Genomic DNA, 57,528 nt, shown 5'->3' on the forward strand with positions numbered 1-57,528 from the left:
GAGTAAGTATGACCTTGTCCATATCCATGCGGTAGGCCCATCGCTCCTCGTACCGTTAGCAAGACTTCTGAGGCTTAATGTTGTTGCCACTAACCATGGGCCGGATTATGACAGGCAGAAATGGGGGCATGTTGCTAAAAGTATGTTGAGGCTTGGAGAAGGCGCAGGGGCAAGGTACAGTCCTGAACTTATTGTAGTCTCAAGGCATATACAGGGACTGATTAGAAAAAAGTATGACAGGGACTCCACGTATATCCCTAATGGCGTTGACTTCCCTGAGAAACTCCCACCTGACAACATTGTCACTAAATACGGGTTAACTCCATGCCAATATATATTTGCAGTCGGGCGCCTTGTACCTGAAAAGTGATTTCATGATCTGATAGAGGCATTTCAAAGATTGTCGCCGGATCTATCCGGAGACTGGAAGCTGGTTATCGCCGGGGACGCAGACCATGAAGATAATTATAGCAGGAACCTGAAGGTTAAGGCTTCTAAAGACCCACGAGTCATAATGACCGGCTTTATAAAGGGTGATGTGTTGAGAGAGCTCTACTCAAATGCCGGGCTCTTTGTTCTACCCTCCTACCATGAGGGGCTGCCAATTGTGTTGCTCGAGGCAATGAGCTATGGGCTTCCAGTAATTGCCAGTTCTATTCCGGCCAATATGGAACTCGTATCAGAAGAGGAGACGTTTAAACCCGGGGATGTAGCTGGGCTGGCCGGTAAGATGGAGTTATTTATAAAAGCCCCCTGCCCTCTCCCGCGCGGGGAGAAGGTAACAAGTGAGAGGCTGAAGATGCTGAAAACTGAGTTCAACTGGGACAGCATCGCAGAGAGGACGCTAAGGGTATACCGGAAGGCATTAGGGCTCACGAACGTCTTCATTTAATCATAATCAATGCTTAAAGAAGAGAAACAACTTGTCCACAAGATAGCAATTGTGGCTGACTCCCTTGTGATAGGAGCCGCATTTTTATTGGCCTATTTCCTGAGGGCCAATATTCAGGGCTATCCTTCTGCAATATTAGACTCATTACATAAGCTCCCGCTCTTACGGGATTACCTGTGGATAATGATGATAGTCATCCCGATTTGGATTGTCTCCCTATCACAAGCCGGGATATACAAGGAAATCAGGGAGAAGAGTTATGGAAATGTATTATGGAGCATCTTTGATGCCTCTCTACTTGCCATACTTATCTTTACCGCATTTGCCTTCTTACTGAAGTTGGATGTCCAGTCCAGGACATTTATTATAATCCTGTTTATCTGTACTTTCATTATGTTGTCTGCGGAGAAGATCACTGCACTCGCCACTCTGCGCTACATAAGGCGAAAGGGATATAACTACAGGGTCATCCTCATTGTGGGTACGGGTGAGAGGGCAAAGAATTTTATCAGTATCATCAAGGCACATCCGCACTGGGGTTTAAAGATACTCGGCCTTATTGATGAAGAGGACAGGGTCGGGATGACGGTTGAAGACCACAGGGTAATAGGTTCATTTAATGATATTTCCCGTATACTCGATGAAAATGTTGTGGATGAAGTTATGTTCATACTGCCGAGAAGGTGGCTGAGCAGTCTCGAGGATTATCTTAAGATATGTGAAGAGGTGGGGGTAAAGGCGACCGTGGCCATAGACTTCTTTAACACGGATATTGCGAGACCGGTTGTTACGGAGATGCACGGGTTGCCATTATTAACTTTTAACGCGGTTCCATTTAATATCTGGCATCTTGCCTTAAAACGTTTAACAGATGTCGTGGTCTCTGCATGCGGACTTATCCTGCTTTCACCGCTATTCCTTATACTCTCCCTGATCATAAAGATGACCTCTAAAGGGCCTGTATTCTTCAGGCAGACGAGGTGCGGTCTTAACGGACGGGGTTTTAGAATCTACAAGTTCAGGACAATGGCAACAGATGCTGAAGAAAGATTGAATGAGTTGATGAAATTTAATGAACGCAATGGTCCTGTGTTCAAGATGCAGAAAGACCCGCGAATAACCAGGATTGGGAGTGTGCTTAGAAAGACCAGTCTGGATGAGCTCCCCCAGCTTTTGAATGTTCTCATGGGAGATATGTCACTCATCGGGCCAAGACCCCCGCTCCCTGCCGAGGTAAAAAGATATGACCGGTGGCAGCGGAGGCGATTGAGTCTGCGCCCGGGGATAGCATGTATCCACGAGGTGGTTGCACGAAGTGATACAGACTTTGATGGATGGATGAGGCAGGACCTTGCATATATTGACAACTGGTCTCTCTACCTCGATGCGAGGATATTCACTAAGACAATCCTTGCCGTATTCAAGGGGAATGGTTGTTAAAAAGAATAACCATTTTCCTGTTGACTGCTGTCCTGGCCTCGTTTACTTATTTAGATGGCAGCGCCCTGGCAGGGCTCCTCGGTGATCGGATCAGACCTTACCTTTCTGTAAGAGAGGTCTATGACAACAATATATTCAGGGTCAGGGATGAAGGGCAGTTGAAGAGCAGTATTGGGGATGACCAACTCGCTGATCACCTGACGATATATAGCCTCGGGATGGGGCTGGATTACAGATGGAGCAGGCAGGGATTAGGTGTCCTGTTGAGGAAGGATTTCCTGCGATATGGTCATTACACTAATCAGGATTCCGGGCAGGACGATGTCAGGGGGGACCTTTCCCTGAAGGTTTTTGACCGTATCAGTGCAAAGATAACCGGAGGCTATAGCAGGTTGGCAGAGCCTAAGGAGAACTACCGGACTCAGGAGAAAAATGAACGGACGACTAAGGCTGCCGGAATATCGCTCGCCTACAACCTCCCGTCAGGCGTCGGGATCCATACTGCCCTGAACCGGGAGACGGTGGACTTCTCCCTTTCCGGGCTAGATAGCAGGGAGTACACGAGGAGTGTTTATTCAGGAGGCGTATCATATTCCTCATCTCCTGATACCGGATTTGATATCCATTATGAGAGGAACATCATTGACTATGATATAACTCAGTCCATTGGGGGGAGTCAGGTTAATAACGATAGTATTGGAGAGAGTGTTAGGGCTGGATTCAAAATGGGGATCAGCCCCGTGACATTATTATCTTTCAACACCGGGTATTTATGGAAAGGGCTCAGGGAGAACAGTGGGAGGGACTTTGAAGGCGTCGTTGGTAAAGCCGGGGTCAATTACGGTATGACAGGGAAATTGACCTTATCTCTTGCTGCGGAGAGGAGTCTGTACGAGGAGATTTTTCTCGATCAGATTTACAGCGTTAATGATTCCATAGGTCTGGGGTTAATGTACAAACCGGCAGCAAAGATAGATGTGTCCATTTACGGCGGCGCCTCCACAAAAACCTTCAAGGGTGATAGCAATATAGTGACTGATAATAGTGCGCCTGCAAGAAAAGACAGGTTTAAGGAGTTCAGGACAGGGATAACCTGGTCTCCAGTGAGAAGTCTTGCTGCAGACCTGCGCTACAGTTATACTACAAGAGATTCCAGCTTCGATATTTATAACTACAGAGATAATATTTTAGAGGCGGGCATGTCTTATAAGTTTTAGGCAGGTTTTTAGAACACTACCCTGAGTTATCGCTTCTTTGCCTCCCATACAAAAATCATAACGCCTTCAAGCCATTCCAATATCCGCTCCGGTGTAAATCTGAGTAATTCCTTCAATTCTTCACTCGAATATCCCCACCCTCTCCCCTACCCTCTCCCTGAGGGAGAGGGTAAGGAATGAGAGGTTAAGGCGGCTGGAGACGGAGTTCAACTGGGGCAGGATTGCAAAGAAGACTCTGGAGGTGTATAAGAGGGTTGTAGCGATATAAATGAAAGATTTGCAAAATTTTGCTAAAATAGATAACAGGTGCAAAACAAACAAGGCAAGGGGGATATAATTATGATCAAAATAACAGCTACAGATACTATTGCATTGTCAATACCAGAGAGAATCCAACTGGTAGAGGATATTTGGGATACTATAGCCACAGAAGCAGAGGCTATTGAATTAACAGAAGATGAAAAAAGAATAATTGATGAACGATTGGAGGCATATCATAGAAACCCTGATGTAGGCTCTCCATGGAAGGATGTTTATAAAAGGATAGTGGGCAGGTAATGAAGTATAAGGTCATTGTCAGGCCTGAAGCCGAAGATGATCTAAAGGAAGCCTTTTCCTGGTATGAAGATAAGAGGATAGGGTTAGGCTATGACTTCCTTTTGCAGGTTGATGCGGGAATCAACTTCATCAGTAGAAATCCCATAATTAATCCAATAGAATATAAAGAAACAAGAAAACATCTTGTCAAAAGGTTCCCATACAAAATCATTTATCTTGCAGAGGAGGAAGAGATAATAATCCTTGCTGTAATTCATGGTAAGAGAAGACCTGATTTAATAAAAAAGAGAATAGACAGCATCTAACAAATCATTCCTGCAGATGGCTAAAGCTACCGCAGAATTTGCAGAAAAAGACGCTCCTTTTCCTGTTAATACGTAATTCATAATCAATGCTTAAAGAATAGAAACAACTTGTCCACAAGATAGCAATTGTGGCTGACTCCCTTGTGATAGGAGCCGCATTTTTATTGGCCTATTTCCTGAGGGCCAATATTCAGGGCTATCCTTCTGCAATATTAGACTCTTTACATAAGCTCCCGCCCTTACGGGATTACCTGTGGGTAATGATGATAGTCATCCCGATTTGGATTGTCTCCCTATCACAAGCCGGGATATACAAGGAAATCGTGGGTGGGAAGATTATAAAGAATATAAAATACTTGACATTACAAGATAAAGGTAGTATTTTGGTAGTATGAAAGTGAAGACATCCATAACCATTTCAGAAGAACTGATTAAAAGCATTGATGAACTATTTAGCGAACAGAAAAATAGGTCGGAATTCATTGAGGAGGCGGTAAGGGATTTTATTAAAAGACAAACAGAAAGAAAAAGGGATTTAGAAGACCTCAATATACTTAATAAGAAAGCTGATAAGCTTAACAGGGAGGCAGAGGATGTCCTGTCTTATCAGGTAAATTTATGAGGAGAGGGGAACTTTATCGTGTATATAAGGGGACTTCTCATGACCAAAAAAAATATCGTGTATTTGTTATAGTGAGTCGTCAAGTGCTTATTGATTCGAAGTATTCTACAGTAATTTGTGCACCTATTTATTCGAGTTATGACGGATTATCTACACAGGTAAGGGTGGGGATTGAAGAAGGGTTAAAGCACGAAAGCAGTATTCACTGTGATGAACTTGTCAGTATTCCAAAGACATTTCTATCTCATTATGTAGGCTTGCTTTCTGCTGAAAATACTCAGCAATTGGATGATGCAATCAGAGTGGCTCTAAGCCTTTAATATTTTTTTAGTTATCTGATAATATAATCGGGGTCGGACCATAATAACCTTTTGCAGACCTGCGCTATGGTTATACTACAAGAAATTCCAACTTTGATGTTTATAACCACAGAGATAATATTTTAGAGGCGGGCATGTCTTATAAGTTTTAGGAAGGTTTTTAGAACACTACCCTGAGTTATCACTTCTTTGCCTCCCATACAAAAATCATAACGCCTTCAAGCCATTCTAAAATCTGCTCCAGTGTAAATCTGAGTAATTCTTTCAACTCCTCATCAGAATGTATTCTCTGACAATCATAAGTATTTTCATACCAATCCATAATAAATTCCTGCGGCTATATCCTGCCTTTTCAATATAATTATTTTCTTGACAATCAAGTAAGACTACATTAGAATGATTATTAGATTGTAATAATTATATTTTAGATTGCATATGGAAAAGATAATTGCTAAATATAAAGATACCGGAATAAGGCTGACTCCTCAGAGGATTGCGATACTGAAATACCTTGATGGAAATACCAGCCATCCGACGGCAGATGACATTTACAGGGATGTCAGGAGGCATTACCCTACTTTGTCCTTTGCTACCGTATATAATACCCTGCAGACCCTGAAGGACCATGGGGATGTGATGGAGATCACGATTGATCCCCTGAGGAGGCATTATGACCCTAATACAGAACAGCATCATCATGTTGTATGCATTAAGTGTAATAAGATTTGGGATGTCTTTGAGGACTATTCAGAAATATTGAAGCTCCCTGCAAATGTGTCCCGGGAGATCAGGGCAGTTGGCGCCCATGTGGACTTCCGTGGTGTTTGCAGGAGTTGCCAGAAAGGTGAAAGGGGGTGATTTCATTTTATTATAATTACTTTAAGTTGATCACCTTGTGATTAAGTTTCAATTAATATTAACAGACAATCAGCACTATTTAAAAGGAGGAAGTAAAAATGTCAGAATGTTTATCCATAGGACAGGTTGTACCAGGTTTTGAGATGGAGGTTTTCGACCCTAATAAGAGTGACTTTGGAAAGATTACACTTGATGAGATCAAGGCAAGGAGGTCATGGACCATACTGTTCTTCTATCCGGCAGATTTTACATTTGTCTGCCCTACTGAGCTGGATGATCTTGCTGATAAACAAAAGCAGCTCAAAGACCTTGGCTGCGATGTCATCTCTGTAAGCACAGACACCAAGTTCTCCCATATGGCATGGCAGCAGTCAGAAAAGCTTCTTGCCAATGTCAAATATCTTATGGGCGCTGACCCGACAGGTAAGGTTTCCAGGTTGTTCGGTGTATATGATGAAGGCACCGGTCTCGCACTGAGAGGTACATTTATCATCAATCCCGACGGGAAACTGGTTGCATCAGAGGTTAATTTCTATAACGTCGGAAGGAATGCTGATGAGCTTTTAAGGAAGATGCAGGCTAATTTGTACCTTTCAGGCCATCCGGATGAAGTATGTCCTGCAAACTGGCACGAAGGGGAAAAGACAATTAAACCTTCTGCAAAGATTGTAGGTAAGGTTTACGAGGCAATGCAATAATAACCTTTCAAATCCCCCCTTCCCCCCTTTTCTAAAGGGGGGAACTTTATTTTGCCCTTTGACACGGGGGTACCTTATTCTCCCCATTAAATCGGGGCACCTTATTTCCCCCTTTGAAAAAGGGGGATTAAGGGGGATTTTCATGCCCCTCGTTTGTGAATCATGAATCATGAGAATTAGCCTGGAATACCGTAAGATGACCATTTCCTGTCAACCAGTTCCCTGATCTCTGCTGGCATCTCGATCTTCTTACCCCATGCACGGTTAACCTCTGGATATGACTTCATCGTGGCATCAATCCCCATCTTTGAGCCCAATTCCGGAAGGGGAGTTGAAAAGTCAAGATAATCAAACGGTGTATTTTCTATCATTACAGTGTCTCGGGCCGGATCTACCCGGGTTGAAATTGCCCAGATAACATCATCCCAATTGCGGACATCAATGTCATTATCCACAATGATCACATATTTAGTGTATAAGAACTGTTTCAGAAAGCCCCACAACCCCATCATTACCCTCTTGGCATGTCCCGGGAATTCCTTCTTGATTGAAACTATTGCAATGCGGTATGATACTGCCTCCATAGGAAGATGAAAGTCCACAATCTCCGGAAATTGATTTCTCAATACAGGGAGGAATATCCTTGTCAGTGCGAGTCCGATTATCGCATCCTCTTTAGGTGGACGTCCTGTTATAGTTGATAAGTAGAGCGGAGAATTCCTGTGAGTTATACATTTAATCCTCATAACCGGGAATTTCTCTTCTGCATTATAATAACCGGTGTGATCTGCAAATGGTCCCTCGGGCGCCTCTTCTCCGGGAATAATCTCTCCTTCAAGCACTATCTCACTTGAGGCCGGCACCATCAGTTCATTTGTAACGCATTTCACAATCTCAACCGCTTCTTTCCGGAGCAGCCCTGCAAAATGAAACTCCCCCATCCTCTCCGGCACAGGGGTCACTGCCGCTATGGTAGTTGCCGGTTCACACCCTATCGCAACAGACACAGGCATTGGGACATTTTTCTCCAGCCATTCTCTATGATGATGTGCCCCGCCACGCGTATTGAGCCAGCGCATAATCACCCTGTCCTTACCAATCACCTGCAGCCTGTATACACCAACATTGAATGGTCCTCCTGATGGCGACTGTGTAATGACCAGTGGCCAGGTAATAAGCGGGCCGGCGTCTCCAGGCCAGCATGTCATTACAGGGAATTTAGACAGGTCAACATCATTCCCCTGTAAAACGACCTCCTGACACACACCTTTGCTAACCGTCTTTGGAGTAAGACCCATTACTTTGGCAAAAAATGGAAATTTCTTAATAGCCTCTATCATCCCCTTTGGAGGCTCAGGCTGCTGCAGGTATGCAAGGAATGTCCCTATCTCATCAAGTCCCGCCTCATCACAGCCGAGTCCGAGGGCCACCCTTCCAACTGTTCCATATAAATTGGCAACAACCGGAATGCTGCAGCCCTCCACATTCTCAAATATGACTGCAGGCCCGCCTCTGGAGAGCAGTCTCTCCAGAATCTCTGTAATCTCATAATTTGTGTTTACCTCCGTCTTAATCCGGACAAGGTCTCCCTTTTGTTTCAAAACATCCAGAAAATTTCTTAGATCTTTATATGGCATAATAACTCCTTATCAGAAGATCAGATACGATACCAATAAGAACAATAGTTCCAATCCAGACATGGGATTTGAACAGCTGCAACAGTCCTTCCCGCTCAACTCCTCTTTTTATCTGGAACACCTGATACATAAAACCTACAGTTATGAGGAACAGGGAAAACAGGTAAATATTTCCAAGTCTTGATATCCTCCCAACAACAAACAGGGTGAATATTGTAAGCAGGAAGATTATGGCAAGGGCAAACCACGTATTTCCACCAAAAAGGATCGCAGTAGACTTGACTCCAATCCTTATGTCATCATCAATATCTATAAGGGCATAGATCGTATCATAGCCTGTTGCCCAGAAAATAGTTGCAAGAAAAATCAGAATTGAAGGCAGTGCCACTTCATTACGAACAGCGCCCCATGCAACAATGGCTCCCCAGCCGAAGGCCATGCCCAGAAAAAGCTGAGGGGTATTAACAAGCCTTTTCGTGAAGGGGTAAACGCCTGTCAGTAAAAGGGCAACCAGGGACAGCGCAATGCTGAGCCTGTTAAGGCTCAGGACAAGGGTAAGTGCAATCAGCAGTAGAATGAATAAAACTGCCGCGGCCTCAGACATCCTTAATCTTCCTGAAGCAAGAGGGCGGTCTTTAGTCCTCTCTACAAATCTGTCAAACTTCCTGTCAGCCATGTCATTTATCACACACCCGGCACTGCGCATTATAAAAGAGCCGAAAACAAATATAAAGATATGTTTAAGCGACGGCCTCCCCTCGGAGGCAAGGACGAGCGACCATAGGACCGGCATCATGAGGAGTAATGTACCATACTGTTTGTCAAGGCGTATCAGGTCAGCGACTGCCTTCAGTTTTTCCATGTATCCGGTGAGAATACTTCCATAATCGCTGCATTGAATCCATCAGAAACCCTTAGGCGGTAACACCTTGCCCAGAGGGTATCTTCAATAGTTGAAAAATGCCCCGCTAAATAATCACTTTTTATCCGGCTGATAAATAACTGGTCCCGCAGGATCGGCATATTGTAATCACTGAGCAATACGCCTAGCGGTTTATTTTTCCTGTTTATATCGCGTTTTAAAGAATCAGAAATAGATGAAATATCAATCACTGAATGTGCATATACCAGGTTCTGCTCGTCTTTCTTCAGCCACGCATCTCTCACGATAGACGTGGTCCCTTCCTTTACGTCAAGGAATTTAGCCATTTCAAGACCCATGCCTGCACCATTCTGTCCTGTAACATCTACCGAAATATCAGACAAGAATAACGCACGGAAAAATTTGACAAGCGAGCCGTCATACAATAAAGTCAAACGCAAAAGCCTGGAAACGTCAAACTTAGAAGAACTGGAGATAAATTCCTCAGGGTCCATCCATGAACAAACAGGTATATAGGAAAACGGAAGATGGGTCAGATAATATTTTTCTATCAGCATAGCCCATAGAATAAAACAAAGGGTTTTAAGAAGTCAACTTTTATATTGACATGTTTGTCTTGACAAGCGAATCTTGACCATGTATGGTTAAAATACGGTCATACTCACAAGATAAACTGAGCAATATTTGGCTAATCCGACATATATGAAGGGAGATTGTGACTGAAATATTACATATCCTGGTAATAGATGATGATCCCGTAATGAGGTCCTTACTAAAGAGTTTCCTCTCTCTGCATAAATTCAGAGTTGACTGTGTTATGACAGAATCGGATGCTATAAAGGTGTTACACAATAACAATGTCAATGTTGTAATAACTGACCTTAAAATACCTGGAATGAATTGCGTTCAACTCATGAGATCAATTACCCGGACAAAGGCCGGCGTTAAGATAATTGCTATGGGTGGAGATACAAGCTTTGAAAGACTCCCCCAGGATATAAAGACAACCACACCCTTCATCCAGAAACCATTTAAGCTGCAGGAAATAGAGAAGCTAATCAATAAATTAACCGGATTTAAACCCAAACCTCTCGATATCTATTAATTTCTTCCCTGTTACATGCCCTATGTGCAGGGCAAGTATGCCCCTGATCTCATTTTTTATATTATCCGCCAGCCTGAATCTGTTAATGTGACTACTGACCATAGTCTGCCATCTCCGCATAACTGCAATGGTTCCACCGCTTGCCAGTATCCCTCCGCCACCCGTCATATTGACACATACAGGACAAAGTAGTCCTCCTTCAGCCACAGAAATAATCCCTTTCAAATTGCTGACCATCCTGTTACACTTCGCACATCCGTCGAAGCGAAGCCCAAGTCCGGATAAGTGGAGTATCTGAATCTGATAAAAAAAGAGGACATTATCAACATGCTCTCCGGCAGATATCCTGTCAAGAGACCTTAGCAGGAGGTTAAATATGGCCTTACTGGGATCTTCAAGCGGAGTTAACTTCCTCAGCACATCCACCATACTTGATGAATGAAGAATCAGATCAAGATCTTCCCTTACCTGACTGAATGAATTGACGATGTCAGCAGTTTCAATACGATATAAGGATCCCTGCCGTTTCCTGAACAAGCCCAGTCTGCAATGAGTAAATGGCTCAAGTGAGCCGCCAAACCTGTTTTTAAAGCTCCTCGCCCCTTTTGCTATGCCGTCAATCCTTCCCAGGTCTTCAGTAAATATACCGACAATCCTGTCATACTCACCCATAGGCCGGCTGTTGAGTATAATACCTGATGATTTTATCAATGGCATAACTTTACCTATAAATACTCGATCATCACCGTTGCTACAGATAGATATATGGTAAATCCTACTATATCTGTCAGCGTTGTCACAACAGGTCCCGATGCTATGGCAGGGTCTACCTTCAACATCTTGAATATAACAGGCATCATGGTACCAAGCGCTGATGCAACAAGTATAGATGTAATCATTGCATTACCGACTACAAGACCAAGCATGGCCTGCCCATGCCATAAATATACTACTATCCCCAGGAGTATGCCGCAAACAGCACTGATCAGGAGGGCCACCCTTAATTCCTTTAACCATACCCGCATGGCATTGGTAACCTCGATCCGGCCGGTAGCAAGGCCACGTGTAACAACAGTAGAAGACTGCACGCCTACATTACCGGATACGGCGCTGATTATAGGTGCGAACGAGACAAGGGCTATAATCTGTTCAAGGGTTGCCTTAAAATGCCACAGGACAGCGCCAACAACAACCTCACCGAATATTGTTACGATCAGCCACGGAAGACGGTATCGTGCCACTCTTAAAGGGGAGCTGGTAAATATATACTCATCATCCTCTGTACCGGCCATCTTCAACATATCTTCAGTTGCTTCTTCACGGATAACATCAATTACGTCATCTACCGTGATGATGCCGGCAAGTTTATCTTCTTTATCAACAACCGGAATAGCAAGGATGTTATACCTTGCTACAAGACGTGCCACCTCTTCCTGATCAACATCTGTATTTACACGAATGACCTCAGTTTCCATAATTTCACTAAGCCTTGTAACCGGAGGGACAAGGAGGAGTTTACGCAGAGAGACCACACCAACCAACCTACCTGACTCATTAACAACATAGACATAGAAGACCATTTCAACTTCTCCTGCCTCCTGAAGTTTCTTTATCGCATCCTGAACACTCAAATCCTCTGTGAGTGAAAACACCTTTGTGTTCATGATACCGCCGGCAGTCTCGGCAGGATACTGAAGCAGCTCTTTTACGGCCTCATACTCCTTGACCCCCATCAGGGTCAGGACTTCATGACCTTTTTCATCAGGCAGATCTGCAAATATATCTGCCACATCATCGGATGGGATGTGTCTTAAAAGCTGGACAATCTCATATGGCGGGATCATCTCCAGGACGGCGCGCCTGCTCCCTTCGTCCATCTCACTTATGAGCTGCCCCCTTGTCGTGCTCTCTTTAAGGAGGCCGAATATGGTTTTTATCTCTTTCGCATCAAGGCTTCTGAATAACCGTGCGAGGTCGGCATGATGCATACGGTTGGCCATGTTGGCTAAATTGGCAATAGCCCCGCGATGAAGGAATTTCCTTACTGTCCAGATAAGCTGATCAAATTTTACGACTGCCATAAGTTAATTTCTCATTGGTAATTCTATATTTTATATCCAAGCATCCTAAGAATCATATCATCACCGCGCCAGCCTGATTTAACCTTGACCCATAACTCAAGAAAGACCTTTATACCCATAATAGCCTCAAGCTCTTCCCTCGCAAGCTGCCCGACTTTCTTTAACTTTGTTCCGCCCTTTCCTATAACGATCCCCTTCTGTGAATCTTTATCTACAAAAATGACCGCCCTGATAAACACCATGTTTTTTTCCTTATCCTCCCCGAATTCCTCAATACCAACGGCGATGGAATATGGTATCTCCTCATAAGTAAGCTGAAATATTTTCTCCCTCACAAGCTCTGCGGCAATGAACCTCATTGGCTGGTCTGTCACAGCATCATCTGGAAAGTACTGCGGACCTTCCGGCAGACGACTCACAATTGATTCATATAGAACGGACACATTATCTCCCCGCAGGGCGGAAACAGGAAAGATCTCAACGAAATTATACAAACGGCTGAATTCATCTATAAGCGGAAGGAGTAAGCCCTTTTGAACCAGGTCAATCTTGTTTATAAGAAGGAGTACAGGTTTCTTAACATCCTGCAGTCTTTCGATGATGTATCTGTCGCCGCCGCCGATTGACTCTCCGGCCTCAGTCATATAAAGAACGATATCTACTTCATCAAGGGTGTGCAGTGCTGTCTTTACCATGTATTCATTTAATTTATGCTTTGGTTTATGAATGCCCGGGGTGTCAATAAAGATAACCTGAGTTCCTGGATGCGTACTGATCCCAAGTATCCTGTTTCTTGTAGTCTGTGGTTTGTCAGAGACTATAGAGACCTTCTCTCCCAGGATAGCGTTTAAAAGAGTGGATTTTCCAACATTCGGTCTGCCTATAATCGAGACGAACCCTGATTTAAAGGTATTTTCAGGCATCTAAACAATTTAACATACTTTGGAAATAAGAGGCAAGGGAAACTGATGACTTCAAAAAAACGAAACCTATTCAGGAGGTTGCAAAGGCAGGTGGTTATGCGGCGGCTCCGGCAACGACACATTTATTTCTACCACTATTTTTGGCAATATAGAGACTGGCATCAGCATCTTCAATTATATGTTCTGCGGTCCTCTTACCTGCAGAATCTGCGATGCCAATACTGATGGTCAACGAATGGTCTAAGCCTGAGAATTTATATCCTTCAACAACCCCTCTTAATCTTTCTACCAGCGTTAACACACCGGATTTCGGAGTGTACGGAGATAACACTGCAAACTCCTCTCCTCCATAACGGGTGACAATGTCTGTTTCCCTCACATTGTTCCTGATTACTGCAACCATCTCCCTAAGGACTAAATCACCAGCCTGATGGCCTAATGTATCATTAATTTTCTTAAAGAAATCAATGTCAATAATAGAAAGTGAAAATATTGTTCCATGTCGTGAATACCTGCTCATCTCTTCACTAATCCTCATATCAAAATATCTCCTGTTGTAGGCGCCTGTCAGGGGGTCAAGGATTGACAATGCCGAAGAAGACTTCTCAGAATCATTGATCCTTGAAATGACTGCTTTAAGAGTTGATTCTATTTCATTCTCACACCGTGTATTGTCTAACTCAGGTTTAAAGTCATATTCACCATTTCTAATAGCGCTCAAATACGGTAATAACCTGAAAAGAGGCTTGCATGAATAAAAATATACTATGGATAATATAACTATAGCGCCCCATAAAAAAATGCCCGAAACATTCCTTATAAACCTCATTTTATCAGTTATTGTTGGTAGAAACGCACTGATTTCTGTATGTTGTACGTCCATATAATTGTCAAGTTCCCGGATAAAATACCCCATTCTCTCGCCGATCTCAGCCACTTCCTCTATTTGCTTCTGTCTCAGTTTAACATCGTCTTCTGCCAATACTGCATTTACATGGGTTATATATTTTGGATAGAGGTTTTTTATAGCCTCTGTATTTTGAGCATATTGTCTGAACTCCTCATCATCCATCCCGTTAAGGTATATAAAGCTTATCCCCTCTGACAGTCCTTCAATGCCCCGCTCTAATTCCTTAAGATGTGATTTAATTTGGTCAGCATCTTTAAATGAACCATATTCGAGACTGTAGACACCTCCCTGGATAGCTGTAATGTGGTAAATTATCTTGTGAGCATTAAAAAATATGGAAACATGATGATTAAATATTTCAACTTCTTCATCTACCGTTTTAGCAAGATGCTCGGAGGTAATATGAATTGCTATAAAGAGAATGGACACAATAACCAGATAAATCTTTAATCTGTCTTTCACGTTTGTTATTATCGGCGCAAAATAATTATTCTGTAGGAATGAAACCTATTGATTTTATTGGAATTCATATACTATAATATTAACATGAATGCAGGCACTCCTTACTTAATCGAAGATTACCTGAACTTATCCATTACTGAGCTGGACGAACGGATAATAAAGGCGCGAAAACACCTTAACGGACGCCTTCTCATATTGGGTCATCACTATCAGCAGGATGATATAATAAGATATGCGGATTTCCGGGGTGATTCTCTGAAGCTGTCTCAGCAGGCAGCTAAAAGCATCAGCGAATTTATAGTATTTTGCGGGGTGCACTTCATGGCAGAAACGGCAGACATTGTCACCGCGGAGTGGCAAAAGGTGATTCTGCCGGACCTTACAGCAGGCTGCTCCATGGCTGATATGGCAGACCTTTACAGGGTAGAAAAGGCATGGAAAGAGATCACCAATATTGCAGGAGAGGAAAATGTCCTGCCCGTTACATATATTAATTCCTCGGCTGATTTAAAGGCATTCTGCGGAAAAAAAGGGGGGGCCATATGCACATCATCCTCTGCAGAAAAGATAGTCAGGTGGGCGCTGGGAGCAAGAAGGAAGGTCTTATTCTTTCCTGACGAGCATCTTGGAAGGAATAGTGCAGCAAGGGCCGGCATACCCGAAGATGAGATTATTGTATGGCACAGGGATGAGCATCTCGGAGGGAATCATGAGGCCGGAATCAACAAGGCAAGGGTTGTTCTTTGGGATGGATTCTGCAATGTCCATATGCTGTTTCTGCCAAAACACATTGAATACTTCAGGGAAAAGCATCCCGGCATAAACATCATTGTCCACCCTGAATGCCGCAGTGAGGTGGTGGACCGGTCTGATCTGTGCGGTTCTACAGAATACATTATCAATACAGTAAAATCTGCGCTGCCGGGTACAGCATGGGCCATAGGGACAGAGATTAATCTCGTAAACCGCCTTAGAAAGGAAGAACCTGATAAGACGATATTCTTCCTCTCTCCTACAGTATGTCTATGTTCAACCATGTACAGGATTGACCCTCAGCACTTGTGCTGGGCACTGGAGAACCTGGTTAATGGCAATGTTGTTAATCAGATTATTGTGCCCGAGGAAGAAAAGAAGTGGGCAAGAATAGCTCTGGATAGGATGATGGCGTTATAAGAAGCAATGAGTATGAAGCAGATAGTGCTAAAGGAGGTTCTATCTTCGCATGAAACAATTTGAGCAATTCAAGGCATCTATGCTCTTCTGTGCGGAATGTAAGCAGGCAGTACCTGTAAGGGAACGGCTCCTGCTTGTCCTTGCAGACGGCGACTTATATGACTATATGTGTGTATACTGCGCCAGTTCAGTGGGATCCAGGAAGGAATCACAGACTAAGGAAGTAAAGATACTCCCCTGATACAGTTTACATGCCTGCTATGTTATAGCCCCCGTCTACATGAATCAGCTCGCCGGTCACTCCACTGCCAAGATCGCTGCATAGGTACAGGGCTGTCTTGCCGACTTCTTCAGCGGTTATGTTCCTTTTTACAGGGGACTTGGCTGCGACATGTTGAAGCATTTCCCTGAACCCTCCAATACCTGATGCTGCAAGGGTCTTTATAGGACCAGGGGAAATGGTATTGATCCTGATCCCTTTAGGCCCAAGGTCCATAGCAAGATAACGCACACTCGCCTCAAGTGCAGCCTTGGCAACACCCATTACATTGTAATTTGGGACTACCTTTTCCGATCCGTAATACGAAAGCGTTATTATACTGCCGGGACGTCCTTCCATTAGTGGTGCGGCATATCTCACTATAGCAGCGAGAGAGTAGACGCTTACATCCATTGCCAACCTGAAACCCTCCCTGGATGTATTGAGATAGAGTCCCTTTAACTCATCCTTGTTTGCGAAGGCTATGGCATGAACAACTATATCAATCCCGCCGAAATTTTCCCTGACCTTATTAAAGACATTCTCAATATCACTATCACGGGTAACATCACAGGGTTCTATTATCTTAGCGCCCATACCCTCTGCAAGAGGTCTAACACGCTTCTCCAGCACCTCACCGGCATAGGTAAAGGCAAGCTCAGCCCCTTCCCTGTGGAGCGCCTCTGCAATGCCCCACGCTATGCTGCGCTCATTTGCAACACCAAATATGATACCTTTCTTTCCGGAAAGAAGCCCCATACTAAAACCCTCCAATGTTCATTCAAAATTTCAGTATTTTACCACAGAGGATTGCGGGATTACAATAATTACGATGCGGAACATCCCGACTGTCATCCCTTTGGATTCCCCTGCTCATGTCACAGGTCACACAGATAACCTTACAACACGTTTACGACCAGCGAAAGCGCCAGGACCCTGTCAGTATACTTCGCCCCGCCTACAGGTTCATTGTCATACTTTACCTTGTAGCTGGTCTTCAGTGAGAGCATACTGTTAAGCGCTGCTGAGAGGGACGTATCTGAATTTACATTAAAGTTTTCGCTGTTATCAAAATCATGCAGGTACTCAACGGCCTGTTCAAACTTGTTCGTTGGTGTAATGTTATAGGTATACTTCCCGAAAATTCTGCCTCCCATATAATCGCTGTCCGTATGGTTTGTATATGTATCCATTGTGTAGTTAATACCTGCTTCTGTGTTAAGCATGTGTTTCGGGCCTGCAAGTATTTTGTAGCCAATACCTGCGCCGAAATAGTATCTGTGATCAATCTTCGCAAATTCGTCCTGAAGCCAGGATACATCAGCAAATGAGTACATCCTGCTTCTGATCAGGTAATCAAGACGGAGCAATGTTGTGTAACGTTCCGCGGTTGACTCGCCTTCAGATGATGCCTTCAGCGCCTCGATGTTCCATGTTGCTATAAGGTAGTCTACAGGGGTATATTTCAGCGTATTCACAATCAGCAGCGACGACAGCCTTGTATTTCCCTGCGAGTCGACATATGACAGTTGAGCCTCATCTGTAATCCTCTTTGGTTCCGTAGTCTCCGCAGCTGCAAAGAACGGATACAAGACTGCCAGCATTAAAACGAACGTATGAACAATGATAAATTTTAGTTTCAAGGCAGACCCTCCTTACTATTTTATTTTGATTTCAAAATGTCCCTGATCTCTGAGAGCAGGACCTCTTCTCTAGTTGGACCTGCCAGAACGGCAGGTGAAGCCTCCTCTTTCCTTTTGAGGGCGCTCAAAACCTTGACAAGTATAAATATTGAAAATGCAATTATAGTAAAATTAAGCACCGTCTGGACAAACTTGCCGTATTTAAACATCACAGCAGGAACGCTGCCTGATGCAGCCTGCATCGTAATAGCAAGGTCTGAAAAGTCTACCCCTCCTATAAGCAAACCTACAGGCGGCATTATTATGTCTTCAACCAGAGATGACACTATCTTGCCAAATGCAGCGCCGATAATAATACCAACTGCCATGTCGACAACATTCCCTTTTACTGCAAATGATTTAAATTCCTGTATCAGGCTCATATACCCTCCTGCAAATATCGTTACTGTCTGTGGACCACTGTATCAATGACTGCCTCAACCCTGCGGTTCTGCTGGCGGCCTGTGGCAGTTGAATTATCCGCTACAGGTTTAGAAGAACCGTATCCCTTCGCACTAATCCTTGAAGCGCTAATCCCAAACTCCTCAACAAGGTAATTCTTCACCGCATCCGCCCTTCTCTGTGACAATTCAATATTCGTCGCTTCTCTTCCAACATTATCAGTATGTCCGCCGATCTCAACAGTTGTAGTCTTATATTTGCTCATAACGTCAGCAAGATTTTTAATCTCATCGTGGTATTTCGAGTGAATGTCTGCTTTTGCTGTCTCAAACTCGATATTAAGTGTTATTGACACCTTTTCCGGAAGCGCACACCCTTTATCATCTACCACGGTGTCAGGCTTTGTGTCAGGACATTTGTCAATATAGTCTGCAACTCCATCACTGTCAGTATCAAGCGGACAACCTCTTGCATCAACCTTCGCAACTGGAGGGGTATTCGGACACAAATCCTGAGAGTCTGCAACTCCATCATTATCTGAATCTTCAGAACAGCCATCTGCATCAACTTTTTCCCCGGCAGGGGTTCCGGGACACTTGTCCATATAATCAGCAACACCATCCTTGTCGCTGTCAATCGGACACCCTTTTGTGTCTACCTTGATACCCACAGGGGTCTTTGGACATTGATCCATCGAGTCTGCTACACCGTCATTGTCCGAATCTTCAGAACATCCATTCGAATCAACTTTTAAGCCGGCAGGAGTATCGGGACACTTGTCCATATAATCAGCAACACCATCCTTATCAGAATCTATCGGGCAGCCTGTGGGGTCAACACCTACGCCAGCTGGAGTACCAGGACAGCGGTCAATTTCATTTCTGACACCATCTCCGTCATCGTCCTTAGGGACATGAGCGGCTGTCTTTTGAGGCTTTTCCCGCTCTGCCATCTTCCCAAGTGGTAAAGTCAGAGTCAAACCTGTAAGCCAGTCATTGAATTGATCCTCAGTAGAAAGGCTGGAACTATCATCATCATAACGGTGGCGTGCCTCAAGCCTCAATGCCCAGCTCTCTCTTATTGAAAGTCTCAGGCCAATTCCAGGTTCAGCCATTAAATTAGTACTTTTCTCTCCCGAATGGCTGGTGCGGAGCGCACCTATTCCCAGGACACCATAAGGAGATATTTGCGATTCCGGAGTCAGGAAATACAGCGCATTAAGACTTAACCCCCTTTGTTCATAATCATCATTAGCGCCTTTACCCGACAGATTGTCTATCATAATATTAAGCTCAAGGTTCCATGACCTGCTGACTGCCTTACCTATACCTATCCTGAATTCCGGGTCATCATCGGACAGCCGATCACTGTCGGCAAAGATGTAATTGACTCCGGGTGAAATGTACCATCTCTTGTCAATGGGTTCCTCACCCCTGACAACTGTTGACGCAACAAGTACCGTACATACAACAACTATAAGTATCATGTTAATTTTCATTACACGCCTCCCTTTGAACATTTGCAGTTATAGGATCTTAATCAAAAATGCTGTAATTTACTGCTTCATATATGATTTACAGATGATGTGAGACGATAAATATTTAGCCTGTAAAATTTATATTATCAGGATAAATTGCTGATGTCAATCTGTAAGTAGGCAACTGTCTAACCCATTTATATCTATCCGATTATGTCAATATTGTCATAGACAGAAGTCAGAAAGGCATAACAAAAAAAACCTTGACATTAACAGGGCGTATCTGTATATTTTTTATTGTATTTTACAAATATAGCATTCAAGTTAAACATAAAATTATAGTCATCTGCTATTCTTACATGGAGGGGAGGTGGGAAACGGCAGCAGCCACTTAATAGCCATCAAAGTAATGCGCCATAAATTAGCGGCGCTGAGTGATTCAGTAGTATAACTTAACCACACTTAATCAGGAGGTTTCAAGAAATGTCAAGATTAGCCAAAATTGCAGTTGCATCAATCGCTGTTGCAGCATTCGGCCTTACCATGTATACTGCCCAGGGTTTCGCAGCAGATCCGGCAAATGGGAAAAAAGTATTTACAGCAAACTGTGTAGTATGCCACGGAGATAAGGGTGATGGTATGGGACCGGCAGCAGCTACCATGAATCCAAAGCCAAGGAATTTCACAAGCGCAACAGAGATGAAGGGTATTGATGATGCAAGACTTCATAAGAGTATTACTGAAGGAAGACCCGGCACCGCAATGGTAGGTTTTGCCAAGACACTGAAGGCAGGCGACATTGATGATGTTATCGCATATATAAAAAGCTTGAAGAAATAACCAAGTAGTAACATGATTAATCAAATAGAGGCCCTGGGCGTTATCTCAGGGCCTTTATATTTTAGGAGGTATGCCCTTGGGAAAAGCGACACAAATATTTCTTGTAGCCAGTCTTATTTATCTGGTCATTGGAGTCACGATTGGCGTAAGTCTCACCATTCACCCGGGTGCCATCGGGGGATTCATGGCTGTGCATGCCCATATTAACCTTTTGGGCTGGCTTTCGATGATGGTATTTGCTGTCGCTTATCACGTACTTCCACGCTTCACCGGGAAGGTGCTGTTCAGCGAACGGCTTGCTAATACACACGTTGTACTTGCCAACGCCGGTCTCATCGGCCTCATGATTGCATGGCCGCTGTCACGTTTCCACCTGACACCTGCTGTACGCACACTTTTTATCGCAGCAGCCTTATGTTATGCGGCAGGGGCTTATTTATTTGTTTATAATATCCTCAGAACTATCTTTGGGAAAGACTGACAGAGGTGGAAATCAGGAGAAGGCGCATTTAAATCCGACCCACTGAGCCAACCCCCTTTAGATTCAGAAGCACACTGTATTGCTCTTCATCAGGCCTGTATTTGTATGAAAATGATACTCCCCAGCACTGACCGATATACTTAAGTGTATAATTCGTTTCTCTCATAACATGGTCGTTATTATCATACCATAGAGCTATTGAATTGCTGATACTGTCCATCACTATGCCGGCCTCTGCCGTTATAAAATCTATTGAATAATCTCTGGAATATCTATACCCTGCATTTAAATAACTACTGCCTCCGGTTATTTTCAAGTCTGTGTTAAAAGAGCTGAAATCTCCCTTATCATGGTTATACATAGTATCGGCATCCACAGAGACGGATTCATACGGCCTTAAGACAGCCTCAATCCTTGTATCAGAGAACCTCTTTCCCGAATTTTCAGGACCATCCGGGTTAATATAATATAGTTGAGTCAATCGTAAGTTAAATGGCTCATACTTCCTGACACTGTGTAAGGATACCACCCTGTTAATAATAGTAAATGATACTGCATTTTTTTTACCACTTTCTTCCACCAGATCAAGCTTCTTACCACCTGCCTCCGGTTTGTCCCCATCTGCATATTCATAAGATAAAACCGGCTCTATAAAGTGCAGCAACTCACCATTACCTGTGCTGAATGACCTGAAGAACTTGGTAGAAAGAGATGCGCCAAGTTCATATAGATTTGAATGTACAGGGTCAGTATCACCGTCATAGTAGTAAGACACCTGCTCTATCCCTGCCTTGGGTATGAAGACAACTCCTTTGTGGGCAAATCGTGCTGACAAGGCAGGCGCTATAAACAATCTTGTAAGCCCCGTATCTTCTTCCTCCCACCTCGAGGCAGATGATGTCAGATTATAAAAAACCGGCAGTCCTCCAACCCTCGTATCAATAACATTTACACTGACCTCTGGCAGCCTTTGATATATACCTGTACTATTACCCGCCGGATCAAGATTCTGTGTATACTGTGCCCACAGGTGCGAGGAAAGATGATCCCACCTCCTGCTTACATAAAGGTCTGAATCCTGAGTCCTCTGAAGGCGCTCACCAATATCTTCACTTATGTCCTTGTAAAGTGTCTTATCATTGAGGTGATTTACACGTAGCTTTGCAGTAAAATTATCAGCAATTACCTGCCGGTGCTGATATTTAATATCCCATCGGTCTCTATTCAACTGGTTATCATTCAGATAATAACCGTTAAACTGGCCGCCTGTATCTTTACTATAAAGATAACGGTATTCCAGTCCTCCCCCCCAACCTTTCTTACTGTAATAATCTGAGTATATCGTGGCATCCTTACTCTCGGATATGGCCCAGTAGAATGCATTGTTTAACTTCAGTCCCTCGCCTGTATTATAGCCAATCCTGGGTATTAACAATCCCGTCTGCCTCTCCTGAACAATAGGAAGTACAATATACGGGATATACAGGACAGGGAAATTCTTCACAGACATTAAGACATTCCGGGCAGTAAAAAAGTGATTCAAACGTATATTTATATTATTTCCTTCAAACCTCCAGCAGGGGTTATCACCATCACATGTGGTAAATTTTGCCTTCCTGATCCTGAACCTGTCTTGAGACAACCTTTCTATCTTGTCTCCTTCTATATGGTAATTGTCCTCTTTAATGAACAGCTTGCCATTTTCAATGCTTGTGTATGATGTTCTCATATTAATGTAAAGATTCTCAGATGATAACCGGTTATCCCCATCCTCAAGCTCTACATTACCCGATGCACTTAACTCACCACTGTTATTATCCAGAATAACCTTAGAAGATCTGAGAACCCTGTTTGCATAGTGTATAACCACATTACCTTCAGCCGTATAAATACCATCGGCATATGTCAGTGTGTCAGCTGTTATCCTTGTTTCCGGAACCTCCGCATGCGAATGTGACACTGCCAGACAAATAAAACAAATGAATATGAAAAGGGCGGGAGTCCACTTTTTCATCTTGTCATCTACTAACCAATCTGCCCGAAAGAAGAGTGCGAGCCTCACCTACAAGATATAAGGATCCTGTAATGAGTACAATATCAGAGTCAGATGTAATGCCCCTGGCAGCAGATATGGCATCAGATAGTGTACTGAAGGCACGGAAGTTCCTTCCTGACTCAGCTGCAATCTCCATGAGTTCGTCCACCGGTAGACCCCTGTCTGTATCAGGCATTGTTAATATTATGTCTGTTACACAGGGTATCAACTCCTGCAACATAGAACTAACATCCTTATCCCTCAGGGCGCCGAATATCATGACTACCTTGTTTATATGTCTGTCACCCTTTAAGACATCCTCAATAAACGCCCGCAGGACAATGGAAGCAGAATGATTGTGGGCGCCATCAAGCAGAAATCCAGGGCGGCCTGCCAATGTCTCAAGCCTTCCGGGCCACACAACATCACGAACACCAGCCGTTAAATTCTCTACCGTCAAATTAAATCCCATCTCAGATAATAGTTCTGCAGCATACAGGGCTGTCCCCATATTTAACATCTGGTGTCGTCCGAGGAGTGCCGTTTCAAGAAATAAACGCTTATATTTACGGCCGCTATAGAAGAATTTGCTCTGATTCCGGCCGATTTCAACCGGTTCAGCAACAAAATCCCTGCAATATAGATATGCCTGACTTCCTGCTCCCAAAGCAATTTCTTCTATGACAGAAGCAATGCCCGGCCGTCTTTCTGACGAAATCAGTGAAACACCCTGCTTTATTATTCCGCATTTCTCTGCAGCGATCTCTTCCAGAGTCTTGCCAAGATATTCAGTATGATCATATTCAATATTCGTGATAACCGATAGCAGCGGGACGATTATATTTGTTGCGTCCAGCCTCCCGCCCATACCAACCTCCATTATTGCAATGTCCACACCCTCCTCTGCAAAATACTGAAGTGCCATGGCTGTCGTAAACTCAAAAAATGTAGGGGCAATTTCCATTTCACTTATACATTCCTTTATATGCCGGATGAGGGCGGATGTCCGTTCCCCTGGTATAGGAACATTATTGATCCTTATCCGTTCAGAAAATGCAGTCAAATGAGGTGAGGTGTAAAGACCCGTTTTGTATCCGGCCTTCTGCAGGATAGTTGAAATGATTGCAGCCGTGGATCCTTTTCCGTTAGTCCCGCCTATATGTATAGTCTTAATTTTATCCTGCGGATTATCCAGGATGTCACATAACGCTTTGATATTTGAGAGGCCTAATTTTATTCCAAACTGCTGGAGAGAATATAAATAAGATAACTCGTTCATCTCTCACTTTTAAGACGGGCTGAAGAAGGTTATAACCTTTGATAAAGTATCTTTAAGTTTTTTCCTCTCTACTATCATATCTATCATTCCATGCTCAAGCAGGAATTCTGCACGCTGGAAACCATCAGGCAGCTGCTGTTTTATAGTTTGTTCAACAACCCTGGGTCCGGCAAAGCCGATAAGGGCCTTAGGCTCAGCAATTATTATATCTCCCAGCATGGCAAAGCTTGCGGTAACCCCTCCGAAAGTCGGATCAGTCAATATCGAGATATACGGTATCCCCATTTCAGAGAGGCGCGATAAGGCCGCGCTGGTCTTCGCCATCTGCATTAGCGAGAGTATTCCCTCCTGCATCCTCGCCCCGCCGGAGGCAGAGACTATTATGAGGGGAAACTTTGTATTCATAGAAGTCTCTGCTGCACGCAATATCTTTTCTCCAACAACAGAACCCATGCTCCCGCCCATAAACTTGAAATTAAATATCCCAACTATTACAGGCAGTTCATTTATCTTACCCTCTCCATAGATAAATGCATCAGCATAACCTGTAGACTTCTGATAGTTCTTAATCCTGTCTTTATATTTCACTGAATCTTTAAATTCCAATGGGTCCAGGGAGTAGATAGATCCGTCCATCTCTTTGAAGCTGCCATCATCAATTATCAGGGCTATACGATCTTCAACTGATATGTAAAAGTGATACTTACACTTGGGACAGACCATGGAGCTTTTTTCTACTTCTTTCCTGTAGATGATCTCCCGGCAATAGTTACACTTTATCCAGAGCCCTTCCGGTATCTTGATCTTCTTATCTTCTTTCTTAAACCAGGCCATTTATCCCCTTTTTTAAGGACTTTACGAAACTACCTGTCCTGGACAATAATTGCTTCTTCCCAATATTTTCCTCAATAAGCCTGACAACAGCACTCCCCACTATTACGCCGTCTGCCCAGCGGGAAATCTTCCTCGCCTCCTCAGGACGGGAGATGCCAAAACCTACTGCCACAGGCAGGCCGGTGTGCCTTTGTATCTCTGAAACCTTATCCTTAATCTCGTTAAAATTAGCGAGTTTCCCTCCTGTAATACCTGTCATGGACACATAATATACAAAACCGGAAGAGACCGATGTAACCTTCTTTATCCTCTCTTCAGTACTTGTTGGCGCAAGAAGGAACACAGTGTCAAGACCTGCTTCTCTCGCATACCTGATAAACTCTTCTGCCTCCTCAGGAGGAAGATCCGGTATTATAACTCCATCTATGCCGGCAGAGACAGCTTCTGCCGGAAATCTTTCTATCCCGTATTGCAATATGATATTGTAATACGTCATAACAATAATTGGAACAGTAACCTTTTTCCTTGTCTTTTTGACAAGAGAGATGACCTTTTTAAGCGTAGTCCCGGACTTGAGGGCACGATCAGACGCCCGCTGGATCGTTGGACCGTCTGCAACCGGATCTGAAAATGGGACTCCAAGCTCCAGTATATCGGCACCTGCCCTCTCAATGGTCTCGATCAGGGCCCCTGTTGTGTCAAGGTCCGGATCACCAGCCATGATATAGGTAATGAGGGCCTTCTCATTTCCTGATTTCAGTCTTGTAAATGTATCTTCTATTCTGCCCATCTTGCCTTACCTGCTGCCCAGAATTTCCGCCACCTGTTGAACGTCCTTATCACCACGGCCGGACAGATTCACTATAATAATGTTATCTTCAGACAGCGTTGGTGCAAGCTTTGTCACATATGAAATTGCGTGTGAACTCTCCAACGCCGGCATTATCCCCTCTATCTCACTCAGCAGAGAAAATGCACTGAGGGCCTCCTTATCCGTGGCATATGTATATTTGATCCTTTCTGCATCTCTGTAATAACTGTGTTCAGGTCCGACCGCTGAATAATCAAGTCCTGCAGAGACTGAATGGGTAACCTTGATCTGGCCATCCTTATCCTGCAGGAGATAAGTCATCGTACCCTGAAACGCGCCGACTGATCCAGTTGCAAATCTCGCCGCATGCTTTCCGGTCTTAATGCCAAGCCCCCCTGCCTCAACGCCAATCATTTTCACGGATGGGTCGTCAATGAACCGGTAGAAGAGACCTATCGCATTGCTTCCCCCGCCAACACAGGCCACAAGATAGTCAGGCAGTCTTCCTTCAGCAGCGATGATCTGATCCCTTGCCTCCGTCCCTATAACAGACTGGAAATCCCTTATCATCATTGGGAATGGATGTGCCCCAAGTACAGAACCAAGTATATAATGCGTTGTCCTCACGTTAGTAGTCCAGTCCCTCATCGCCTCACTTATCGCATCTTTAAGAGTCTTGCTCCCGTTATCAACAGGTATCACCTTTGCCCCCAGGAGCCTCATCCTGAAGACATTGAGCGACTGCCGTTCCATATCTTCAGTCCCCATGTATATCTCGCACTCGAGCCCGAACATTGCAGCAACAGTAGCAGTTGCAACGCCATGCTGACCTGCGCCTGTCTCAGCAATTATACGGCCCTTTCCCATACGTCTGGTTAATAAAGCCTGTCCGATCGTATTGTTAATCTTATGAGCTCCTGTATGGCAGAGGTCTTCACGCTTAAGGTATATCTTAGCCCCCTTTAGCTGTTTGGTCAGCCTCTCTGCAAAAAACAGAGGTGTCGGGCGGCCTACAAACTTCTTAAAATAATAGTCGAGCTCGTCCTTAAATGCAGGATCATCCTTGGCCGTTAGATATACCTCTTCCAGCTCCTGCAATGCCGGCATGAGTGTCTCAGGAACAAACTTCCCGCCATATATTCCAAAGTGACCGTTATTATCCGGAAGCATATAGTTTTTTTGCCTCTCTCACAAACTCAATTATCTTGTGATGGTCTTTCTCCCCCGGGCGAATCTCTACACCGCTTGAGACATCAACACCATAAGGTTGTATCAACCTGACAGCATCTCCAACATTAGAGGCATTAAGTCCACCTGACAGGATAATCCTGCCATATTCTTTAGCCATCTCAGCATATTTCCAGTTGAAGGTCTTTCCTGTCCCCCCCATGGTCCCATCTACCTTGGTATCAAGAAGAAAGGTATTAACATCATACATCTGCATTTCTTTGATGCTCTCTTCATCCTTGATCCTGATTGCCTTTATAACCTTCTCCCTGAACCTTGTACATAGTATTGGTGATTCTGATCCGTGGAACTGCAATACCTGGATACCACCTTCTCGAATGACACGTCTTATAAGTTCCTCGCTCTCATCTACAAAGATTCCTACCGTTGTAATAAATACCGGCAGTCTGGCTATTATAGCACGGGCCTTTCCGGGGTCAATAAATCTCGGGCTTTCAGGATAGAAGACAAAACCGATTGCATCAGCCCCTGCATCAGCCGCTGCCAGAGCATCTTCTAAATTAGTTATCCCGCATATTTTTACTTTGACCATATTTTCCATTTAACTCCCTAAAAGTTCCTTAATCTTTTCACCAACATCCTTTGCGGTTACTATTGATTCTCCCACAAGGACTGCATGAACCCCCGCATCTCCCAATACCCTGATATCATCGTTAGAGTAAATCCCGCTCTCGCTTACGATCACCTTATCACGAGGTATCTCTTTAATTATCCTCAGTGTAGTATTAATATCAACATTAAATGTTTTAAGGTCTCTGTTATTTATTCCCACTATCTGAGCCTCTGCCCTGAGTGCCTTCTCAAGCTCCCGCTCGTCGTGGACCTCTACAAGTGCAGGCATACCCAGTTCTGATGACATGGAGATAAATTCAGTAAGGGAAGACGGTTCCAATATCGCTGCAATAAGAAGCAAGGCATCCGCTCCAAGATACCTTGCCTCATATATATGATACTCATCAAATAAAAAATCCTTCCTCAACACAGGGATCTGTGCAGCCTTTTTAGCAGCTGCAATATACTCAGGGTTCCCTGAAAAAAAGTCTTCCTCTGTAATGACTGAAATTGCGGACGCCCCGGCCTCTTCATATTGTTTAGCAATGTCATCCACCTTCAGGTCTTCTATGAGCACACCCTTTACAGGAGATTTCTTTTTAATCTCTGCTATCAGATTTACGCAGCTATTGCTTCTATTTAAAACCGCATTAAAAAAATCACGCGGCGCCTCTAAATCACGAAGCCTCGGAATTAACTCCCTTAGAGGCAGCCTGGCCTTAACCTGTGACAAGCCTTCCTTCTTACGCTCAACTATCTTTGCTAACAAGCCTTCCATAATTACATACTGCCATATAACCGGGCTAAATACCCTGGTTCGTCATCTTCTTCAATGTTTCAAGTTTAGCCAATGCAGCACCTGCTACAATAGACTTCTCAGCCTCAATAATGGCATGATTGAAATCAGCCGCCTTTCCGGACACAAGTATACCTGCCGCGGCATTCAAAAGCACCACATCCCTCTTTGGCCCTTTCTCACCCTCTAATATCTGGAGAACAATGCGGGCATTTTCCTCTGCACTGCCGCCTCTTAGGTCTTCTACTGATGCTGTACTCATTCCAAAATCAGAAGGCCGGATGGTATATGTCCGCACCTCCCCTGCCTTGCCTTCACTTACGATCGTTTCGCCTGTTATTGTAATCTCATCAAGGCCGTCACTGCCATGAACTACAAGACAGTGTCTGGCGCCAAGATTAATTAATACGTGTGCCAGGATCTCGGTGAGATGCGGTGAATACACACCAATCAACTGACGTGCAGCGCCTGCAGGATTGGTGAGTGGACCAAGTATATTGAACATAGTCCTGATGCCAATCTCCTGTCTCGGGGCCACTGCATGCTTCATTGCCGGGTGATAAAGGGGTGCAAATAAAAAACCGACCCCTATTTCATTTATGCAGGCATCAACCCTCGCCGGCGATATGTCTATATTAACGCCAAGCGCCCTCAACACATCTGCACTCCCGCACATGCTTGAGACAGAACGGTTCCCATGCTTTGCCACTGTTATCCCTGCCCCTGCTACAATAAACGCCGCTGTAGTTGAAATATTAAATGTATGCAGCCGGTCTCCGCCGGTGCCGCATGTATCTACAGCATCAGGATCGCTAACCCTGATCCTTGCAGCCTTGTTGCGCATCACTATTGCAGCGCCAGTGATCTCTTCTACAGTCTCACCCTTCATCCTGAGGGCGGTCAGATATGAGGCAATCTGAGAAGGAGATGCCTGCCCTGTCATGATCTCTTCCATGACAGCCTCAGACTCCGACTCACTCAAATTTGCTCCATCTACGAGTCTTGTAATAGCTTCCTTAATCATAATAATAAAGATTCACTCGAAATAGCCTTTCAAATCCTCCCTGCCCCCCTTTTCTAAAGTGGGGTAACTGCTTTCCCCCTTTGAAAAAGGGGGATTAAGGGGGATTATTTGCATGTACCTTTGTGAGCCCGCGGCTCATGACGGTTCGTGACTGAACTTTGCTCCTATAATTTAATAAAATTCCTCAACAAATCCTTTCCTACAGTCGTCAGTATAGACTCCGGATGGAACTGCACCCCTTCTACCTTAAACTCCTTATGCCTGATCCCCATAATCTCGCCTTCGTCAGTCTCAGCGCTTATTTCAAGACAGGCCGGAAGCGTATCCCTTTTAACTATGAGGGAATGATACCTTGTAGCCTCAAATGGATTAGGTAATCCTGAAAATATAGTCTTCCCATCGTGGCGTATCAAGGATGTCTTGCCATGCATCAGCCTGTAATTCCTTACCACATCACCGCCAAATGCCTCTGCAATTGATTGATGACCGAGGCAGACACCGAGTATGGGTATCTTGCCTGCAAGTGTCTGAATCAATTCTACAGATATCCCGGCCTCTTTAGGAGTACAGGGACCCGGTGAAATCACGATCCTCTCAGGAGACATGTATTCTATCTCTTCAATACCTATCTTGTCATTCCGGAAGACCTCCATCTCCTGCCCCATCTCGCCAAGATACTGTACCAGATTATATGTGAATGAGTCGTAATTATCTATTATGAGAAGCATTACTCCAGCCCCTTCTCCGCCATCTCAATCGCCTTTACCATAGCCTTCATCTTATTCGTTGTCTCAAGATATTCCTTATCAGGCTCCGAATCAGCCACAATACCCGCCGCGGCCTGGAGGTATGCCTTATTCCCTTTTATGACGATAGTCCTTATTGTAATACATGTGTCCATGTTCCCCTGAAAACTGAAATAGCCTACCGAACCTGCATAAAGCCCCCTGTTGGATGATTCAAGCTCTTCTATAATCTCCATTGAGCGGATCTTTGGGGCCCCGCTGACAGTACCGGCCGGAAAGCATGCCTCCAGCACATCAAAGCCATCATACTCGGGATCAATCTCTCCAATCACATTCGAAACCAGATGAATCACATGAGAATATCTCTCAATGACCATCAGTTCATTTACCGAAACACTCCCCTTCTTACAAACCCTCCCGATGTCGTTACGTCCAAGATCAACAAGCATTATATGTTCTGCACGCTCCTTCGGATCAGACAACAGCTCATTCTCCATTCGTATATCATCCTCAGGACTCCTGCCCCGCCTTCTCGTACCGGCTATAGGTCTTGTCTCAACACGAGTCCCCTCTAACCTGACCAGTACTTCAGGCGAGCTGCCTACCACATGCAGATCACCATACTTGAGGTAAAACATATATGGAGACGGATTGACCCTGCGCAGCGCCCTGTAAATATCAAAAGGGTTAGAGCTTGTATCAAGGCTGAACCTCTGAGATATCTGTACCTGGAAGATGTCTCCTGCAGCGATATATTCCTTAGCTTTTTCCACCTTCCCGATGAATTCCTCTTTGGTTACATTTGAAGACCACTTAAGATTTACTTGGTCACCACCCTTCTTATAGTGACTATGCTTTAGCGGTCCCCATAGATCTTCTACGACACCATCAATCTTTTGTATCGCCTTTTCATATGTCCCTTTCAGGTCATCATCCTTTATGTGGGCATTGTGAACTACCTTTATCGTATGAAGGTGATTATCAAATATCAGCATGGTATCTGTAAGCACAAAAAAGAGGTCAGGGATATGAGTAAACTCACCCCTCTTTTCTATATCAACCTCTTCAAAATACCGGATCATGTCATAGGTCATGTAACCCACAGCACCCCCAAAAAACCTGGGGAGGTTCTCATCCAAAACAGGTTTGTAATGTGACATCTCCTCCTTCACGGCATCGAGCGGGTTTTCGTAGGCCTTAGTCGTTACAACCCCGTCCCTGACCCTTGTTACCCCCCTGTGGTCTGCCCTGATTATAACCCTGGGGTTACTGCCAAGGAAACTGAACCGGGCCCATTTCTCCCTACCCTCGACACTCTCAAGGAGGAATGAGTAATCACCCTTATCTATTTTCATGAATGCAGAGACAGGTGTTTCAAGGTCGGCAAGTATCTCTTTATAAACAGGGATAAGATTCCCCTGCTCCGCCTTTTTACAGAATTCTTCGAAGGTTGGATGGTACATGATAGACCTGTAAAATTATCATAGATAGGCCTTGATAGTCAAGGAATTCAACGCGATATAAACACATCCTTGCTTTTTATCGGGTTTGCTATAATAATTAGCTGCTAATCTGATTATTCGAACTCAATCAGGATCTGATCCTGTCTGGTTTCCGGTTTATAAACATATGCTGCCGAACCAGGCAACGTCATTACATTTTTTTAGGGAAAATAACCATCGTGAATTCATCCCCGGAACCCACGGCCCGGCTGAACTACTTCAAATTTGTTTTGCGGGCCTTGCGCTATCGGAACTACCGGCTTTTCTTTCTCGGGCAAATCGTCTCGCTTACCGGGACCTGGATGACACACATCGCAACGAGCTGGCTGGTGTACCGGCTGACAGGTTCTGCGCTGCTTTTGGGTGTCGTAGGGTTCTCGGGTCAGATGCCGGCGTTTTTGCTATCGCCGCTTGCCGGTCTAATCGTTGACCGGCACAGCCGCCATCGAATGCTTATCATGACACAGGGCCTGGCCATGGTTCAATCGTTTGCACTGGCGTTCCTGACTCTGTCTGACAGGATCACGATTCCATGGCTTTTGGTATTGTGTGTTTTTCAGGGATTGATCAATGCGTTTGACATGCCCTGCCGCCAGGCTTTTGTAGTAGAACTGGTCGAAGATAAAAAAGATCTGGGCAACGCTATCGCGCTCAATTCCTCAATGTTCAATCTCGCCCGATTGATTGGTCCTGCCGTCGGCGGGATATTGATAGCGGCGGTGGGTGAGGGGTGGTGTTTTCTCCTCGACGCCGTGAGCTACAGCGCGGTGATTACTGCGCTTTTAGCGATGACAATCAAGGCCCATTCCCCGGCGCGCCGCATTGACTCCGCGATCAGCCAGTTGAAAGAGGGAGTCGCATACGTGGTACAGTCTAAGCCGATACGATCTATTATCGGACTCCTCGCTCTAGTGAGCCTTATGGGTCTGCCCTACACGGTGCTCATGCCAATTTTCGCGGGAAAGATTTTAGGCGGAGGTCCACACACACTCGGTTTTCTCATGGCGGCTATCGGTACCGGAGCCTTGATCGGCGCATTCTGGCTGATGGGCCGAAAAACCGTATTGGGACTCGACCGGGTGATTACTGCAGGGTCCGCGCTTTTCGCCGCCGGCCTCATCGCCTTTTCTTTTTCACATACGCTGTTGTTGTCCCTCGCGCTTTTGGTCGTCTCCTCCTGCGGTTTCATGGTTCTTATGGCCTCAAGCAACACCATCCTTCAAACGATCGTGGATGATGACAAGCGCGGCCGCGTCATGAGTTTGTTTATCATGGCCTTCATGGGCCCGGCACCTTTCGGGAGTCTCCTGGCGGGATTTCTATCTCATGCGATCGGCGTACCGGCAACCCTGCTGTTCGGAGGTATCTGCTGTGCTGGCGGGGCGGTTTGGTTCTACCGGCAGCTTCCCGGGATCCGAAAAGCTACCCGTCCTATTTATCTCCGTCTCGGGATTATCCAGGAAATCGCTTCCGGTCTCGAGACTGCCGCGGAACTCTCTCTGCCCGAGGATTAACCGGTTCCGGATCGCGCTTAAGAAAGCGTCGAGTTCCTCACATATGTATATTATAATAATTTCATGTGTTATTATGTACTGTATTGAAATGCGAATGCCTTATCTGTTAAACAGGTTGGAGCAAATTAATTAATTAATTATTCTTCAAGGGGGTAACAACATGAAGCATATCGTTAAACGATTAACATCATGCATGGCCATCTTAACATTGCTGATCGCTATTACCGGAAGTCAGTCTATAGGAGAGGTAAATGTCAATGTCAACATTGGTGTCCCTGTGCCGCCGGCTGTAGTCGTTCAGGCCCCGCCGGAAATGATTTTCCTGTCTCAGCCTGGGGTCTATGTGGCTATAGGCGTTCCATATTCTATCTTCTTTATCAGCGGCCGCTATTATTATTACCATAATGACCGCTGGTTCTGGTCGCCTGGGTATGGTGGACCATGGGTTCATGTCAAATATAAATCTCTGCCACGAGGGTTACAAAAGTACAGGATACACGAGCTTCACACTTTCCGGGACCGCGAATTTAAAGCCTACAGGGAAAATGGCCCTAAATACAGAGGGAAACATTTTATTGCTGAAAAAGACCATAAACAAAAATCCAGAGGATATTCTGAAAAAGGGCAAAAGAGGCATCACAAAGGGAAATGATGAGGGAGTAAACTCACAATGATGACTTGAAGATACAGCAACTATGATTGTGCATTGCTCAGATTCTGACGAAGTATGGAAGAACTATAAGAACTACCCCGATTGCCACAAGAATAATAGTGTTGGAAATGAAATACGGAAATATCATGAGGAACACCCCGCAGAATAGAGGGACAATAGCCTTCTGCTTCTTGCCATAGATAAAGAAGGCAAGTCCTACTGATCCAAATAGCAGACCCCAAATAAGCGTCGACATGCTCAATGCCGTCTCATGTATCGCGTGACTATAAATAGATTAATCATCATAAAATGAGGAACACCCTTTACTGACTATATAATATTCCGATTATAAGGGGAATACAAGTCTCGACAATAAATAGTCGCTGTCCCTATTTATTTAGTCTACCTCACCAAGGGAAGTCCTTTGAAGTGACTTGAAACTGGTCAACTTTGTCAATTTTAATATTGATGGTCTCGTAATATCAGGGTTACAAAGAAGCCTTTTTTCAAGGTCATCAATATCGGCACGATACTCTACTTTTTCCGTTTAGATAAAACATCATCAGCCCAGCTCAGGGCAGCAGATACCGTTGGAAACCCAATTGTGCTCGTTAGTAATATCAGCGAATGATATATCTCTTCACGACTTGCCCCTGCATCCAGTGCCCTCTTAACATGAGAATGTACAGCTCCCTCTGATCTTATAGCAGCGGATGCTGCAAGCTGCAGAAGCTGTGATGTCCTTTCATCAAGCGGTCCCATCTCCTTTGTAGACTTACCGAGATTGTCAATTGCATCGGAATATTCCCTGAACCTCTTTTTTATACTTACATACTGCGAAGGTAGTTTAGCCATTGTATCCTCCTTTTAGTTTAGTAGTTACAGTTAAATAACTATCACTTCTCATGGAGAATTGCAAGGGAAGAGTCCCTACATATTACCCCCCCTTTTGTAAAGGGGGGTAAGGGGGGATTTGAAACGTTAACCTTTAGGGTAACCACTATATGATGGACGTCTTGATTGGCCTGGTCGTCTGACCCTTGCCTTAAAAGAAGACGGCTCAGCCTTGGAAGCTATCTTCTGCCCTAAATCACTGCTGGCGAAACCATCCACTACAACCTGGCGAATTTTTGATCCGATATACCTTTCGATGTTGCGAAGGCTTTCACGTTCGCACGAGGCCACCAGAGAAATGGCATCTCCTGTCTTCTCTGCACGGGCCGTCCTGCCGATCCTGTGGACATAATCCTCAGGGATATCAGGCATTTCATAATTTACCACATGAGAGATTTCCTTTACATCAAGTCCGCGGGCAGCAACATTAGTTGCAACCAGAACCTGTACACGGCCATTCTTAAAATCCTGCAATGCCTGAGTACGTTCCCTCTGGCTCTTGTCGCCATGGATCGCCTCTGCCATACTGCCTTTGCGGTTAAGGTGTGTCGCAAGCTTTTCTGCGCGATTTTTAGTCCTTGTGAAAACAAGAACCCTCGACATCTGCTCCTTTTCAATGAGATGAACCAACAAGTCATTCTTGCGTGTTACATCCACTGGATAAACAACCTGTCTGACGCCTGATGCAGGAGTACCCTGACGTGCAACTTCAACAACCTCAGGCTGCTTAAGGATCTCGTTAGCAAGCCTCTGTATCTCTGCGGGCATAGTGGCAGAAAACAGGAGTGTCTGGCGCTGCTGCGGTATGCTCTTAATGATTGTCCGTATATCGGCAATGAATCCCATGTCAAGCATACGGTCTGCCTCATCTATAATGAGTACCTCAAGATTCTTGAATGAAACTGTTCTCTGGCGCATGTGGTCCATCAATCTTCCAGGTGTTGCTATAAGAATGTCCACCCCGCGTCTCAGTGCTTCTTTCTGAGGATATATACCGACACCTCCATAAACAAGGGCTGTACGTAGACGAAGGTTACTGCCGTAGGTCTTGACACTTTCATGAACCTGCATAGCCAGTTCACGTGTTGGGACAAGGACCAATGCCCTGAGAGACGGCGACTTTCCCTTCTGAAGCCTGTTGAGTACAGGGAGTGTGAAGCCGGCTGTCTTTCCGGTACCGGTCTGTGCGCAGCCGATCAGGTCTTTTCCCTGCATAATGATAGGGATGGCCTTGGCTTGTATGGGTGTTGGGTCCACATATTTCTTGGTCTGTAATGCTTTGAGGATTTCGGGGCTGAGCCCCATTTTTTCAAACGACATATTCTTTTTCTCCTGATTAAATTCCGGGACTAATGTCCCACATTGTTAAAAACGGAAAGATACCACGGCCTTAAACTCACGTATCCCCAATGGACACGGTGTCCGTAAACCATATTAGCATTAGTCTTTCCACATAGTTTGAAGAACCTGTCAGAAGGGTAATCCTGAATCAGTCACACTGATAAACTGCTGAAGAAGTTTCCCTGCCCAAAACTCTTTCTTTAGTTTGTGATGGCCCTGCTTTTGAGGAGTGATGTTATGGTAACGATAGGTAAGCTACATCGCGCCTCGCGATTCATCAATTGAACGACATCCTAACACAGTAGAATGGCGAATGCAAGGGAAATATATTAACCCTAAATATTCTAACCCTTTATTACAGTCGCAACACGTTGTGCGTCACCAAATCCCAAATTTAATGACATCTGTATACACAATCTGGTAATATCTCAGATTATGGAGGGATTACAGTGACAGACTTAAAGCTTACTAAAGAAGATGTTCGTGTCATAGGGTGCCTTATTGAAAAGGAGATGACCACTCCTGATTATTATCCCCTCTCGTTAAATGCCCTTGTTAATGCATGCAACCAGAAATCCAACAGGGACCCTGTAGTTTCCTATAGTGAAGAAACTGTATTAAGAACCTTAGACAGCCTTAAGAGCAAAGAACTGGCATGGCAGAGCGATTTAAGCCGGGTTGCTAAATACTCTCACAATTTTCTTAAGGCACGCAATCTTGTAAATAAGGAGGCAGCTATACTTTGCATCCTGTTTCTGCGGGGACACCAGACCGCAGGTGAGATACGGGAACGGACGGAACGTCTTTACAAGTTTAATACAATAGAAGAGTCTAAGGAGGTTCTGAATAACCTTGAAGAGATGGGATATGTTAAACTTCTCCCCCGTCAGCATGGCATGAAGGAACAACGCTACACTCACCTTTTCTCTGACATAGAAGAACTTCCCGGCACTGATACAGCTTCATACCCTGTATCGTATACTAACGATACTAACGCTGAAGATGAGCGGATCGAAAAACTCCGGGAGGAATTAACAAGACTGCGTCAGGAACTGGAAACATTGAGACAGGAGTTCCAGGAATTCAAACAACAATTCTAATTGAAAACTATAGTACCTTAAGAACCTCTTCAAGATGTTTATCTACCTTCACCTTCGGGAAGATACGACTAATCCTGCCCTCTTCATCTATAATAAACGTAGTACGTTCAATACCCATGAACTTACGACCATAAAGAGATTTCTCTTTCCACACACCGTAGGCCTGGACCACATCTTTATTCGCATCACTCAGCAGGGGGAAATTGAGATCGTATTTATCCCTGAATTTTATATGAGAACCGACTGAATCAGCGCTGACTCCAATTACAACGGCACCACGTTTTTTAATCTCTGTATTACTATCACGAAACGAGCACGCCTCCTTTGTACATCCCGGTGTACTATCCTTAGGGTAGAAATACAGTACAACCTTTTTACCCCTGAAACCGGAGAGTGCGACCTCTTTGCCATCATGATCAGGAATCTTGAAGTCAGGCGCCTTATCTCCTACATTTAATCCACTATCAGATTTCTTACCGCTCATAGGATACCCCTCCTTATTTTTTTAAGCTGACTTCTATTGTCCAGATAGAAGCTTTAACTCCTCTACAGACCTTGAGACCGGCGTAGAGTATTGATCATAATTACGGATAATTTTCATGATCCCGGGGACTACAACAGAAAATGGTGCAAAAGTAAAGGCATTCTAATATTTTTTTCTTATCTCACTCACCCGGAGGATTCGAACACCAGGCCTTCTTACATCTTCTTTCTTCAATATATGCGGGGGAGACTCTTTAGTCAATGGGAGCAGGATTGTCATTCTGGGATAGCAATATATTCTGCCTAATGTTGTCAGCTCATGTGACAGAAAGAGGACAAGTTCGCTATCCCTGTAATGTGTGTTTGGTTCAATCAAAAGGAGGTCTCCTTCATTAACCACAGGAGAGCTGATCAAACCGGCAGATGCTATCAGGAAAAAGGCATTCTGATCGCTTGAAAGTGATGGTTCAGTGGAATCTGCGTTTTCCTTTAATATAGGCCATCTTTTAGACTTCAGGTCTTTGAACTTACTCCACTTTATTACAGGAAGCATCTTTGGAGTTACATAAGAAGTTAATTCTTCTTTTATAATTGATGGTTCTTCGATGAGGCGCGATACAGATACCCCAAGACTCTCCGCCAATTTCCTTATTGTCTCTGCCTTAAGATTTCTCTGCAGATCTGACTCTATCCTCGCAATACTTGCCTGAGAAATACCACTCCTGTGGGATAACTCAAGCTGCGATATCCCCATCTGCTCCCTGAAATTCTTCAAACGCCGACCTATTCCCTTCATTGGTATTTGTTTTACACGCAATAGGCCACATTTACAATATCACACATGTATATTTCGCTTGACATTAAATATTCTCTCATGTATTATTTATAATAATTTCTTATTTCGCGGAATTGATTAAAAGGAAATAACGAGAGATGGGTTTCTGTGACTACTTTGTTAGAGTATTACCAACCGACTATAAGGAATATGGTGGAGGCATAACACGGTGGACAACAGATGAAGCTTTTCCTGACTGCTCATTGGGATGTAAATGGTGGCGCCCTTTATATAAAGGCAACTATAAAAATGAACACCACTGGGATATGGATTGGGGGGTATGTATAAACCCTGGAGGTCCAAGGAGAGGGCTGCTGACATGGGAACACCAGGCAGGATATGGATGCTTCGAGGAAGGCTTTCTTAGGTGATAACAAGGTAATACCAATTGGGGCTAACGCTACTTAGTCCTGGCCGATAAGTCTTAAGAATTTTGCAACAGAAAGAACCGATATACCTGATCCTGACAAAAACTCTGTAACCTCCATATCCATCTTTACATCATCGTCCCTGCTAACAAGATATTTTGCTTTACCTTTTATCGCTGTTTCTATAATAAGATCATCATCCATGTCCCGGCAGATATTGATGTCACCGGAAACCAGGACATGATCTGATCGTTCCTCTATCAGTATTAAGAGTTCCCTTATGTCAGTTTCAGTAACACCATATTTATTTTTTATCTTAGGACGACTAAGGACATCCGCTATCTCTTCCAGTATTGGTTCTGAAATGATAACTTCTATGAGTCCTTCCTCAAAGGCCTTTCTGAGTTTGGCAGGATAACCATGTGGATTCAGCAGGGATGATACCCAGATATTGGTGTCAATAACAGCCTTAACGGCCACGCTTCCCTTCCCTGACTTCTTTGATAGACTGGGATATATCGGCTTCTATTTCCTCAGGAGGATATTGAGCGGACTTTTTATGTATCTTATTAATCAGACGGTTAAACCCTTTTCCCCATTCCCCTTTTGGAATAACCCTTATCTCAACTTGTTCATGTTCCTTTATATCCACTTTCTGGAGGGGTTTAAAAACACCGTTTTCAAAGATAGCCTCTATGGTCTTGGACATATTCAATCACCTCCTTAAGTGCAAGAATAAAAGAATATGTATTTTAAGTCAAGGATAGACATAATAAGTTAACTCAGGTGGAGGATGCATTTTGAATACAATGTCATGCCTGTATTATTTACTTGACTTTACTTATACGCAGGTGTATCATAATCAACAATTTAAAAAGGAGGTGACAGGAATTATGAAGCTGGCAGAATTGCTGAATGAGAGAAAGGCTGTATAGGTGAGGGTGGGATTGGGGATAATTGAAGAATGTTGGAACATTTATTAAGGGGTAGCCAGATAATACGCGGGGAAAGTCCGGACATCCTCGCACGAAAAATTGCAAGACTTACAGATGAAATATCAGGGGCAGAAATGAAAGAGTTTTTTACAACGGCACTGAAACTGGCTGTAGAAAATAAGTGTATAGATGAAAATGACAGGGTTATTCTCTCTTACGAAATATTTAAAAAGACCCGGGAGAAAATGGGGGCAGGCCAAAGAAGATTGGCCGGTTTCGGAAGATAACTATACATCAATGGCAACATAAACAGGTGCGCAAATGACTGTTGAAAACTTTGAATCAAGAAGTACTTCTTAGATTGCTACTTTTAATGCTTCTTGTGCCTCGCAGGGCAACTGTATAAGGACGAAATAGGATTGGGGATAGAGATAATCATCACCGGATTCATCTATTACCCTGAGGTATCCATCCTTTTCTGCTCCCTTGTCTGGCAGAACGGAGTATATCTTACGCTTTTCCAAGTCCTCACAATCCTTGTTCTCAACACAAAGTGAAAACACCTCTTCTTTCTTTTCTTTTTTCATGGCCTTACTCCAGTATCCTTTTTATTTTCATATTTTTCTTGCCAATGCCGTGGGCTTCATACCAGTGCATTTCAGCCCTGCATACCTTTCCACCCTCATACGAATTTTCGCTAGCCCTTTGAGCTTTCGCCATCGGCCGGAACCATGCTGTTTCTGAATCCGCATTATATCCCGGATCTTTCCGCCTATAGCAATTGTTTCAATTTCCCCGATTTCTCCAATTATCTCAAAATACACGGGGAAAGTCCAGACATCCTCACCAAATCCGCACCACCCTCCCCTCCTCCCCTTCCAAACCTTCTATCTTTATTCTCAAGTCCATTAACTGTTCCACAGTCCGGACATTCGTCAGAAGGTGTCTTGTGATCTTTGTTGTCGTGAAAGAAGACATCCCTTTTGCATGGACATACTTGAATGGATGCGAAACAATTCCCATCCGGACAGGATCTATCTTCGTATGGGGGTTTGGAGGACAAGGGCGGTAGAACCGGCGCTCCCCCTCTTCTCGGCCACATCGATGGTAAAATCCCCGCCCTTCAGTTTTCCTGGATAGAAACGCAGTAACGAAGAGCCTATTTCATTTCCTTCGATGTGGGCATTACTGATCTCTCCCCTCGCCATAGCTACCATTCTATAGTAAGGCCGTTGAGTCCATCAAGCATTAGCCTAACATAGCAAACATGTCTGATGTTTTATATTGATTCAGAAACTTTTTAGTACAAAATTAGCACATTTTTAGCACAGTTATTAAGGGTCTCATAATAGAATGTACATTAGGTTGTATACTCTACCGCTTCGTTGTTAGGCTATGAACGTATACGATAAAGCAATACTATTATGAGACCGTTAATATGAAAACATTAACCGCACCTTAGGTTCAGGAATAGGGCGTCCCAGTTCCTTTGCTGTTTCTATCCACTCCTTAATGATGACTTCAACATTGGCAAGAGCCTCCTGATAGGTTGCCCCATCTGCTGCACATCCGGGCAACTCAGGTGCCTCAGCAATAAAAGCCTCATCTTCTTTACTCCAATAAATTATGACTTTATACCTATTCATCTGTTTCTCTAAACTTTTTACGGATTATGTAGGACTCAAAGTAGTAATCTCTACCATGAGATGTCTCTGACGAGCCTCATTCACAATTTCCTCTAATTTCGCCACAATAGAATCTTCAATCCAATCTGCCCCACACTGCGCACATACGGTAGCCGGTACATCCCTTACCACTACAACACCAAATCCAAGATCAACGGTAAATGTGGTTTTTCCCGGTTTCTTAGTGCTTCCACAGAGCGGACATTTGTTAGGAACTGATTTTGTTGTCATCTTTCCTCCTGGTCTTATAATCTGATTCAAAATGTTCTAAATCAGGTTTATAGGAAGTTATAATAAAACAGCAGCCATTCTCAGAGTCAAGAGCTGACACTACATGAAATGGCTCATCTTCATGCCACCCTAAAAACAAGGCACTCGGATAAGGTTTATCATCAGGATAATCTTCAATAACTTCCCCTGTTAACAGTACTCCTTTTACAATTTCCCTTGAAATACCCCTCTCCATCATCCTTTCAAGCGCGTGCCTCTGCCATTCGATAAGGCTATTCTCAACGGCTATTTTTAGCGTTGTTCTATCCATTTATTATATCAGATATATTGTAGTAAATAGGTTTCTTTCTTAAGATAAGCACATTTTTAGCACACTATAAAACAGCAACTTCTAATGGTAGTGACTGGACATCCTCAGGCTTCTCTTTCTTCAGATAGTTTATCTTTTCAAATCCAATTACCTCTCCCTTTTCATCTTTTTTCAGAATAATCCCATGCCCAATCTCTTCATTGATGCAGGGTCTTGGTTTTGAGAACCAGACATCCAGGGTATTGCCCGCCTTATCATAGGTTATCGTTATCTTTTCCATACGAACTCTGCCTTATTAGGCCTGACAGATTTATCCTGCCTTCTCCTGCAACCATTTCTTTATCAAAGTATCTTCATCAGTATGGTGTCGAACCATATTATATCATTAATTATGATTGACAGATAAGGCTCCGTTCAGGATAAATATTTGTATAAAGTAACAAAATGAATATGCCCCCAACTTATTCGTAACCACTATGCCCGGTTCCCTACATGCAGCCGGTAGACCTTCTTATTCTTCAATAAAGTAATCGGAGTCAATCCGCTTAATTTCATAATTTGCCATAGAACTGACACCAAGATTGTTATCAATCATCAATTGAGCTAGGCTCTCTCCATCAATCAAAATGATTTTACTTTCAATCCGCGATGCGTAATCATGTGCTTCCTGCGAAAATGCAGATGTAGTAATCAAGATTCCTTTTTTGGCGCGTTGTCCCTGTAATGCCCCAGCAAATTTCTGTACCTCTGGACGTCCAACTATGCCTGTCCAACGCTTGGCCTGTATGTAGATAATGTCAAGTCCAAGGCGATCTTCTTTTATTATTCCATCAATCCCTTCATCCCCAGACTTCCCGATAGCTTTACCGGCATCTTGACGACTTCCTCCATAACCCATCTTGACAAGAAGTTCTACTACAATCTTTTCAAACAGACTGGGAGAGATTACCGTAATTTGCTGGAGCAATTCACATGCAAGATCATCTCGCAGTCTCTGATAGGCTCTTTCTAAAGCCTCTTCTGGAGTAGTCTCATAATTTAATTCACTTTCTTTTTCTGCTTGCTCTTTTGTATGCCTCAAGGCGCGAAATTCTTTGAACTCTTTATATTGGTCCAGAAACTGGGTGTCTATTTTATGTGGATTACGTCGCAGGACATCATAACCTCTTTCTGTTATCTTAAAATAACCGCGGCGGGTACTGTCTAGAAGACCAGCTTTTTTCAAGTAGGTGCGTGCCCATGCAACCCGATTATGAAATATCTCCTGTTGACCACTCTGCAACATTTCTTTTCGCTCATATTCTGTCAAAAGAAATTCCTGAGCAAGAATATCAGTTGCTTCACGGAGAGAGTGTTCATCTTTGTCTCCAGCAAATTTTAAAAGAGGTAACATTATTGTCTGATAATCAGGAATTGCCATGAGAAATAAACCTCTGCACAGACCAAGATCTATTATTATCTTTATTCTATAATAGGTGACACTTTAGCTAAAGCTATCAGGCATGTCAAGCAAGAATAACGGAATGATACTGGAAATCAGAGACGACCTTCCTTTAATGATAAGCTTGGTGGAGGGTACCGGGATCGAACCGGCGACCTTGGCATTGCGAACGCCACGCTCTCCCAACTGAGCTAACCCCCCGATAGTCCGCTTACCCTGCTGTAGCAGATAAAGGTTACGGTTCCATATGAGGAATGTGTTTTGCAAGGACGGGATAATCTTTAAGGTCCGAGGAAAGGAACTGGGCGCCTGCTTCGTATATGCGGCTTATCTGCTTTACCCATTGTATCCTGCAGGGTATGTTTTCCATAATCTTATGATCGCCTGAATTCTCAAAATACATCTTGATCTCAACTTCCTGATTTGCCTTGATCTCTTTGCCTGTGCAGAATCCAACCCCGTTTCTGCTCAGGTTTGTAGAGAATGCGTTGACGTGCGTTCCATTACCCTTGAATGTTATTTCGAGATGCGAAACCATTCTGACCCTTCTGTTAATTCTCCTGTCTTCCATAACACACCCCCTATTGAATTATGCACACCCTTTTTCCTGATCTCTTTAATCTTCCTTCTGCAAATAATTGGACTGCTTCCGGATAGATCATATGCTCCTTCTCAAGGATGCGCGCTGATAATGTCTCTTCAGTATCATTATCAAAGACAGGAACCACTGCCTGTAAGATTACAGGTCCTCCATCAACGTCTATTGTAACAAAATGGACTGAACAACCTGAGTATCTCACCCCGTATTCTAACGCTTGTTGCTGCGCATGTAAACCTTTAAATGATGGAAGAAGTGCAGGATGTATGTTCATTATGTTTCCATCGAATGCGGCGATCAGGACATTTGTCACAAGCCTCATATATCCTGCCAATAGTACAAGTCCTGTATTATGTTCTCTTAACTTTTCTACTATTGCTTCTTCATATTCTTTTTTGTTTTTGAAATCTTTAGGGCTGATGTGGATGCCAGGTATACCATGCTTTCCTGCTCGTTCAAGGGCAAAGGCATCAGATATGTCGCTGATTACGACGACTACTTCTGCATCGAGTTTACCCTGCTCTGATGCATCTATGATTGCCTGGAGGTTCGAGCCCCTGCCGGAGGCCAGGACACCGAGCCTGAGTTTAGGCTGTTTCATCTGCAAGAACCCATCCCACCCCTGCCCTCCCCTTGAAGGGGAGGGAGATTCGTTTCTTATCCCTTCTCATACACTACTTTTCGGCTGCCTTCAGTAATCTCGCCAATAATGTACGGTTCTTCTCCGCATCTTTCCAATTCTTTCAATGAATCTTCAACCTGTTCATCCGGCAGAATCATCACCATACCTATACCCATATTGAAATCTCTGTACATCTCATCTCTTTCTATGTTGCCCCACTTTTCGATAAGATAGAATATGGCTTGTGCATTCCACCTGCCGGGATAAAGGACTGCTTCTGCCCCCTCCGGCAATACCCTCGGTATATTTTCGGTCAATCCGCCACCGGTAATGTGAGCTACCCCCTTAACATCAAAATTATTTATTATATGAAGGACTGTCTTTACATAGATTCTTGTAGGTGTTAGAAGCTCTTCACCTATTGTCTTGCTCAATATGTCCATCGTGTCGGTAACCTTGAAACCCATTTTATCAAAAACCACCTTCCTCGCCAGTGAATAACCGTTGCTGTGAAGTCCTGATGAAGCGAGCCCGATAATCTTATCACCGGGCCTTACTCTGCTTCCATCAATGATACGGTCCCTTTCCACAACTCCGACAGAAAACCCGGCGAGGTCATACTCTGAATCCTGATACATTGCAGGCATCTCAGCAGTCTCTCCTCCTATAAGTGCACATCCCGCACTCCTGCAGCCTTCACTGATTCCCTTCATTACATCCACCATCATCGCCGGCACAAGTTTGCCTGTGGCAAGATAATCGAGGAAGAATAAGGGTTCTGCACCGCAAACTACGATGTCGTTTACGCACATGGCTACCAGGTCTATACCAATGGTATCATGTTTGTTCATCATGAACGCAAGTTTCAGTTTGGTGCCGACGCCATCTGTACCGGAAACAAGGACAGGGTCTTTATACTTTTTTGTGTCAAGCTGAAATAGTCCGCCAAAACCTCCGATGCTGCCGAGGACACCTTGTCTCTTCGTAGCCTCTGTGAGAGGCTTTATGAGCCGGACAAATTCGTTGCCGGCATCAATGTCTACTCCGGCTTGTTTGTATGTCAGGTGGTCTGTCATATTAACCTTTCATACCCCATCCCCACCGTCCCTCCACTTGATCTAGTCAAACTTGATGTGAAGCTCCTTCAACTGTTTCTGTTCAACCTGCGATGGGGCATCTGTCATAGGGCATATCCCCTTCTGTGTCTTTGGAAATGCGATAACGTCACGGATTGACTCTGCGCCTGTAAGGAGCATTATAATCCTGTCAACACCGAAGGCAATCCCGCCATGGGGAGGTGCCCCATACTCAAGCGCCTCAAGGAGAAATCCAAACTTTGCCTCTGCCTCCTCCTCGTTGATGCCAAGCAGTTCAAACATCTTCTTCTGTAATTCCCTCGTATGAATACGAATACTGCCGCCGCCGATCTCTGAACCGTTCATCACTATATCATAAGCCCTTGCCCTTACTGACAGCGGATCACTATCAAGATTCGGGATATCCTCAATCATCGGTGACGTAAACGGGTGGTGCATCGCCACATACCTTTTCTCCTCATCATCATATTCAAGGAGCGGGAAATCCATTACCCAGAGGAAGCTGTATTCATCCTTGTTTATCAGATTGAGGTGATTTGCCATGTGCAGCCTTATCTGGGCCAATGTAGCATTGACGACCTTTGTCTTATCAGCTACAAAGACCATGAGATCACCCTTCACAGCGCCCAGTCTATCCGCAACATCTTTTAACTGATCCTGTGTAAAGAACTTTGTTATCGGCGCTTCAAATCCATTCTCTGTAACCTTTATCCATGCAAGTCCTTTTGCACCATACCCTTTGGCAAACTCCGTCAGGTCATCAAGCTCCTTTCGTGAGGAGCCGGCAAGACCGGGCAATGCAATACCTTTCACAATGCCCTTCTGCTCGATCGTCTGTTTGAAGACTTTAAAATCAACACCGGATGCAATGTCTGAGATGTCCTTTAATTCAAGGCCAAAGCGCAGGTCAGGTTTGTCTATCCCATACCTGTCCATCACCTCTTTATACGGCATCCTCGGGAATGGGGTCTTCACATCAATACCCTTTGTTTCCTTTATCACATTAACAAGCATCTCTTCCATCAGTGAAAGAACATCCTCACGGTCAACAAACGACATCTCCAGATCAATCTGTGTAAACTCCGGCTGCCTGTCGGCCCTGAGGTCTTCATCCCTGAAACACTTTACAACCTGATAGTAGCGGTCAAATCCTGCCACCATGAGAAGCTGTTTGAATAGCTGAGGTGACTGCGGCAGTGCATAAAAATTTCTCGGGTTGAGCCTGCTCGGGACTAAGTAGTCCCTTGCACCTTCAGGGGTGCTCTTCGTCAGAAACGGCGTCTCTACATCAATGAAACCCTTTGTATGCAGGAAATCTCTGACTGAATTGATAAATTTGTAACGGAACAACAGATTGTTTCTGAGTGTCTCACGCCTCAAATCGAGATACCTGTATTTGAGCCTCAGATTTTCTGCAATCTCTGTCTCTTCGTCAATAGGAAATGGAACTGTCTTTGAGGTGTTCAGTATCGTAAGGCTGTCAGCCAAAATCTCTATTTCACCTGTGGGCAGCTTACTGTTTTCCGTACCCTGAGGTCTTGCAGAAACCTCACCATCTACAGCTATAACGAATTCACTCCTCAATTCATGGGCAATCTTATGCACTTTGCTGTCCCGTTCCGGATTAAACACAACCTGGACAAGCCCCTCACGGTCACGCAAATCAATGAAGATAAGCCCTCCATGGTCTCTTCTCCTGTTTACCCAGCCGGTTAGCGATACCTTATTGCCAATGTCGCTTTTTCCTGGTTCGCCACAGTAATGTGTACGTTTCACTATAAAATTACCTTTCAAATCCCCCCTTACCCCCCTTTTCTAAAGGGGGGAATCTGATTTCCTCCTTTGAAAAAGGGGGAGTAAGGGGGATTATTTTCATGCCCATTTGTAAGCACTGGCTCATAACGGTTTATCAGTATATAACCCCACCCCTATCATTGATGGGGAGGGTATTTTCAAGATCGGCGCTATCTGCCAGCCGATGTCTTTTTTTTACTTTTAACAATACCTGCTGCTTCCCTTTTAAGTCTTTTTATCTCATCCGGCGTCATATGCCTGTATTTTCCCAATGGGACATTCCCTAATGCTAAAGACCCGTACGTTACTCGTATAAGCTTTATCACAGGGTAGCCCACCCCCTCCAGCATCCTTCTGACCTGACGGTATCTTCCTTCATGCACAGTTATCTCGACCCATGAGTTGGCATCACTCTTTTTCAACTTTTCGACTTTAGCCGGAGCAGTAACACCCTCCCTGAGTTTAACCCCGCTCCTTAGTTTATCAATCGCCTTATCTTCAATAATCCCTTTGACCTTTGCCAAATATAACTTTGGCATCTCATGAGACGGATGCATAAGTGCATGAGCAAGGTCTCCATCGTTTGTCATAATAAGCAGGCCTTCCGTTTCATAGTCAAGACGCCCGACCGGGACGACCCTCGCCTTAACACCCTTCAGGAGTTCAGTCACAACGGGTCTTCCCTCAGGGTCCTTCATAGACGTAATGAACCCCCTCGGTTTGTTAAGAACAATGTACGTCTTGCTTTGAGGAAGATGGATAAGCTTCCCGCTGACTTTTATCGCATCCTTTTCAGGATCAGCCTTGGTTCCGAGTTCTGTGACAACCTGGCCATTGACGGTAACGCTCCCTTCCAGAATAAGCTGTTCAGCCTTGCGTCTAGATGCAGCGCCTGCGGCTGATATAATCTTCTGTAATCTTTCCTGCATAATTACTCCCATTCAATAGTGCTGGGAGGTTTGGAACTGATATCATATACCACCCTGTTCACTCCCTTAACCTCATTAATTATCCTGTTCGATATCCGGCCAAGGAGATCATACGGGAGTTTTACCCAGTCTGCCGTCATCCCGTCCATACTCGTAACGGCCCTGAGCGCGATGACATTTTCATACGTCCTCTCATCACCCATAACCCCAACAGTCTTAACAGGAAGAAGCACTGCAAAGGACTGCCATATTTCTTTATAAAGCCCCTCCTTCTTTATCTCCTCCAGTACAATTGCGTCTGCCTCCCGCAACATGCTCAATCTCTCTTCTGTTACTTCTCCCAGCACCCTTATTGCGAGACCAGGGCCTGGAAAAGGCTGCCTCCAGAGGATATCATCAGGTATGTCAAGTTCTTTACCAAGGACACGAACCTCATCTTTGAACAACTCTCTCAAAGGCTCAATGAGATCAAGTTCCATCCTGTCAGGAAGACCGCCAACATTGTGATGAGTCTTGATAGTCGCTGACGGTCCCTTGAAGGAAACACTCTCTATAACGTCCGGATACAGAGTCCCCTGTGCAAGGAATTCCGCCTTTCCAGTCTTCTTAGCCTCTTTCTCAAATATCCTTATAAACTCTCTCCCTATAATCTTCCGCTTTTTTTCAGGGTCGGTAACACCCTCCAGTTTTCTCAGAAACGAATCTGAGGCATCAATATACTTCAGGTTTAAGTGTAGTGTCTCACTGAACATCTTTTGAACCTTCTCTGCCTCACCCTTGCGAAGCAGTCCATTGTCAACAAAGATACTGGTCAGCTGTCCCCCAACTGCACGGCTGACAAGCGTAGCAACTACAGTGGAATCAACTCCTCCGCTGAGTGCGCATATAACATGTTTACGGCCTACTTTCTTCTTGATCTGTTCTGTGGAATAGTCCAGGAACGACTTCATCGTCCATGTGGCTGAACATCCGCATATATTGTATACAAAATTCTGGACTATTTTGGTGCCGTTCTGGGTATGCACTACCTCCGGATGAAATTGCAGGCCGTACAACCTTCTCAGGTCATCACCCATTGCAGCAATTGGAGAATTTGCCGTATGTCCTATTGCGGAAAATCCTTCCGGCAGCTCATCTATCTTGTCCCCATGACTCATCCAAACAACCGAGCCATTACCTACCCCCTCAAGGACATTAGTATCATCATCAATGTACAGCTCTGCCTTACCATACTCCCTCTTATGGGCCTTTTCAACTTTCCCTTCAAAGAGGTGTGTCATAAGCTGCATGCCATAACATATCCCGAGTACAGGCACATTCAGATTAAATATCTTGTCTGTACATATAGGAGCGCCCTTCTCGTAGACGCTTGAGGGACCGCCGGAAAGGATGATACCTTTAGGGTTAAACTTTTTAATCTTCGCTAATGGCACATTGTACGGCATTATCTCGGAATAGACCCTGGCCTCTCGCACACGCCTCGCAATAAGCTGAGTGTACTGGGAACCAAAATCAAGAACAATAATCTTTTCTGAATGAATATCTTTCATCATTCTATCTTATACCTCTCCCTCAAGGTGATAATTGGGCGCCTCTTTTGTTATTATAACGTCATGAACGTGTCCCTCTCTGTAACCGGCAGCGGAGACCCGCACAAACCTTGCTTTTGCCTTTAACTCTTCAATAGACCCGCACCCGCAATATCCCATGCCGGATCTCAATCCCCCGACAAGCTGGTATATCACTGCAGAAAGAGTCCCTTTGTAAGGCACACGTCCTTCTATTCCTTCCGGGACAAGTTTTTTTTCACCAACTTCACCCTCCTGGAAATAGCGGTCCCTGCCTCCCCGCTCCATCGCCCCCAGGGAACCCATACCGCGATATACCTTGTAACTTCTGCCCTGAAGCAAAACAACCTCACCCGGGCTTTCCTCTGTTCCCGCAAAGAGTCCTCCTATCATAACAACATCAGCGCCGGCTGCAATTGCCTTCACGATATCTCCCGAGTATTTAATCCCGCCATCGGCAATAACAGGAACTCCGTGAGATTTTGCGACCTCAGAGCATCTTGATATGGCCGTTAACTGCGGCATACCGGCGCCTGATACAACCCTTGTAGTACATATGGAACCCGGACCAACACCTACCTTGACGGCATCTACCCCGGCACTTATAAGGTCCTTAGCTCCCTCGGACGTAGCAATATTGCCTGCAATAACGCTCATATCAGGAAATGTCTTCTTGATATACTCAACCATCTCTATAACCCTTATTGAATGACCATGAGCGGTGTCCACTACTAAAACATCAACTCCGGCAGTGATCAGGATATCCACCCTCCTCTTCTCATCCTCACCAACCCCAACGGCAGCTCCAACCCTAAGCCTCCCCATCTGATCTTTACACGCATTGGGATGCTGAATCCTCTTCTCTATATCTTTTATAGTGATCAGTCCTTTAAGGTTAAAGGCTTCGTCAACAACAGGTAGTTTTTCAATCCTGTTCTTCTGAAGGATTTCCTTTGCATCTTCGAGGGTTGTCCCGACCGCTGCTGTAATCAGATTATCCTTTGTCATAACGTCAGCGACATTAAGCTCAAGCCTCTTTTCAAACCTCAGGTCTCTGTTGGTGAGAATTCCTACCAACTTTTCATTCTCAGTCACAGGGATACCGGAGATCCTGTACCTCTTCATTATATCAAGCGCATCATAAATCTTTTGATGGGGAGATATAGTAACAGGGCGCATTATCATCCCGCTCTCAAACTTTTTTACCATCTCAACCTCAATGGCCTGTTTCTCAGGAGGCATTGCCCTGTGCATGATCCCGATTCCACCGGCCCGAGCTACAGCTATGGCAAGCCGTGCCTCTGTTACTGTATCCATGGCAGCGCTCACTATGGGTATGTTAAGCTTGATGTTCTTTGTCAGCCGTGAGCTTGTGTCAACATCCTTTGGATGGATATCCGCCCTCGAAGGCACTAATACTACATCATCAAATGTAACTGCCTCTTCCAAATCATCATTCAACATAAAACACCTCCGGTACATAATATTTTTAAGGATTCCCCTTAAAAATGTTATGTGATGTTAACAAAATAGGGAGAAGGACGTCAAGTTACTTTATTGAAGTTGAGCAATTGAATATACATTACGGGGGGATGCTATTAATGAGTAATCTCATAGCACATTCTCATGAATGGTCAGTATGTTATGGGTAATTATTTAAAAAGTACAGTTCCAATCTGACTTTGATGAGGCGAATCACTATATATAGTATCTACAGCACCTCACTTATGCAAGATAGATGCCCCGGGGTCAGTAAGCCGGGGCATTCCATCCCTGCCTGAGACTATCTCAGGCCGCCTTGCGATACTCTTCATGCTCCTCAAATACATCTATATCTTTTCTGCTTACTCTACCCCTCTTATCTGCATTGAAAGAACTCCTGCCAAGAATATATAGAACTGATAAGGTCACGAAGAAGTATCCGATGGTTATATACGCAATTATTTCTGGTATATTCATCTGAATCACCTCCCGATAGTTGCACTGATAATGGGTCTCATTATCATTTTTATGATAACACTTTAAAACATCAGCGTAAATCACCTGAACAGTGTATTTATTTGGTTTGTCAGAAGTAATGCCTGAGTGATGGAAGCTAATGTTATACCTTAATAGCCTGTCTGATAATTGTCTTCCATTTTTCCGGCGCAGCTTTCCTTGTATCACTCAGGTATATCTCATGGTGTTTGCCAGAGAGTTTAAAGCCATGCTCATTGATATATTGATGTATCTTCACAATGGCAGGACCTTCCTCTGAAAATGGACCATGTGCGTGGAACTTCTACGATTTCCAGTTTTTTTGCAGATGCACTGTATAAGTGTTTAAGTTCTTTCTTGTAGTCTATCTTATTCATCTTTCCTTCTGCAATCCCCGTTAATTACTTTGGTGTCTGCGGAATGGGCATTACCTCACTACCTTTTCGAACATCTCGGAATTATTCATAGCATATTTCTACACCTAACAACTTGATCAGCTAGTACCGGATTTATCGGTGATTGGCTGCATCCAATGGTTACCTCATTGAAACAGTTCCTTTTCAATCAACTTCATGTACTTATTCACGTAATACATATCAGGGTCGTGCTTAATGGCTCTTACACGTATACCAAATCCGGGATTCTCGATATCTGTCGGGTTGAAAAGTATAAACCCGATACCAAATACCATGCAGAGGGAATCGAGTCTCGCAATGTCATCTTGTGGAGAATTCTTTGGTATGACGAGGTATGCCTTGTGGCTGAATAGCCGATAGGAGCAGGTTTGGCCAAATGCGGTGATAAGTTGATTAACGTCTGTTTTTATTTCGGCAGAAACGATTTCAATAGAAGACTGGATTATGTCACTTCGTTTTGACTCATTTTTTCCTACGACATCGGGTGTTCCCCATTTGTCCTTGAATTTGTTTCCACCGAGGGCAATTGCTTTGGTGCAGTCTTCGAGTTCGTTAACAAGCCAGTCCGCAAAAGGTCCATAGAAATCCTCTTCCTTAACGGCCATGGCCTGCTTCGATTTGGGCACCACAAGCTCCGGCGGGAGGGGCGTGGCGTCATCTGGTTTGAACCTTGTGAGCCTGAACAAACCACGAGACGGTTTATATATTTTCGGAGATTGCTGAACATCGAGATCCCATACCGTGCCGCGAATAGTGTTAACCGGTACGTCCGGCATAGTTTTCGATATTTTTTTCACAAATTCAGAATAGCGCAATCCGTCAGGATTGCTGTCCAGTAGCTCTAAAGCCTTTTCTACAATCATCTCTCTTCGCGTTGCCATTTCAGTCCTCAATTTTGGAGATAACTATGTTTATATAGATCCGTATAACACCCTAATAATCTTTCATGTGCCGTATCAGACACCCGCAAAAAAAGACCTCATTTCATTATTATCCATGCGATATCTCTCTGTTGCACCGCGGCGGTGTTTTTATCACAGTGTCTTAAGCGGATAGGCAAATATTCTCCATAACAACCTCAACATGCATTAAAGTCAACGGGACTTCGAACGAAGCGAGACCGCATGGTCGGACCACCTTCCCCACAAACTGTCTATGATCCGTGATCACGCCTCGCAATGATTATCATAATACAAGATGCTTGATTTATGTCAAGAAAAACAGAACCTATACGCGATAAAAAACACACACTGCTAAACTGTGAAATAGATACAATCAAATTCTATATCTGTTTTAGGTCTAAACCTTTACATTGATTTTAAAAGATAATATACTCGCTACAAAGTAGGGTGTAGACATGATAAAAAATAAGGCATTAGGTTTTGATGAGATTATAAACCTCTATGACGAGTTGTTCCCTGATAAAAAAAGCCGTAGAGATAATCAGGATTCTTGAACATGCCGGAGACGTAAAGGCTTATGCCCTTATAGGTGGTCTGGCTGTCGGCGGATGGATCACGCCGAGGGCTATTCGGGATATAGGCTGACTTATCTGTTATGAACCGATCCTCAATCGAATCTGGCAATTGATTTATCAATGGAGACAATCAAAACGGTTGACATCTTCAAGAGCAATAAGAAGATTTTCATCTGGATACTTGCGGCCTTTGTCCTTTTCACGGTAGCGGGGTTCTTTATCGTACCTCCCGTCCTCAAGTTTTTTCTCATTAAGAAACTCTCTGAAGGTCTTAACAGGAAGGTCACTATAGGAAAGATACAGTTTAATCCATACGCCCTCTCGCTGAAGATAACAGGTTTTAAGGTCCTCGAGCGCACGAGCGCGGATACATTCGCATCATTTGATGAACTTTACATAAACATTCAGGCCGTTTCCATCGTCAAACGGGGGATTGTGATCCGGGAAGCCCGCCTGAAGGCACCCTATGTAAGAATACAATATAATGAAGACCGTTCCTACAATTTATCTGATCTTCTGGTAAATAACCCGACTGGGCCTGATGTAAAGAAAGATCCGTTCCGGTTCTCCATTAATAATATCAGAATAATTGACGGTAGTCTCGACTTCTCGGACAACCCTAAAAAGAAACTCCATACTGTCAGAGACATCCTGATAAAAATTCCCTTTATCTCTAATCTTCCCTATTATGTTGATACATTTGTAGAACCTGCATTTGAGGCACGGTTCAATGATAAACCTGTAACCCTGAGCGGCACAAGCAAGCCGTTTGCGGATTCACTTCACACCAGGGTTGAGATCAGTTTAAAAGATTTTGATATACCTTATTATCTCGCATATCTACCTTTTGATCTGAACTTCTCTCTGCCTTCTGCAAAAATGGATGCCGCTTTAGAAATATCCTTTACCCAGGATAAGAACATAAAGCAGACTATCGGGGTCAACGGGCCGATCACCTTCAAAGAGGTCAGTACCGAGGGAAGGGATGGAAGCCCCCTAATAAACCTCCCCCTGCTGAATATCGTAATAGCCACCCCCGATGTAATGAGCTCTGAATTCCACTTCGCAAAAGTACTTTTAGATTCACCGGAGATCTACGCCGTACGCTTTAAAAACGGGACGCTGAATTTGCACTCATTCATTCCTGATGCCAAAGGCAATACATCCGTAGAAAAGACGGCTTACCGGGACAATCCAGTACAAATCAGCATTGACGACATTCAGATTAAAGAAGGCATGATCTTGTTTGAAGACCGTTTGCCTGAAAATAAATTCAGTGCCAGGCTTAATCACATTAACATTCATTCAACTGGTTTCAGCACGGAGAAGGATCATTCGACATTGATTGATGCGTCACTGCAGACCGAATCACGAGAGTCTCTGAAGTTAACCTCCAAAGTAATCCTTGATCCGTTTTCATCAGAAGGGAAAGCAGATGTTTCCGGCATAATCCTCAGCAAATATTCACCATACTACTCAAGGCAAATACTCTTCGATATCAGGGAGGGATCCCTTGACCTGTCTACGGGTTATTCATTTAAGAAACAAGGACCTGCCCCTCAGATACACCTTTCAGACATGACAGCACGACTGAAATCGCTGAAATTAAGAACGGGGGATGAAAAAGATGACTTTCTTCAAGTCCCCTCACTTTCAATAGAGGGCGCCGGCGTTGAGATTCCCGATAATAAAATCACCATTGGTAAATTTACAACAAGTAATGGAATGATTAAAGCGAAACGACGTCAGGACGGTAACATCAATCTTTTCCGGCTGATTCCCGACACGCCGGTTAGGGGTACGGCTGTTAAGACCGAACCATCCCATGAGAAAGGCAATAAATGGGATATTATCATGAAAGACCTCCTTGCTGAAAATTACACTGTTATGTTTGAGGATCTCGCAGTTTCACAACCTGTTTCCCTGACCGCTGACAAAATCAGGCTGAAGGGACGCAATATCTCAACGATTGGAAATTCAAAAGGGCGACTGTCTCTTGCGCTTAATTTTCAGGGAAAAGGTTCTCTCAACGCAGGCGGGACAGTCGGTATCCATCCCCTGACAGCTGATTTTAAAGTCAATTTAAAGGATATTTCCATAAATCCTCTGCAGGCATATTTCACTGATAGAGTAAGAATTCTGGTGACTGACGGCATAGTACTGGCTGACGGAGATCTTTTACTGAAAGAAACAGATAAAAATAATATCGTGGCAGGATATAAAGGTTCAGCCTCTGTTGTCAGGTTCGCGTCCGTTGACAAAGAGAACGCAGAGGATTTCCTGAAGTGGAATTCTCTTTACGTAGGAGGAATGGATATTATTAGTAATCCTGTATCTGTAGATATAGACGAAATATCGCTAAGCGAATTCTATTCACGGCTAATCGTTAATCCTGATGGTATCTTGAACGTTCAGAAGATATTCGCCGTGATGGAAGCTACTGATGAAAAACCCCCGGGGCAGAGGGATGCCGGAAAGCCTGCAGTGCCGCAGGAAGATAAGAGCAGTAAGGTCGTAAAAATAGGAAGGATTACACTGCAGGGAGGAACAATCAATTTCACTGACAATTATATTAAACCGAGCTATTCGGCTGATTTGCTTGACATAGGCGGAAGCGTTTCAGGGCTGTCTTCGGACAAAGATCAATATGCTGATGTCGAGTTGCGGGGCACCCTTAACAATTATGCCCCGCTTGAGATCAGAGGCAAGATTAATCCTCTTATCAAAGACCTGTTTGTAGATCTTAAGGCAGACTTCAAAAACATTGACCTCAGCCCTGTGACCCCCTATTCAGGAAGGCACTTAGGATACACAGTTGAGAAGGGAAAACTTACACTAAGTATGAAATATCTAATAGCAGACAATAAACTCGATGCAGACAACAAGATATTCCTGGATCAGTTTACCCTTGGAGAAAAGGTTGACAGCCCGGTTGCCGCAAAGCTGCCGGTAAAGTTCGCTATAGCTTTGCTGAAAGACAGGAGCGGGGTAATTGACCTCGATCTCCCGGTAACAGGAAAGCTGGATGACCCCGACTTTAAAATCGGCCGGATAATCATCAAGGTATTGCTGAACATCATCGTCAAGGCAACGACCTCCCCTTTTGCGCTTATAGGTTCCCTTGCAGGGGGTGGAGAAGAACTCAGTTTTCTGGAGTTTGACTACGGTCGGACGGCTGTAAGCGACGACGGCATAAAAAAACTCGATAC

At 44.2% G+C, this 57,528-nt stretch carries 66 protein-coding genes, 1 tRNA gene and 2 pseudogenes (1 of these 69 only partly in view); 20 read left to right on the top strand and 49 right to left on the bottom strand.

Features of this window, described 5'->3' with window-relative positions; all coding sequences use genetic code 11:
- The 7 genes and pseudogenes from IT392_00625 (at position 1) to IT392_00655 (ending at position 5,354) form a co-directional block, all read left to right on the top strand.
- Positions 1-892, top strand: a pseudogene (locus IT392_00625) (glycosyltransferase family 4 protein).
- Positions 893-901: 9 nt separating this feature from the next.
- Complete coding sequence (locus IT392_00630) at positions 902-2,332, top strand: sugar transferase (GenBank protein MCC6542992.1); 1,431 nt, start codon at positions 902-904, stop codon at positions 2,330-2,332.
- Positions 2,326-3,549: an outer membrane beta-barrel protein gene (locus IT392_00635; GenBank protein MCC6542993.1), complete on the top strand. Its 1,224-nt coding sequence runs from the start codon at positions 2,326-2,328 to the stop codon at positions 3,547-3,549. The genes IT392_00630 and IT392_00635 overlap by 7 nt, the downstream gene beginning before the upstream one ends.
- A gap of 339 nt (positions 3,550-3,888) precedes the next feature.
- Entirely contained in the window at positions 3,889-4,107 is a 219-nt protein-coding gene (locus tag IT392_00640) for an addiction module protein (GenBank protein MCC6542994.1), read from the top strand.
- A complete protein-coding gene (locus IT392_00645) occupies positions 4,107-4,412 on the top strand; it encodes a type II toxin-antitoxin system RelE/ParE family toxin (GenBank protein ID MCC6542995.1) in 306 nt (101 codons plus the stop codon). The genes IT392_00640 and IT392_00645 overlap by 1 nt, the downstream gene beginning before the upstream one ends.
- Before the next feature lie 391 nt (positions 4,413-4,803).
- Positions 4,804-5,034 (top strand): ribbon-helix-helix protein, CopG family, encoded by a 231-nt coding sequence (locus tag IT392_00650; GenBank protein MCC6542996.1) that lies wholly within the window; start codon positions 4,804-4,806, stop codon positions 5,032-5,034.
- The gene (locus tag IT392_00655; protein ID MCC6542997.1) at positions 5,031-5,354 is read left to right on the top strand and encodes a type II toxin-antitoxin system PemK/MazF family toxin; all 324 of its coding nucleotides are present in this window, start codon (positions 5,031-5,033) and stop codon (positions 5,352-5,354) included. The genes IT392_00650 and IT392_00655 overlap by 4 nt, the downstream gene beginning before the upstream one ends.
- A 181-nt stretch (positions 5,355-5,535) precedes the next feature.
- Here the strand turns inward: IT392_00655 and IT392_00660 are convergent, their stop codons facing one another.
- Entirely contained in the window at positions 5,536-5,676 is a 141-nt protein-coding gene (locus IT392_00660; protein ID MCC6542998.1) for a hypothetical protein, read from the bottom strand.
- 113 nt (positions 5,677-5,789) lie between these two features.
- Here IT392_00660 and IT392_00665 point away from each other — a divergent pair, with 113 nt between their 5' ends.
- Together IT392_00665 and IT392_00670 are read left to right on the top strand one after the other, a co-directional pair.
- Positions 5,790-6,212, top strand: a complete 423-nt coding sequence (locus IT392_00665; protein ID MCC6542999.1) for a transcriptional repressor — start codon at positions 5,790-5,792, stop codon at positions 6,210-6,212.
- 98 nt (positions 6,213-6,310) lie between these two features.
- The gene (locus IT392_00670; GenBank protein MCC6543000.1) at positions 6,311-6,910 is read left to right on the top strand and encodes a redoxin domain-containing protein; all 600 of its coding nucleotides are present in this window, start codon (positions 6,311-6,313) and stop codon (positions 6,908-6,910) included.
- Between the two features lie 176 nt (positions 6,911-7,086).
- Here the strand turns inward: IT392_00670 and IT392_00675 are convergent, their stop codons facing one another.
- From IT392_00675 to IT392_00685, 3 genes are read right to left on the bottom strand one after another with little or no spacing between them, the layout of a single operon-like run.
- Positions 7,087-8,547, bottom strand: a complete 1,461-nt coding sequence (locus IT392_00675) for a UbiD family decarboxylase (GenBank protein ID MCC6543001.1) — start codon at positions 8,545-8,547, stop codon at positions 7,087-7,089.
- On the bottom strand, positions 8,537-9,409 hold the full coding sequence (ubiA, locus tag IT392_00680) for a 4-hydroxybenzoate octaprenyltransferase (GenBank protein ID MCC6543002.1): 873 nt from the start codon (positions 9,407-9,409) through the stop codon (positions 8,537-8,539). The genes IT392_00675 and ubiA overlap by 11 nt, the downstream gene beginning before the upstream one ends.
- Entirely contained in the window at positions 9,397-9,987 is a 591-nt protein-coding gene (locus IT392_00685; GenBank protein MCC6543003.1) for a chorismate lyase, read from the bottom strand. Before IT392_00685 ends, ubiA begins: the two co-directional genes overlap by 13 nt.
- A 158-nt stretch (positions 9,988-10,145) precedes the next feature.
- Here IT392_00685 and IT392_00690 point away from each other — a divergent pair, with 158 nt between their 5' ends.
- Positions 10,146-10,535: a response regulator gene (locus IT392_00690; GenBank protein MCC6543004.1), complete on the top strand. Its 390-nt coding sequence runs from the start codon at positions 10,146-10,148 to the stop codon at positions 10,533-10,535.
- Here IT392_00690 and recO read toward each other — a convergent pair.
- The 4 genes from recO to IT392_00710 all read right to left on the bottom strand — a co-directional run bounded on the left by recO (position 10,497) and on the right by IT392_00710 (position 14,911).
- On the bottom strand, positions 10,497-11,252 hold the full coding sequence (gene recO / locus IT392_00695) for a DNA repair protein RecO (protein MCC6543005.1): 756 nt from the start codon (positions 11,250-11,252) through the stop codon (positions 10,497-10,499). The two genes, IT392_00690 and recO, sit on opposite strands and share 39 nt — an antisense overlap.
- Positions 11,253-11,260: 8 nt before the next feature.
- Entirely contained in the window at positions 11,261-12,616 is a 1,356-nt protein-coding gene (mgtE, locus tag IT392_00700; protein ID MCC6543006.1) for a magnesium transporter, read from the bottom strand.
- Between the two features lie 23 nt (positions 12,617-12,639).
- Positions 12,640-13,539 carry a GTPase Era gene (gene era / locus IT392_00705; protein ID MCC6543007.1) on the bottom strand — a complete coding sequence of 300 codons (900 nt, stop codon included), beginning with the start codon at positions 13,537-13,539 and terminating at the stop codon, positions 12,640-12,642.
- A gap of 94 nt (positions 13,540-13,633) precedes the next feature.
- A complete protein-coding gene (locus IT392_00710) occupies positions 13,634-14,911 on the bottom strand; it encodes a GGDEF domain-containing protein (protein ID MCC6543008.1) in 1,278 nt (425 codons plus the stop codon).
- A gap of 84 nt (positions 14,912-14,995) precedes the next feature.
- Between IT392_00710 and nadA the strand changes: the two genes are divergently transcribed.
- Positions 14,996-16,084, top strand: coding sequence for a quinolinate synthase NadA (gene nadA, locus IT392_00715; GenBank protein MCC6543009.1), 1,089 nt, complete (start codon positions 14,996-14,998; stop codon positions 16,082-16,084).
- Between the two features lie 49 nt (positions 16,085-16,133).
- Positions 16,134-16,325 carry a hypothetical protein gene (locus IT392_00720; protein ID MCC6543010.1) on the top strand — a complete coding sequence of 64 codons (192 nt, stop codon included), beginning with the start codon at positions 16,134-16,136 and terminating at the stop codon, positions 16,323-16,325.
- A 6-nt stretch (positions 16,326-16,331) separates the two neighbouring features.
- Here the strand turns inward: IT392_00720 and IT392_00725 are convergent, their stop codons facing one another.
- The 4 genes from IT392_00725 to IT392_00740 all read right to left on the bottom strand — a co-directional run bounded on the left by IT392_00725 (position 16,332) and on the right by IT392_00740 (position 19,925).
- Positions 16,332-17,102, bottom strand: a complete 771-nt coding sequence (locus IT392_00725) for an enoyl-ACP reductase (protein MCC6543011.1) — start codon at positions 17,100-17,102, stop codon at positions 16,332-16,334.
- A gap of 140 nt (positions 17,103-17,242) precedes the next feature.
- Positions 17,243-17,986 (bottom strand): DUF481 domain-containing protein, encoded by a 744-nt coding sequence (locus IT392_00730; protein MCC6543012.1) that lies wholly within the window; start codon positions 17,984-17,986, stop codon positions 17,243-17,245.
- A 20-nt stretch (positions 17,987-18,006) separates the two neighbouring features.
- Positions 18,007-18,402, bottom strand: a complete 396-nt coding sequence (gene mscL / locus IT392_00735; GenBank protein MCC6543013.1) for a large-conductance mechanosensitive channel protein MscL — start codon at positions 18,400-18,402, stop codon at positions 18,007-18,009.
- Positions 18,403-18,428: 26 nt separating this feature from the next.
- Positions 18,429-19,925 carry an OmpA family protein gene (locus tag IT392_00740; GenBank protein ID MCC6543014.1) on the bottom strand — a complete coding sequence of 499 codons (1,497 nt, stop codon included), beginning with the start codon at positions 19,923-19,925 and terminating at the stop codon, positions 18,429-18,431.
- Positions 19,926-20,387: 462 nt separating this feature from the next.
- Here IT392_00740 and IT392_00745 point away from each other — a divergent pair, with 462 nt between their 5' ends.
- Together IT392_00745 and IT392_00750 are read left to right on the top strand one after the other, a co-directional pair.
- Complete coding sequence (locus IT392_00745) at positions 20,388-20,744, top strand: cytochrome c (GenBank protein ID MCC6543015.1); 357 nt, start codon at positions 20,388-20,390, stop codon at positions 20,742-20,744.
- 76 nt (positions 20,745-20,820) lie between these two features.
- The gene (locus IT392_00750; protein ID MCC6543016.1) at positions 20,821-21,225 is read left to right on the top strand and encodes a hypothetical protein; all 405 of its coding nucleotides are present in this window, start codon (positions 20,821-20,823) and stop codon (positions 21,223-21,225) included.
- 28 nt (positions 21,226-21,253) lie between these two features.
- Here IT392_00750 and IT392_00755 read toward each other — a convergent pair whose 3' ends face one another.
- The 10 genes from IT392_00755 to trpE all read right to left on the bottom strand — a co-directional run bounded on the left by IT392_00755 (position 21,254) and on the right by trpE (position 32,013).
- Complete coding sequence (locus tag IT392_00755) at positions 21,254-23,239, bottom strand: LPS-assembly protein LptD (protein MCC6543017.1); 1,986 nt, start codon at positions 23,237-23,239, stop codon at positions 21,254-21,256.
- Between the two features lie 4 nt (positions 23,240-23,243).
- Complete coding sequence (locus tag IT392_00760) at positions 23,244-24,539, bottom strand: bifunctional folylpolyglutamate synthase/dihydrofolate synthase (protein ID MCC6543018.1); 1,296 nt, start codon at positions 24,537-24,539, stop codon at positions 23,244-23,246.
- 9 nt (positions 24,540-24,548) lie between these two features.
- Positions 24,549-25,373, bottom strand: a complete 825-nt coding sequence (locus tag IT392_00765) for an acetyl-CoA carboxylase carboxyltransferase subunit beta (GenBank protein MCC6543019.1) — start codon at positions 25,371-25,373, stop codon at positions 24,549-24,551.
- Entirely contained in the window at positions 25,360-26,163 is an 804-nt protein-coding gene (locus IT392_00770) for a tryptophan synthase subunit alpha (GenBank protein ID MCC6543020.1), read from the bottom strand. Before IT392_00770 ends, IT392_00765 begins: the two co-directional genes overlap by 14 nt.
- 6 nt (positions 26,164-26,169) lie before the next feature.
- Positions 26,170-27,354, bottom strand: coding sequence for a tryptophan synthase subunit beta (trpB, locus tag IT392_00775; protein ID MCC6543021.1), 1,185 nt, complete (start codon positions 27,352-27,354; stop codon positions 26,170-26,172).
- Complete coding sequence (locus tag IT392_00780) at positions 27,341-27,964, bottom strand: phosphoribosylanthranilate isomerase (GenBank protein MCC6543022.1); 624 nt, start codon at positions 27,962-27,964, stop codon at positions 27,341-27,343. The genes trpB and IT392_00780 overlap by 14 nt, the downstream gene beginning before the upstream one ends.
- 9 nt (positions 27,965-27,973) lie before the next feature.
- Positions 27,974-28,762, bottom strand: coding sequence for an indole-3-glycerol phosphate synthase TrpC (gene trpC, locus IT392_00785; protein ID MCC6543023.1), 789 nt, complete (start codon positions 28,760-28,762; stop codon positions 27,974-27,976).
- Positions 28,763-28,787: 25 nt separating this feature from the next.
- On the bottom strand, positions 28,788-29,804 hold the full coding sequence (gene trpD / locus IT392_00790; protein ID MCC6543024.1) for an anthranilate phosphoribosyltransferase: 1,017 nt from the start codon (positions 29,802-29,804) through the stop codon (positions 28,788-28,790).
- Between the two features lie 164 nt (positions 29,805-29,968).
- Positions 29,969-30,532 (bottom strand): aminodeoxychorismate/anthranilate synthase component II, encoded by a 564-nt coding sequence (gene pabA, locus IT392_00795; GenBank protein MCC6543025.1) that lies wholly within the window; start codon positions 30,530-30,532, stop codon positions 29,969-29,971.
- On the bottom strand, positions 30,532-32,013 hold the full coding sequence (gene trpE / locus IT392_00800; protein MCC6543026.1) for an anthranilate synthase component I: 1,482 nt from the start codon (positions 32,011-32,013) through the stop codon (positions 30,532-30,534). Before trpE ends, pabA begins: the two co-directional genes overlap by 1 nt.
- 218 nt (positions 32,014-32,231) lie before the next feature.
- On the opposite strand from trpE, the gene IT392_00805 reads away from it, so the two are divergent.
- Both IT392_00805 and IT392_00810 read left to right on the top strand, forming a co-directional pair.
- A complete protein-coding gene (locus tag IT392_00805; protein MCC6543027.1) occupies positions 32,232-33,566 on the top strand; it encodes an MFS transporter in 1,335 nt (444 codons plus the stop codon).
- A 160-nt stretch (positions 33,567-33,726) separates the two neighbouring features.
- Positions 33,727-34,218: a hypothetical protein gene (locus IT392_00810; GenBank protein MCC6543028.1), complete on the top strand. Its 492-nt coding sequence runs from the start codon at positions 33,727-33,729 to the stop codon at positions 34,216-34,218.
- Positions 34,219-34,276: 58 nt separating this feature from the next.
- On the opposite strand, the gene IT392_00815 is transcribed toward IT392_00810, so the two are convergent.
- The 3 genes from IT392_00815 to IT392_00825 all read right to left on the bottom strand — a co-directional run bounded on the left by IT392_00815 (position 34,277) and on the right by IT392_00825 (position 36,432).
- On the bottom strand, positions 34,277-34,480 hold the full coding sequence (locus IT392_00815; GenBank protein ID MCC6543029.1) for a hypothetical protein: 204 nt from the start codon (positions 34,478-34,480) through the stop codon (positions 34,277-34,279).
- 272 nt (positions 34,481-34,752) lie between these two features.
- Positions 34,753-35,073: a carboxymuconolactone decarboxylase family protein gene (locus IT392_00820; GenBank protein MCC6543030.1), complete on the bottom strand. Its 321-nt coding sequence runs from the start codon at positions 35,071-35,073 to the stop codon at positions 34,753-34,755.
- A 126-nt stretch (positions 35,074-35,199) separates the two neighbouring features.
- On the bottom strand, positions 35,200-36,432 hold the full coding sequence (locus tag IT392_00825; protein MCC6543031.1) for a DEAD/DEAH box helicase: 1,233 nt from the start codon (positions 36,430-36,432) through the stop codon (positions 35,200-35,202).
- A gap of 470 nt (positions 36,433-36,902) precedes the next feature.
- Here IT392_00825 and IT392_00830 point away from each other — a divergent pair, with 470 nt between their 5' ends.
- Positions 36,903-37,553, top strand: a complete 651-nt coding sequence (locus IT392_00830) for a YceH family protein (protein ID MCC6543032.1) — start codon at positions 36,903-36,905, stop codon at positions 37,551-37,553.
- 7 nt (positions 37,554-37,560) lie between these two features.
- Here the strand turns inward: IT392_00830 and bcp are convergent, their stop codons facing one another.
- From bcp to IT392_00850, 4 genes are all read right to left on the bottom strand, one after another.
- Positions 37,561-38,037 (bottom strand): thioredoxin-dependent thiol peroxidase, encoded by a 477-nt coding sequence (gene bcp, locus IT392_00835; protein MCC6543033.1) that lies wholly within the window; start codon positions 38,035-38,037, stop codon positions 37,561-37,563.
- A gap of 162 nt (positions 38,038-38,199) precedes the next feature.
- On the bottom strand, positions 38,200-38,853 hold the full coding sequence (locus IT392_00840; GenBank protein MCC6543034.1) for a helix-turn-helix transcriptional regulator: 654 nt from the start codon (positions 38,851-38,853) through the stop codon (positions 38,200-38,202).
- Positions 38,854-39,275: 422 nt separating this feature from the next.
- Positions 39,276-39,719, bottom strand: a complete 444-nt coding sequence (locus IT392_00845) for a putative toxin-antitoxin system toxin component, PIN family (GenBank protein MCC6543035.1) — start codon at positions 39,717-39,719, stop codon at positions 39,276-39,278.
- Complete coding sequence (locus tag IT392_00850; GenBank protein MCC6543036.1) at positions 39,709-39,948, bottom strand: antitoxin family protein; 240 nt, start codon at positions 39,946-39,948, stop codon at positions 39,709-39,711. Before IT392_00850 ends, IT392_00845 begins: the two co-directional genes overlap by 11 nt.
- Before the next feature lie 255 nt (positions 39,949-40,203).
- Between IT392_00850 and IT392_00855 the strand changes: the two genes are divergently transcribed.
- A complete protein-coding gene (locus IT392_00855; protein ID MCC6543037.1) occupies positions 40,204-40,461 on the top strand; it encodes a hypothetical protein in 258 nt (85 codons plus the stop codon).
- A gap of 69 nt (positions 40,462-40,530) precedes the next feature.
- On the opposite strand, the gene IT392_00860 is transcribed toward IT392_00855, so the two are convergent.
- The 20 genes and pseudogenes from IT392_00860 to IT392_00955 all read right to left on the bottom strand — a co-directional run bounded on the left by IT392_00860 (position 40,531) and on the right by IT392_00955 (position 53,723).
- Entirely contained in the window at positions 40,531-40,761 is a 231-nt protein-coding gene (locus IT392_00860; GenBank protein ID MCC6543038.1) for a hypothetical protein, read from the bottom strand.
- Positions 40,762-40,765: 4 nt separating this feature from the next.
- Positions 40,766-40,998: pseudogene (locus tag IT392_00865) on the bottom strand (hypothetical protein).
- 19 nt (positions 40,999-41,017) lie between these two features.
- Positions 41,018-41,197, bottom strand: coding sequence for a hypothetical protein (locus tag IT392_00870; protein MCC6543039.1), 180 nt, complete (start codon positions 41,195-41,197; stop codon positions 41,018-41,020).
- 11 nt (positions 41,198-41,208) lie between these two features.
- The gene (locus tag IT392_00875) at positions 41,209-41,391 is read right to left on the bottom strand and encodes a hypothetical protein (GenBank protein ID MCC6543040.1); all 183 of its coding nucleotides are present in this window, start codon (positions 41,389-41,391) and stop codon (positions 41,209-41,211) included.
- Positions 41,392-41,607: 216 nt separating this feature from the next.
- Entirely contained in the window at positions 41,608-41,820 is a 213-nt protein-coding gene (locus IT392_00880; GenBank protein ID MCC6543041.1) for a type II toxin-antitoxin system HicB family antitoxin, read from the bottom strand.
- Between the two features lie 24 nt (positions 41,821-41,844).
- On the bottom strand, positions 41,845-42,090 hold the full coding sequence (locus tag IT392_00885; protein ID MCC6543042.1) for a type II toxin-antitoxin system MqsA family antitoxin: 246 nt from the start codon (positions 42,088-42,090) through the stop codon (positions 41,845-41,847).
- Positions 42,068-42,400 (bottom strand): DUF4258 domain-containing protein, encoded by a 333-nt coding sequence (locus IT392_00890; protein MCC6543043.1) that lies wholly within the window; start codon positions 42,398-42,400, stop codon positions 42,068-42,070. The genes IT392_00885 and IT392_00890 overlap by 23 nt, the downstream gene beginning before the upstream one ends.
- Positions 42,401-42,464: 64 nt before the next feature.
- Entirely contained in the window at positions 42,465-42,680 is a 216-nt protein-coding gene (locus IT392_00895; protein ID MCC6543044.1) for a DUF2283 domain-containing protein, read from the bottom strand.
- A 231-nt stretch (positions 42,681-42,911) separates the two neighbouring features.
- Entirely contained in the window at positions 42,912-43,820 is a 909-nt protein-coding gene (locus tag IT392_00900; GenBank protein MCC6543045.1) for a restriction endonuclease, read from the bottom strand.
- 146 nt (positions 43,821-43,966) lie between these two features.
- Positions 43,967-44,042, bottom strand: a tRNA-Ala gene (locus IT392_00905).
- Positions 44,043-44,076: 34 nt separating this feature from the next.
- Positions 44,077-44,412 carry a PilZ domain-containing protein gene (locus IT392_00910; protein ID MCC6543046.1) on the bottom strand — a complete coding sequence of 112 codons (336 nt, stop codon included), beginning with the start codon at positions 44,410-44,412 and terminating at the stop codon, positions 44,077-44,079.
- A 10-nt stretch (positions 44,413-44,422) separates the two neighbouring features.
- Entirely contained in the window at positions 44,423-45,040 is a 618-nt protein-coding gene (locus IT392_00915; protein MCC6543047.1) for a phosphoribosylglycinamide formyltransferase, read from the bottom strand.
- A 56-nt stretch (positions 45,041-45,096) separates the two neighbouring features.
- Positions 45,097-46,137: a phosphoribosylformylglycinamidine cyclo-ligase gene (locus IT392_00920; protein ID MCC6543048.1), complete on the bottom strand. Its 1,041-nt coding sequence runs from the start codon at positions 46,135-46,137 to the stop codon at positions 45,097-45,099.
- Positions 46,138-46,179: 42 nt separating this feature from the next.
- Complete coding sequence (gene aspS, locus IT392_00925; GenBank protein ID MCC6543049.1) at positions 46,180-47,937, bottom strand: aspartate--tRNA ligase; 1,758 nt, start codon at positions 47,935-47,937, stop codon at positions 46,180-46,182.
- A 185-nt stretch (positions 47,938-48,122) separates the two neighbouring features.
- Complete coding sequence (locus IT392_00930) at positions 48,123-48,881, bottom strand: rRNA pseudouridine synthase (GenBank protein MCC6543050.1); 759 nt, start codon at positions 48,879-48,881, stop codon at positions 48,123-48,125.
- Between the two features lie 2 nt (positions 48,882-48,883).
- Entirely contained in the window at positions 48,884-50,431 is a 1,548-nt protein-coding gene (gene guaA, locus IT392_00935; protein ID MCC6543051.1) for a glutamine-hydrolyzing GMP synthase, read from the bottom strand.
- 9 nt (positions 50,432-50,440) lie between these two features.
- Positions 50,441-51,913, bottom strand: coding sequence for an IMP dehydrogenase (guaB, locus tag IT392_00940; GenBank protein MCC6543052.1), 1,473 nt, complete (start codon positions 51,911-51,913; stop codon positions 50,441-50,443).
- Between the two features lie 324 nt (positions 51,914-52,237).
- The gene (locus tag IT392_00945) at positions 52,238-52,408 is read right to left on the bottom strand and encodes a hypothetical protein (GenBank protein ID MCC6543053.1); all 171 of its coding nucleotides are present in this window, start codon (positions 52,406-52,408) and stop codon (positions 52,238-52,240) included.
- 142 nt (positions 52,409-52,550) lie between these two features.
- On the bottom strand, positions 52,551-52,688 hold the full coding sequence (locus IT392_00950) for a hypothetical protein (protein MCC6543054.1): 138 nt from the start codon (positions 52,686-52,688) through the stop codon (positions 52,551-52,553).
- 279 nt (positions 52,689-52,967) lie between these two features.
- On the bottom strand, positions 52,968-53,723 hold the full coding sequence (locus tag IT392_00955) for a hypothetical protein (GenBank protein ID MCC6543055.1): 756 nt from the start codon (positions 53,721-53,723) through the stop codon (positions 52,968-52,970).
- Positions 53,724-54,245: 522 nt separating this feature from the next.
- Here IT392_00955 and IT392_00960 point away from each other — a divergent pair.
- Together IT392_00960 and IT392_00965 are read left to right on the top strand one after the other, a co-directional pair.
- Positions 54,246-54,389, top strand: a complete 144-nt coding sequence (locus tag IT392_00960) for a hypothetical protein (protein ID MCC6543056.1) — start codon at positions 54,246-54,248, stop codon at positions 54,387-54,389.
- 50 nt (positions 54,390-54,439) lie between these two features.
- Positions 54,440-57,528, top strand: partial view of a DUF748 domain-containing protein gene (locus IT392_00965; GenBank protein MCC6543057.1) — the 5' portion only. The gene runs 493 nt beyond the window's last position; only the first 3,089 of its 3,582 coding nucleotides appear in the window; the start codon lies at positions 54,440-54,442; its stop codon lies off the right edge, out of view.

The sequence above is a fragment of the Nitrospirota bacterium genome (genome assembly GCA_020846775.1).
Classification (GTDB): domain Bacteria; phylum Nitrospirota; class 9FT-COMBO-42-15; order HDB-SIOI813; family HDB-SIOI813; genus RBG-16-43-11.

Bases quoted from the DNA above. Each gene is read 5' to 3' on its own strand.
- ubiA (MCC6543002.1), bottom strand. From the start codon at position 9,409: ATGGAAAAACTGAAGGCAGTCGCTGACCTGATACGCCTTGACAAACAG.
- IT392_00900 (MCC6543045.1), bottom strand. From the start codon at position 43,820: ATGGCAATTCCTGATTATCAGACAATAATGTTACCTCTTTTAAAATTT.
- guaA (MCC6543051.1), bottom strand. From the start codon at position 50,431: ATGAAAGATATTCATTCAGAAAAGATTATTGTTCTTGATTTTGGTTCC.
- IT392_00740 (MCC6543014.1), bottom strand. From the start codon at position 19,925: ATGAAAATTAACATGATACTTATAGTTGTTGTATGTACGGTACTTGTT.
- IT392_00670 (MCC6543000.1), top strand. From the start codon at position 6,311: ATGTCAGAATGTTTATCCATAGGACAGGTTGTACCAGGTTTTGAGATG.
- IT392_00660 (MCC6542998.1), bottom strand. From the start codon at position 5,676: ATGGATTGGTATGAAAATACTTATGATTGTCAGAGAATACATTCTGAT.
- era (MCC6543007.1), bottom strand. From the start codon at position 13,539: ATGCCTGAAAATACCTTTAAATCAGGGTTCGTCTCGATTATAGGCAGA.
- IT392_00945 (MCC6543053.1), bottom strand. From the start codon at position 52,408: ATGAATATACCAGAAATAATTGCGTATATAACCATCGGATACTTCTTC.
- IT392_00650 (MCC6542996.1), top strand. From the start codon at position 4,804: ATGAAAGTGAAGACATCCATAACCATTTCAGAAGAACTGATTAAAAGC.
- pabA (MCC6543025.1), bottom strand. From the start codon at position 30,532: ATGCTTCTCATAATAGATAATTACGACTCATTCACATATAATCTGGTA.
- IT392_00825 (MCC6543031.1), bottom strand. From the start codon at position 36,432: ATGTCGTTTGAAAAAATGGGGCTCAGCCCCGAAATCCTCAAAGCATTA.
- IT392_00875 (MCC6543040.1), bottom strand. From the start codon at position 41,391: ATGGTAGCTATGGCGAGGGGAGAGATCAGTAATGCCCACATCGAAGGA.
- IT392_00880 (MCC6543041.1), bottom strand. From the start codon at position 41,820: ATGAATAGGTATAAAGTCATAATTTATTGGAGTAAAGAAGATGAGGCT.
- IT392_00930 (MCC6543050.1), bottom strand. From the start codon at position 48,881: ATGCAGGAAAGATTACAGAAGATTATATCAGCCGCAGGCGCTGCATCT.
- IT392_00870 (MCC6543039.1), bottom strand. From the start codon at position 41,197: ATGGGAATTGTTTCGCATCCATTCAAGTATGTCCATGCAAAAGGGATG.
- IT392_00915 (MCC6543047.1), bottom strand. From the start codon at position 45,040: ATGAAACAGCCTAAACTCAGGCTCGGTGTCCTGGCCTCCGGCAGGGGC.
- IT392_00920 (MCC6543048.1), bottom strand. From the start codon at position 46,137: ATGACAGACCACCTGACATACAAACAAGCCGGAGTAGACATTGATGCC.
- IT392_00910 (MCC6543046.1), bottom strand. From the start codon at position 44,412: ATGGAAGACAGGAGAATTAACAGAAGGGTCAGAATGGTTTCGCATCTC.
- IT392_00675 (MCC6543001.1), bottom strand. From the start codon at position 8,547: ATGCCATATAAAGATCTAAGAAATTTTCTGGATGTTTTGAAACAAAAG.
- IT392_00720 (MCC6543010.1), top strand. From the start codon at position 16,134: ATGAAACAATTTGAGCAATTCAAGGCATCTATGCTCTTCTGTGCGGAA.
- IT392_00745 (MCC6543015.1), top strand. From the start codon at position 20,388: ATGTCAAGATTAGCCAAAATTGCAGTTGCATCAATCGCTGTTGCAGCA.
- nadA (MCC6543009.1), top strand. From the start codon at position 14,996: ATGAATGCAGGCACTCCTTACTTAATCGAAGATTACCTGAACTTATCC.
- trpD (MCC6543024.1), bottom strand. From the start codon at position 29,804: ATGATTAAGGAAGCTATTACAAGACTCGTAGATGGAGCAAATTTGAGT.
- trpC (MCC6543023.1), bottom strand. From the start codon at position 28,762: ATGGAAGGCTTGTTAGCAAAGATAGTTGAGCGTAAGAAGGAAGGCTTG.
- IT392_00850 (MCC6543036.1), bottom strand. From the start codon at position 39,948: ATGTCCAAGACCATAGAGGCTATCTTTGAAAACGGTGTTTTTAAACCC.
- IT392_00810 (MCC6543028.1), top strand. From the start codon at position 33,727: ATGAAGCATATCGTTAAACGATTAACATCATGCATGGCCATCTTAACA.
- IT392_00640 (MCC6542994.1), top strand. From the start codon at position 3,889: ATGATCAAAATAACAGCTACAGATACTATTGCATTGTCAATACCAGAG.
- IT392_00665 (MCC6542999.1), top strand. From the start codon at position 5,790: ATGGAAAAGATAATTGCTAAATATAAAGATACCGGAATAAGGCTGACT.
- IT392_00895 (MCC6543044.1), bottom strand. From the start codon at position 42,680: ATGGAAAAGATAACGATAACCTATGATAAGGCGGGCAATACCCTGGAT.
- IT392_00890 (MCC6543043.1), bottom strand. From the start codon at position 42,400: ATGGATAGAACAACGCTAAAAATAGCCGTTGAGAATAGCCTTATCGAA.
- IT392_00855 (MCC6543037.1), top strand. From the start codon at position 40,204: ATGTTGGAACATTTATTAAGGGGTAGCCAGATAATACGCGGGGAAAGT.
- trpB (MCC6543021.1), bottom strand. From the start codon at position 27,354: ATGCTTCCGGATAATAACGGTCACTTTGGAATATATGGCGGGAAGTTT.
- IT392_00765 (MCC6543019.1), bottom strand. From the start codon at position 25,373: ATGGCCTGGTTTAAGAAAGAAGATAAGAAGATCAAGATACCGGAAGGG.
- trpE (MCC6543026.1), bottom strand. From the start codon at position 32,013: ATGTACCATCCAACCTTCGAAGAATTCTGTAAAAAGGCGGAGCAGGGG.
- mgtE (MCC6543006.1), bottom strand. From the start codon at position 12,616: ATGGCAGTCGTAAAATTTGATCAGCTTATCTGGACAGTAAGGAAATTC.
- IT392_00770 (MCC6543020.1), bottom strand. From the start codon at position 26,163: ATGGGCAGAATAGAAGATACATTTACAAGACTGAAATCAGGAAATGAG.
- IT392_00760 (MCC6543018.1), bottom strand. From the start codon at position 24,539: ATGAACGAGTTATCTTATTTATATTCTCTCCAGCAGTTTGGAATAAAA.
- guaB (MCC6543052.1), bottom strand. From the start codon at position 51,913: ATGTTGAATGATGATTTGGAAGAGGCAGTTACATTTGATGATGTAGTA.
- recO (MCC6543005.1), bottom strand. From the start codon at position 11,252: ATGCCATTGATAAAATCATCAGGTATTATACTCAACAGCCGGCCTATG.
- IT392_00725 (MCC6543011.1), bottom strand. From the start codon at position 17,102: ATGGGGCTTCTTTCCGGAAAGAAAGGTATCATATTTGGTGTTGCAAAT.
- IT392_00960 (MCC6543056.1), top strand. From the start codon at position 54,246: ATGACGAGTTGTTCCCTGATAAAAAAAGCCGTAGAGATAATCAGGATT.
- IT392_00955 (MCC6543055.1), bottom strand. From the start codon at position 53,723: ATGGCAACGCGAAGAGAGATGATTGTAGAAAAGGCTTTAGAGCTACTG.
- IT392_00885 (MCC6543042.1), bottom strand. From the start codon at position 42,090: ATGACAACAAAATCAGTTCCTAACAAATGTCCGCTCTGTGGAAGCACT.
- IT392_00655 (MCC6542997.1), top strand. From the start codon at position 5,031: ATGAGGAGAGGGGAACTTTATCGTGTATATAAGGGGACTTCTCATGAC.
- IT392_00755 (MCC6543017.1), bottom strand. From the start codon at position 23,239: ATGAAAAAGTGGACTCCCGCCCTTTTCATATTCATTTGTTTTATTTGT.
- IT392_00820 (MCC6543030.1), bottom strand. From the start codon at position 35,073: ATGGCTAAACTACCTTCGCAGTATGTAAGTATAAAAAAGAGGTTCAGG.
- IT392_00780 (MCC6543022.1), bottom strand. From the start codon at position 27,964: ATGGTCAAAGTAAAAATATGCGGGATAACTAATTTAGAAGATGCTCTG.
- IT392_00685 (MCC6543003.1), bottom strand. From the start codon at position 9,987: ATGCTGATAGAAAAATATTATCTGACCCATCTTCCGTTTTCCTATATA.
- IT392_00645 (MCC6542995.1), top strand. From the start codon at position 4,107: ATGAAGTATAAGGTCATTGTCAGGCCTGAAGCCGAAGATGATCTAAAG.
- IT392_00630 (MCC6542992.1), top strand. From the start codon at position 902: ATGCTTAAAGAAGAGAAACAACTTGTCCACAAGATAGCAATTGTGGCT.
- bcp (MCC6543033.1), bottom strand. From the start codon at position 38,037: ATGAGCGGTAAGAAATCTGATAGTGGATTAAATGTAGGAGATAAGGCG.
- IT392_00860 (MCC6543038.1), bottom strand. From the start codon at position 40,761: ATGAAAAAAGAAAAGAAAGAAGAGGTGTTTTCACTTTGTGTTGAGAAC.